Source organism: Streptomyces sp. A3M-1-3, from assembly GCF_024213665.1.
In the GTDB taxonomy this organism is placed as follows: domain Bacteria; phylum Actinomycetota; class Actinomycetes; order Streptomycetales; family Streptomycetaceae; genus Streptomyces.
Genome location: NZ_JANAVP010000002.1, coordinates 62,627 through 119,856 on the forward strand (window position 1 = coordinate 62,627; position 57,230 = coordinate 119,856).

Genomic DNA, 57,230 nt, shown 5'->3' on the forward strand with positions numbered 1-57,230 from the left:
TCCCGCTGTACCGGGCCGTGCACCGGGTCGACCCGGCGTTCATGGACACCTCCGCCCGCCTCACGGCCATCACGGACAACGACTCGTTCGACGGGTATGACGGCTACGACGAGCCGGCCGACTACGCGGCCGTGTCACCGGCCCTGGTCGGCCAGGACACTGCCGACGGCCCGGGCGATCCCGACCCGCTGCCGGCGTCCGACCCGCTCGACGGGCGCGACCTGAGGTTCGGGACCGGTCCCGAGGCTCCGCTCGGAGGCGCGGTGCCGCCCGAGACCGCGCGGCGGAAGTCGGTCGTGCCCGCCCGGCCCATGCCGCTGCCGTCCGGGCCCTCGGATCCCGAGCTGCTGGCCCAGGCGCTCGCGGAGCTGGAGCGGATGGTCGGCCTGGAGCCGGTCAAGCGCCAGGTCAAGGCGTTGTCCGCGCAGCTGCACATGGCCCGGCTGCGGGTCGGCCAGGGCCTGCCGGTGCAGCCGCCCAAGCGCCACTTCGTCTTCTCCGGTCCCTCCGGCACCGGGAAGACCACCGTCGCCCGGATCCTCGGCCGGGTCTTCTACGCGCTGGGGCTGCTCGGCGGCGACCATCTGGTGGAGGCCCAGCGGGCCGATCTGGTCGGCGAGTTCCTCGGCCAGACCGCGGTCAAGGCCAATGAGCTGATCGACTCGGCGATCGGCGGTGTGCTGTTCGTCGACGAGGCGTACAGCCTCTCCAACTCGGGATACAGCAAGGGCGACGCGTACGGCGACGAGGCGCTCCAGGTGCTGCTCAAGCGCGCCGAGGACAATCGCGACCACCTCGTCGTCATCCTGGCCGGCTATCCGGAGGGCATGGACCGGCTGCTGGCCGCCAATCCGGGCCTGTCCTCCCGGTTCACCACCCGGGTGGACTTCCCCTCGTACCGGCCGCTCGAACTGACCGCCATCGGCGAGGTGCTGGCCGCCGAGAACGGCGACCGGTGGGACGAGGAGGCGCTCGACGAACTGCGCAGCATCAGCGGGCATGTGGTCGACCAGGGCTGGATCGACGAGCTGGGCAACGGCCGCTTTCTGCGCACCCTGTACGAGAAGAGCTGCGCCTACCGTGACCTGCGGCTCTCCGGCTACACCGGCACACCGACGCGGGAGGATCTGGCCACCCTGCGGCTGCCCGATCTGATGCAGGCGTACGGCGAGGTGCTGTCGGGCCGCGGTCCTGTCGACCGCGGCCCGCAGGACCCGCTGAATCCGTGAGAGGTCAGCCCGCGAGGGCTCGGTTCGGGTGCACCCGAGCCCGCCGCCGTGCGGGCCTTCTTCAGGTCAGCCCGCGAGGGCTCAGTTCGGGTGCACCTGAGCCCGCCGCCGTGTGGGCTTTCTTCAGGTCAGCCCGCGAGGGCCTGTTCGGGTGATTCCCTGCGCGGGTCCGCCAGCCGGGTGAAGGCCACCGGAGCCGCCCGGTGGGCGGGATCCCGTACCTCGCCCACCAGCATCTCCAGGACGTCCTCCAGCGCGACGAGGCCCAGCACCCGGCCCGACGCGTCCGCGACCTGGGCCAGGTGGGTCGCGGCGCGGCGCATCACGGTCAGGGCGTCGTCCAGCGGGAGTTCCGCGCGCAGCGTGGTCATCGGGCGCCAGATGTGCTGCGGCACGGCCCGGTCGCCGTCCTCCAGGTCGAGTACGTCCTTGACGTGCAGGTAGCCCATGAACGGGCCGCTGTCCGAGGCGCGCACCGGAAAGCGGGAGTACCCGGTGCGTACGGTCAGCTCCTCGACCCGGCGGGGCGTGACGGAGGGGTCGACGGACACCAGCGAGGCGCGGTCCAGCAGGACGTCGGTGACCTGGCGGCTGCCCAGTTCCAGGGCGTCCTCCAGCCGCTCCTGCTCGACCGGCGCCAGCAGCCCCGCCAGCCGGGAGTCCGCGACGAGGCGGCCCAGCTGGGCGCTGGTGTAGACGGCCTCCACCTCGTCCTTGGGCTCGACGCCGAACAGCCGCAGCACCAGGTGGGCGCAGGCACCCAGCGCGGTGGTGACCGGCCGGCACAGCCGGGCGAAGCCGACGAGGCCGGGGCTGAGCCACAGCGCGGTCTTCTCCGGGGCTGCCATGGCGAGGTTCTTCGGGACCATCTCGCCGATGACGAGATGGAGGAAGACGACCGCGGCGAGCGCGATGGCGTAGCCGAGCGGATGGATGAGGCTTTGGGGTACCTGGGCGGCGTGGAAGACCGGCTCCAGCAGCCGGGCCACGGTGGGCTCGGCGACCGCGCCGAGCGTCAGCGAGCAGACGGTGATGCCGAACTGCGCGGCGGCCATCATCTGCGGCAGGTTCTCCAGGCCGTGGAGCACCTGGCGGGCGCGGGCCGAGCCCGGCCGTCCGTCCCCGGGCCGGGCCAGCGGCTCGATCTGGCTGCGGCGGACGGAGACGAGGGCGAACTCGGCGCCGACGAAGAACCCGTTGGCGAGCACGAGCAGGAGGGCGAAGAGGAGGAGGAGCACGTTCATCGCACGGCCTCCGTGCGGCCGGCCGTCGCGTCGGCCGGCACGCCGGCGGTGCGGACCAGCCGTACCCGCTCGGCCCGGTAGCGGCCCACCTGGCGTACCGAGAGCCGCCAGCCCGGGAGTTCGGCGCGGTCGCCGGGGGCCGGGATCCGGCCGAGCAGGTCCGCGACCAGTCCGGCCACGGTCTCGTACGGGCCCTCGGGCACCTCCAGGCCTATCCGCCGCAGGGTGTGCACGCGGCAACTGCCGTCGGCCTCCCAGGCGGGGCGGCCGTCCTCGGCCGGGACGGCGGACAGCTCGGGCCGTCCGGCCTCGACGCCGTCGTGTTCGTCCCTGACCTCGCCGACGAGTTCCTCGACGATGTCCTCCAGGGTCACGACGCCGGCCGTACCGCCGTACTCGTCGACCACGACGGCCATCGGCTGCTCGCTGCGCAGCCGCTCCAGCAGGGGCTGTACGGGCAGGGTTTCGGGCACCAGCAGCGGCTGTACGGAGATCCGGCCGACGGGGGTGCGCAGCCGCTCGTGGGCCGGTACGGCGAGGGCGTCCTTGAGGTGCACCATGCCGACGACCTCGTCGATGCGCTCCCGGTAGACGGGGAAGCGGGAGAGGCCGGTGGCGCGGGTGAGGTTGAGGACGTCCTCGGCGGTCGCGGAGACCTGCAGGGCGCTCACCTTCACGCGGGGGGTCATGACGTGCTGGGCGGTGAGGCCGCCGAGCGAGAGGGTCCGTACGAACAGGTCGGCCGTGTCCTGTTCCAGGGTGCCGGCCCGGGCCGAGTGGCGGACCAGGGAGACCAGTTCGCCGGGGGTGCGGGCGGAGGCCAGCTCCTCGGTCGGCTCGACGCCCAGGGCCCGGACCAGCCGGTTGGCCACGGCGTTGAGGAGGGAGATCACCGGGCGGAAGACGCGCGAGAACACGTACTGCGGACCGGCGACGAACCGGGCGACCTGGAGCGGCCGGGAGACCGCCCAGTTCTTCGGTACGAGCTCGCCGACCACCATCTGCACGGCGGACGCGAGCAGCATGCCGACGATCACCGACACGCCGGGGACGGCCCCTTCGGGGATGCCGGCCGCGGTGAACGGGCCGGCCAGCAGCCGCGCCAGCGCGGGCTGGGCGAGCATACCGACGACGAGTGAGGTGAGGGTGATGCCGAGCTGGGTGCCGGAGAGCTGGAAGGAGAGCTCCCGCAGTGCCTTGACTACGGTCCGGGCGCGGCGGTCGCCGTCGGCCGCGGCGCGCTCGGCGTCGGGCTTGTCGACGGTGACGAGTCCGAACTCCGCCGCCACGAAGAAGCCGTTGGCGAGGATCAGGACGAAAGCTGCGGCGAGCAGCACAAGGGGGATGGTCATGCCGCCGCCTCCGGGGAGGGGGCGGCGCAGGTACTACCGGACGATCCGTCCATTGCTGGAGGGAGTCACTCCTCAAGTCGCAGGTGCCCCGGGGCCGCGGGGATGGAGATTCCCGCGGCACGGGGCGGAGGCGCGCTCGGCGCCTCCGCCACCAGGGTAGTCATTGGGATCGGCGCCGCAATGTCGTGCGCCACGCCCCTTACCGGGTGTCGCCGCTGCCGGTGCCGCGTGATTCGGCGAGCGCGCGCAGGGCGCGGGCGTCGGTGATGGCCTGCTGCCGGGCGATGCCCGGCTGGATGCCCAGCGCGGGCAGGCTGGTGCCGTCACTGAGGTCCAGGAACACCCAGGGGTCACCCGGGCGCAGGTTGACCCGCAGGATCTGGGCCCAGGCGAGCCGCCGCTTGCTGGTGAGGTTGACCACGGTGACGCCGGTGTCGTCGGCGACCACCTTGGGGCGGCTCAGCAGCAGCAGGACGCCGAAGAGCAGTACGGCGGTGAAGACGAAGCTCGTCCGCTCCCCCGCGCTGAGCGTCTCCAGCAGCAGGGCGACGGCCGTGATGGTGGCGAACATGACCGTGCCGGCGGTCAGCAGGACGACCCGGGTGCGGGTGGGCCTGAAGGTGACCGGCAGGGCGGGGAGTTCGGGCCGGTTCTCGGGAGCAGACATGGGTGCGGTGGTCTCGGTCCTCAGAGGCGGCAGGCGTGGATTTCCGTGGTGAGGATCGCGCGGGCGCCCAGCTCGTACAGGTCGTCCATGATCCGCTGAGCCTCCCTGGCCGGGACCATGGCCCGGACGGCGACCCAGCCCTCGTTGTGCAGCGGGGAGACGGTCGGCGACTCCAGGCCCGGGGTGAGGGCGACGGCCTGCTCGAGGTGCTCGGCGCGGCAGTCGTAGTCCATCATCACGTAGCTGCGGGCGACCAGGACGCCCTGGAGGCGGCGCAGGAACTGCTGCACCTTCGGCTCGTCGGTCGGTGAGCCGGTGCGGCGGATGACGACGGCCTCGGACTTCAGGATCGGCTCACCGACGACTTCGAGGCCGGCGTTGCGCAGGCTGGTGCCGGTCTCCACGACGTCGGCGATGATCTGGGCGACGCCGAGTTCGATGGCGGTCTCGACGGCGCCGTCGAGGTGGACGACGGAGGCGTCGATGCCCTGGTCGGCGAGGTGCTTGGCGACGATGCCCTCGTACGAGGTGGCGATGGTCATTCCGCCGAAGTCCTCCGGGCCCTTGGCGGTGCCGGGCTTGGTGGCGTAGCGGAAGGTGGAGCGGGCGAAGCCGAGCTGGAGGATCTCCTCGGCGTTGGCGCCGGAGTCCAGCAGCAGGTCGCGGCCGGTGATGCCGATGTCGAGCCGGCCGGAGCTGACGTAGATCGCGATGTCGCGCGGGCGGAGGTAGAAGAACTCGACCTCGTTCTCGGGGTCGACGAGGACGAGCTCCTTGGACTCCTTGCGCTGCTGGTAGCCGGCCTCATGGAGCATCGCCGACGCAGGTCCGGACAGTGAACCCTTGTTGGGAACGGCGATGCGCAGCATGAGGTCGGCTTCCTTTGTTCGTACGTACGGCTGGTGCGGCGGAGGTGGATCAGAGGTGGGCGTAGACGTCGTCCAGCGAGATTCCGCGGGCGACCATCATTACCTGGACGTGGTACAGAAGCTGCGAGATTTCCTCGGCGGCGGCTTCCTTGCCCTCGTACTCGGCTGCCATCCACACCTCGGCCGCCTCTTCGACGACTTTCTTGCCGATGGCATGCACCCCCTTGCCCACCAGTTCGGCGGTGCGGGAGGTGCTGGGGTCGCCGTTTGCGGCCTTGAGCTGGAGCTCGGTGAAGAGCTCCTCGAACGTCTTGTTGGACATGGTGCTTTCTACCCTACGCGGCCGGGTGCTCGCTCTCAGCGCCAGGGTTCGGACACCGAGCGCAGGATCGCGGCCGTGGCGACCGCCGCGGTGACCGCCTCGTGGCCCTTGTCCTCCTTCGAGCCGTCCAGACCGGCCCGGTCCAGCGCCTGCTCCTCGTCATCACAGGTCAGGACGCCGAAGCCGACGGGGACGCCGGTGTCGATGGAGACCTGGGTGAGGCCCTGAGTGACGCCTTGGCACACGTACTCGAAGTGTGGCGTGCCGCCGCGGATGACGACACCCAGCGCGACGATCGCGTCGTAACCGCGGCCCGCGAGGACCTTGGCGACGACCGGCAGCTCGAAGCTGCCGGGGACGCGCAGCAGGGTCGGCTCGTCGATGCCCAGCTCGTGCAGGGCGCGCAGGGCGCCGTTGACGAGACCGTCCATGATCTTCTCGTGCCACTGCGCCGCGATCACGGCGACCCGGAGGTCACCGCAGTTCTTCACGCTCAGTTCGGGTGCGCCCTTGCCGCTCACAGCTCTCCTCGGTTCTTGTGCACTGTCGTTGTACTGCTTGCCTACTGCTTGCCTACTGATTGCCGCAGGTGGACGCGGCGGCCGCGTCCAGCCAGGGCAGGTCGTGCCCCATCCGGTCCCGCTTGGTCTGCAGGTACCGGAGATTGTGCTCGCCCGCCTGGACAGCCATCGGCTCCCGTCCGCTGACCGTCAGGCCGTGCCGGACGAGTGCGGCGGTCTTCTCGGGGTTGTTCGTCATCAGCCGCACGCTGCGTACGCCCAGGTCGTCGAGGATCTGGGCGCCGGCCGCGTAGTCGCGGGCGTCGGCGGGCAGGCCGAGTTCCAGGTTGGCGTCCAGGGTGTCCCGGCCGCGCTCCTGGAGTTCGTACGCGCGCAGCTTGGACATCAGCCCGATGCCCCGGCCTTCGTGGCCGCGGAGGTAGACCACGACGCCGCGGCCCTCGTCCTTGATCCGCTCCATGGAGGCGTGCAGTTGAGGGCCGCAGTCGCAGCGCAGCGAGTGGAAGATGTCGCCCGTCAGGCATTCGGAGTGCATGCGGACTACGACGTCCGCGCCGTCGCCGATGTCCCCGTGGACGAGGGCGACATGCTCGACGCCGTCGACGGTGGAGCGGTAGCCGTACGCGGTGAACTCGCCGAAGGCGGTGGGCAGCCGGACCTCGGCCTCGCGCCGGACGGTGGGCTCGGACGAGCGGCGGTAGGCGATCAGGTCCTCGATGGAGATGATCGTCAGGCCGTGCTTGCGGGCGAACGGGATCAGCTCGGGCAGCCGCAGCATCACCCCGTCCTCGCCCGCGATCTCGACGATGGCGCCGGCCGGGCGCAGCCCCGCGAGGCGGGCGAGGTCGACGGCGGCCTCGGTGTGGCCGTCGCGGATCAGTACGCCGCCGGGCTTGGCGCGCAGCGGGAAGATGTGGCCGGGGCGGACGAAGTCGCCGGCGGTGCTGACGCCGTCGGCCAGCAGCCGGAGGGTGATCGCGCGGTCGGCGGCGGAGATGCCGGTGCTCACCCCGTGGGCGGCGGAGGCGTCGACCGAGACGGTGAAGGCGGTGCGCATCGACTCGGTGTTGTTCTCGACCATCTGGGGCAGGTCGAGCCGGTCGAGTTCCGGCCCCTCCATGGGGGCGCAGATCAGACCGCGGCACTCGCTCATCATGAACGCGATGATCTCGGGGGTGGCCTTCTCGGCGGCGATGACGAGGTCGCCCTCGTTCTCCCGGCTCTCGTCGTCCACGACGACGACGGGGCGGCCGGCGGCGATGTCGCGGATGGCCTGCTCGACGGGGTCGAGGGCGAAGTCCTCGATGCCGTCCTCGCTGTACCAGGTGGGCTGGGTGGTCATGCCGGCACTCCTTCCAGGGCGGGCTTCACACTGGTGCGGGTGCGCTGCCACCAGTCGTACGCGCCCCACAGCACGAGGGCGAAGTAAACGACGTACACCAGGCCGGAGAAGGCCAGGTTGCTGCTGAAGGCGAGCGGGACGCCGACGAGGTCCACCAGCAGCCAGGCAAACCAGAACTCGACCAGACCGCGGGCCTGGGCGATCATCGCGACCAGTGTGCCGACGAAGATGTACGCGTCGGCCCACGGGCTCCACGACAGCCAGGGGTAGAGGGTGAAGAGCCCGCCGACCGCCAGCGTGCCCACCACGGCTCCGGCCAGCAGCAGGCCGCGCTCGCGCCAGGTGGCGAACCGTACGGCGATCGAGCCGTCCTGCGCCTGCCGCTTGCCGCGCTGCCACTGGCGCCAGCCCCACAGGGCGACACCGATGACCAGCAGCTGCTTGCCGACGCCGCCGGCGAGCTCCGCGGACGCGTAGGCGGCGACGAGGATGACGCCGGACAGGAACTGCGCGGGCCAGGTCCATATGGAGCGGCGCCAGCCGAGCGCGAGGGCGGCCAGGCCGATCGAGTTGCCGATCATGTCGGACCACCTGATGTGCTGCCCGAAGGCCGTGAACGCCTCGGAGTTGAGCCAGTTCAGGGCGCTCACTTCGCCGTCTCCTTGCCGTGCAGGGGCTCGACACCGGCACCGAGCAGCCGCTCGACGTACTTCGCGAGTACGTCCACCTCGAGGTTGACCGGGTCGCCGGCCTGCTTGATGCCGAGGGTGGTCAGCGCGAGGGTGGTGGGGATGAGGCTGATGGTGAAGTAGTCGGGCCCGGCGTCGACGACGGTGAGGCTCACGCCGTCGACCGTGATCGAGCCCTTCTCGACCACGTAGCGGGAGAGGTCGGCGGGGAGCGAGACCTTCACGATCTCCCAGTGCTCGGAGGGTTTGCGGTCGATGATCTGCCCGGTGCCGTCCACATGGCCCTGCACGAGGTGACCGCCGAGGCGTCCGCCGAGTGTCATGGGGCGTTCCAGGTTGACGCGCGAGCCGGCTTCGAGCGCCCCGAGGCTGGAGCGGTTCAAGGTCTCGGCCATGACGTCGGCGGTGAACTCGCCGTCTTCGCAGTCGACGACGGTGAGGCAGACGCCGTTCACGGCGATCGAGTCGCCGTGCTTCGCGTCCTCGGCGACGACGGGGCCGCGGAGGCGGAAGCGGGATGCGTCGCCGAGGTTCTCGACGGCGGTGACCTCGCCCAGTTCTTCGACGATTCCGGTGAACACTTAGCTCTCCTTGAGGGCTGAGGAGGGGACGGCGGTGATGCGCAGATCGGGACCGATGCGGACGGCTTCCGTGATGTCGAGCCGCAACGCTTCGGTGAGGGTGGAGATTCCGGCGTCGGCGAGGGCCGCGGGGCCCGCGCCGAGGAGTACGGGGGCGAGGTAGCCGACCACCCGGTCCACGGCTGCGGCCGCGACGAAGGCGCCGGCCAGGGTCGGTCCGCCTTCGAGCAGCACGGAGCGCACGCCGCGCGCGTACAGCTCGGTGAGCAGGGCGTGGATGCCGAGTCCACCGGTGTGGTGCCTGTCGTGGGGCAGCCTCACGATGTCCGCGCCGGGCAGGTGCCGGGTGTCGGCGTCCTCGGCGACGGCGATGAGCGTGGGGGCCGCGTCGTCGAGGACCCGGGCGGTCGGCAGGATCGTGGCGTGGGTGTCCAGCACCACCCGCAGCGGCTGGGTGGCGCCTTCGATGCCGCGTACGGCGAGGTGGGGGTCGTCGGCGCGCAGCGTGCCCGAGCCGACCAGTACCGCGTCCGCCTCGGCGCGCAGCCGGTGGACGTCGGCGCGGGACTCGGGCGAGCTGATCCAGCGGCTCGTGGCGTCGGCCGCCGCGATCCGGCCGTCGAGCGTCGCCGCGTACTTCCACACGACGAACGGGCGCCCCAGGCGTACGGAGGTCAGCCAGGCGGCGTTGCCCGCCTCGGCCTCGTCCGCGAGCAGCCCGCCCTCGACCTCGACCCCGGCTGCGCGCAGGGTCTCGGCACCGCCGGTGGCCTGCGGATTCGGGTCACCGACCGCGTAGACGACGCGGGCGATACCGGCATCGGCGAGCGCGTGGGCGCAGGGACCGGTGCGGCCGGTGTGGTTGCAGGGTTCGAGGGTGACGTACGCCGTGCCGCCGCGGGCCTTCTCACCTGCGGCGAGGAGGGCGTGGATCTCGGCGTGCGGGCCGCCGGCGCGCTGGTGGTAGCCGGTGCCGGCGGTCTCGCCGGAGGCGTCGAGGATCACGCATCCGACGACCGGATTGGGGCTGGTGGAGCCGAGGCCGCGGGCGGCGAGCGCGATGGCACGGCGCATGGCGTCTGCGTCGGTTGTGATGGCCACCGGGTCCTCCTGCCTCTTCGGGCACGGACTCCGGGGCCTGTCGATGACGACAGAGAGACGGACCGAACGCAACGGAGGACGCCGAGGCCGGAAAAACGGCTCGTCGATGACGAACCGCCGACGGCGGCGTACCCGATACTGGCCCGCCGCGCACTGCCTCCCATCCGGACTTTCACCGTCGGTCCAGGAATTTCACCTGGTCAACCGGCCGCTGGCTGCGGACGGGTCGCGGACTATAACCGCCGGTTCGGAATTACACCGACCCCGGAGTGCGCTGCTTCTGGTACAGGGTCAGTGTGCCACGCCCGCTCGTCGCCCATGCGGGCGAACGCTGTGGCCTGGCTCACAAGCACCGCGCCTGCCCGGATTGGTCCATACCTATTGACCTGCTGGTCTAGTCCTCTTAGGGTCTGCGTCACCTCCGCGGACACGGCCCGCCCGGTGTGCGCACATCACGGGCCCAACACGACCCACCCCTCTGCTCGTTGTGTCATGCAGACTCCCCCTACGCCCTTGCGGGCGTGGGAGGTACCCCCACCCAGGAGGAACAGATCGTGCTGTCCCCCACACGCGCGAGAGCCACGCTGGCCGCAGCCGGTGCGGCGGTCGCCGGGCTCCTGCTCAGCTCGCTCTCCGGAGGCGTCTCGCACGCCGCCGACCACGAGTCCTGTCGCCCCGACGGCCTCTACAAGACCCCCGGCGTCGACGTCCCGTACTGCTCCGTCTACGACGCCGAGGGCCGCGAGAAGATGGGCGCCGACCACCAGCGCCGCGTCATCGGCTACTTCACGGGCGGCGTACCGGCAAGAACGGCGAGCCCGCCTATCTGGCCTCCGACATCCCCTGGGACAAGGTCACCCACCTCAACTACGCCTTCGCCCACATCGGCGGCGACAACAAGATCTCGGTCGGCGGCGACAGCGCGAACGACGCCGCGACCGGAATGACCTGGCCGGGAGTCGCCGGGGCGGAAATGGATCCCGCGTACTCCTACAAGGGCCACTTCAATCTGCTGAGCAAATTCAAGAAGGAGCACCCGAACGTCAAGACGCTGGTCTCCGTGGGAGGTTGGGCCGAGACGGGAGGCTATTTCGACGACAGCGGCAACCGGGTGAACTCCGGCGGCTTCTACTCGATGGCCACCAACGCCGACGGTTCGGTCAACCAGGCCGGCATCGACACCTTCGCGGACTCCACCGTCGCCTTCATCAAGAAGTACGGCTTCAACGGCGTCGACATCGACTACGAATACCCGACGACCATGAAGGACGCGGGCAACCCGCTCGACTGGCAGCTCTCCAACGGCCGCCGGGCCGGGCTGGTCAAGGGCTATGCCGTGCTGATGAAGTCGCTGCGCGAGAAGCTCGACCGGGCCGGGGCCGCGGACGGAAAGCACTATCTGCTCACCGTCGCCGCGCCTTCCTCCGGCTATCTGCTGCGCGGTATGGAAACCTTCCAGATGCAGAAGTATCTGGACTACGTGAACATCATGTCCTACGACCTGCACGGCGCCTGGAACGAGTACGTCGGCCCGAACGCCTCGCTCTTCGACGACGGCAAGGACGGCGAACTCGCCGCCGCGGGCGTGTATTCCACCCCGCAGTACGGCGGTGTCGGCTACCTCAACACGGACTGGGCATACCACTACTTCCGCGGCTCCATGCCGGCCGGCCGTATCAATATCGGCCTGCCGTACTACACCCGCGGATTCAAGAATGTGCAGGGCGGCACGGACGGCCTGTGGGGCAAGGCACCCTCGACCGCCTGCCCGGCGGGCGCGGGCCTGACCAAGTGCGGTGACGGCGCCGTCGGCATCGACAACCTGTGGCACGACAAGGACACCGCGGGCAAGGAGTCCCCGGCCGGCTCCAACCCGATGTGGCACGCGAAGAACCTGGAGAAGGGCGTCGTCGGCGACTACGTCACGCAGTACGGCTTCCCTGCCTCCACCACGCTGACCGGCAGCTACGCCCGCAGGTACGACTCGACGCTGGTCGCGCCGTGGCTGTGGAACGCCGAGAAGAAGGTGTTCCTCTCCACCGAGGACGAGCAGTCGGTGAAGGCCAAGGCCGACTACGTCGTCGACAAGGGCATCGGCGGCACGATGGTCTGGGAGCTGGCGGGCGACTACGCGTGGAACGCCGCCAAGGGCCAGTACGAGATCGGTGACACTCTCACCACGGCGATGTACGAGAAGTTCAAGTCGGCCACGCCGTACGGCGCCAAGCGCTCGACGATCGCCCTGCCCACCGAGGCGCTGAAGATCGACGCCGAGTTCGGGCAGTTCCCGCTGGGCGACTCCAACTACCCGATCAGCCCCAAGCTGAAGATCACGAACAACTCGACGGCCACGCTGCCGGGCGGTACCGAGTTCCAGTTCGACTACGCGACCTCGGCGCCCGCCAACGCCAAGGACCAGTCAGGGTTCAACACGACGATCGTGCGCAGCGACCACACCGCCGCGAACAACATCGGCGGCCTGAAGGGCGACTACAACCGCGTCTCGCTGAAGCTGCCGAGCTGGCAGACGCTGGCGCCGGGCGCCTCGGTCGAGCTGGACTTCGTGTACTACCTGCCGACGTCCACCCCGTCCAACTGGACGGTGACCTTCGGCGGCAAGTCGTACGCACTGGCCGGTGACCTGGCGCGCGGTACGACCGTCGTCGAGCCGGGCACGGGGACGGGAGGGACGACGACCGGGGGCACGACCGGCGGGTCGACCGGGGGCAGTACCGGCGGGTCCACGGGCGGTGGCGGCGGGCAGTGCACCGCGCCCGCGTGGAGCACGACGGCCGAATATGTCGGCGGCACGACCGTCTCCCACAAGTCGCACCAGTGGAAGTCCAAGTGGTGGACTAAGGGCGAAGAGCCCGGTACCACCGGTGAGTGGGGTGTCTGGCAGGACCTCGGAGCCTGCTGACCCCCGGCGTTGAACGCCCGGCGGCGGAGACCCGGCCCTTGCCGCCGCCGGGTCTGCGCCGTCTGCCAGGGTGGGGGCGTGACTGGCGGACTACGGGCGGTGGTCAATCCGGACAAGCTTGGATTTCTCGCCCCGCAGGCCGCCGGTCTGTCACATCCGTGAAGCCTCGCCGATTCCTGGTGGGTGACAGATGTTCCCGCACCCCGAAGGGCTGATCTCGCGATGACCACAATTCTGGTGACCGGTGGCACCGGCACTCTTGGCTCCCTGGTGACGGCCCGGCTGCGCGCGGCCGGGCACGAGGTACGGGTGCTGAGCCGGCACGCGCAGCCGTACGCGGTCGATCTGCGCGAGGGGACCGGCCTCGACGCGGCGATGGGCGGCGTGGAGGTGGTCGTGCACTGCGCGAGCACCCCGCGCGGCGGCGACGACAGGGCGGCCGGTCACCTCATCGACGCGGCCCGGCAGGCCGGGGTCGCGCACCTGGTCTATATCTCGATCGTGGGCGTGGACCGGCTGCCGCTCGGCTACTACACGACGAAGCGCAAGGTCGAGCGCATGATCGAGGAGTCGGGCCTCGGCTGGACCGTGCTGCGCACGACCCAGTTCCACGACCTGGTGCTGGGACTCCTGCGGACGTCGGCGAAGCTGCCGGTGATGCTGGTGCCCGCGGGGGTGAGCGTGCAGCCCATCGACACGGCCGAGGTCGCGGACCGGCTGGCCGAACTGGCCGCGGGCCCGCCCGCAGGGAGGGTGCCGGACCTGGGCGGCCCCGAGATCCGCCCCCTCCCGGACCTGGCCCGCGCTTACCTCCACGCGACCGGCCGCAGCCGCCCGGTGCTGCCGGTACGCCTGGCGGGCAAGGCGTACGCGGGATACCGCCGCGGCCTTCACCTCACCCCGGACCGCGCCCTGGGAAAGACCACGTTCGAGGACTTCCTGTCCACGCACGCCCCCGCCGCCCGGAACCGCAGACGGCCGAAGGCCGGGCGCCGAGCTGAGGGGGCACACCTTCCGGGCAAACCGCCCCAGTAAGCTGCCGGCCGCCTGACCGGGGCCGAGCCCATCCTCGCGTGCATTGCCGCCACCACCCACCCCCGGCCCAGGGCGCCCCGCCGCGCCGGCCCGCTCACCGGGGCGCGGCGAACAGTTCCTCCTGCGCTGCCTCCTGGGCTGCCAGCAGTGCCCCCCTCAGCACCGCCGCTCCTCCCAGGGTTCCGGCCCGCACTTCGGTACGCAGGGGGGACAGGGCGGTCAGCCGGGTCGCCACCCGGGCGGCCAGGTCCTCGCCGCCGGCGTGGCCGACCTCGCCTCCCAGCACTACGCAGCCCGGGTCCAGCACCGCGCTGACCGCGGCCGCGCCGAGGGCCAGGCGGTCGGCGAGGGCGTCGAGGAAGGGTTCGCCTCGCGGGCCCGCCGCCACGGCGGCCCGTACGACCGCCTCGGCCGGCGGCGCGTGGGCCTCGGCGACCGCGGCGACGCCGTGTTCCTCGGCCAGGGCGCAGACGGCGGCGCTGCCCGCCAGCGCGTGGAAGCCGCCGTCGCATTCGGTGGCGGACGGCAGGCCCGAGGTGCCCGGTACCGGGAGGAAGCCGATCTCCCCCGCGCCGCCGGAGGCGCCTCGGCGCAGCCGCCCGTCCAGGACGACGGCCGCGCCGACTCCGTGGCCGAGCCAGAGCAGGACGAAGGTGTCGCGGTCGCGGGCGGCGCCGAGGCGCTGCTCCGCGACGGCGGCGAGGTTGGTCTCGTTCTCCAGCAGCACGGCGGCCGGCAGCCGCTCGTGCAGTACGGCGACCAGCGCCCGGTGCCAGGCCGGCAGGCCGGTGGTGTCGCGGAGTTCCCCGGTGGCGGGGTCGACCAGCCCCGGCGCGCCGATGCCGACGCTGTGCAGCCGCGTCGCGCCGGCCTCGCGCGCGGTGCGTTCCAGCAGGGCGACGGCCTGGTCCACGGCCGGCCCGGTACCGGTGTCACGGTCGATGGGCAGGACGGCCTCCGCCAGGGTCCGGCCGAGGAGGTCGGCGACGACCACGGACACGCTGTGCGTCCGTACGTCCAGCGCCGCGAGGTGCGCGCGGTCCGCGACGATCCCGTACAGCCGGGCGTTGGGGCCCCGCCGCTGGGCACCCGCTTCGCCGACCACCGCGATGAGTCCGGACACCTGCAGCCGCTCGACGAGATCGGCGACGGTCGGGCGGGAGAGTCCGGTGAGCGTCTTGAGCTGGCCTGCCGTCAAGGGTCCCTCCTGCTGGAGCAGTTGGAGGGCCAGCCGGTCGTTCATGGCCCGGGCTGTGCTCGGCGAGGCAGGCGGCATACCGGCGATCCTTCCAGATCTATCTATCAGGCAGGCTCCCTGATAGTTTACTCCCCCATGAAGAGTGGAGTGGTCTTCGACCGGCAGCAGCTGAAGCGGGCACGGATCGCCGTGGCCGCTGTCTTCTGCGTGCACGGCGCGGTCACCGGCAGCTTCGCCACCCGCATCCCCTGGATCCAGGACCATGCCGCACTCAGCGCCGGCCGGCTCGGCCTGGCCCTCGCCTTCCCCGCGATCGGCGCCTCGGTGGCGATGCCGCTCGCCGGGGCGATCAGCCACCGCTTCGGCGCCCGGACCGCACTGCGCGGCCTGCTCGCCCTCTGGACCCTCTCACTCGTCCTCCCGGGGCTTGCCCCGAGTCTGCTAACCCTGTGCGGCGCGCTGTTCGTGTACGGCGCCACGGCCGGCATGTCCGACGTGGCGATGAACGCGCTCGGGGTGGAGATCGAGAACCGGCTCGACCGCTCGATCATGTCCGGCCTGCACGGCATGTGGAGCGCCGGCGCCCTGCTCGGTTCCGCCGCCGGTACCGTCGCCGCGCACGCCGGCGGCGATGCCCGGTTGCACCACGCCGTCGCGGCGGCGGTCCTTACCGCCCTCGGCCTGGTCGCCTGCCGGGGCGTACTGGACCTGCGCAGTGCCCCGGACGAGCATCCGCCACCGCGGTTCGCGCTGCCGCCGAAGTCGGCGCTGGTCATCGGTGCGGTGGGCTTCTGCGCCGTGTTCGCGGAAGGCGCGAGCCTGGACTGGTCGGCGGTCTACCTCAAGGACGTACTGGACACCTCGCCGGGGCCGGCCGCCGCGTCCACCACGGCCTTCGCCCTGACCATGGCCGTGGCGCGGATCGCGGGCGACCGGGTGGTCGACCGGTTCGGCGCCGTACGCACCGTGCGCGTGGGCGGGGTGTTCGCCACGCTCGGCGGACTGTTGGTGGTCGGGGCGCCGAATCCGCCGGTGGCCCTGTCCGGCTTCGCGCTGATCGGCCTCGGCGTCGCCGTCGTAGTGCCACTCGCCTTCGCCGCGGCGGGGCGCAGCGGCCCGGCGCCGGCCCAGGCGATCGCGGGCGTCGCCACCATCACGTACACCTCGGGTCTGATCGCCCCCTCGGCGATCGGCGCGGTCGCGGACGTGACCTCGCTGGTGGTGTCGTTCGGGCTGGTGACGGCGCTGGCGTTCGGGCTGGTGCTCGGCGCCGGTGTGCTGCGGCAGGGCAGCCGGGAGAGCGTTCGGGCCACGATTCCCGGCAAGGCGCTCAAGCCCTGACCGAGTGGGTGACCGAGTCGGTCAGCCGCCCGCCAGCTCGTACGCGTACGACGGGGTGAAGGTACCCGCCGGGCCCTTGCAGCCGTCGGACTCCCCCGGCAGCTTGATCCACAGGTAGCCGTCGATCCGCGCCTCGCCGGTGCGGGTCGTCGGGGTCCGGCCGAGCGCCCGCCCCGCCGGATCGCACCAGTTGCCGGGCGCCGGCGCCCCGTTGCCGTTCCTGCTGGTGTCGATGACCGCGCCCAGGCGGGAGGGCCCGCCGAGGGCGGCCAGGACCCGCCGCGCGTACGCGGCCTCGTCGGCGGTGCGGTGGAAGTTCGCGACATTGGTGAAGATGCCGTCGCCGCTCGACGCGGCACCCGCCCTGCTCAGCGCTGCGGCCTGCTTCTCCGCGGGGTGCCAGCCGGAGTGACCGGCGTCGTAGTACACCTTGGCGTTGGGGTTGGCGGCGTGCAGGGCGCGGCCGGCCCGGGCCAGGGACGCGTAGCGGGCGTCCCGGTCGCCCGGCGACAGGCAGTCGGCGAGGGCGATCGAGTCGGGTTCGAGGATCACGATGACCGGGCCGTCGCCGAGACCGGCCGCGAAGTCGCGTATCCAGTCGTCGTACGCGGCGAGATCGGGCGCCCCGCCCTTGGACGCGCCTCCGCAGTCCCGGTCGGGTATCGCGTACGGAACGAGGACGGGCACCCGGCCCGCGGCGGCGGCCCCGGCCGTCACGGAGCGGACCTTGCCGGTGATGGTGCCGGGGTTGTACTCGGCGAACCAGACGGCGGCCGGGCGCGCCGCGATGCTCGACTCGATGAGCGGGCGTCTCGGATCGCCGCGGTTGGCGGCCACCCAGTCGAGGACGCGGGATTCGGGATGCCGGTAGAGCGCGGTGTCGGCGGGCGCCGGCTGGGCGCGCTTGGGTACCGACGGCTTGGGCGACGGGCGGGACGAGGAGGACGCCGAGGCGGAGGGTTTCACGGACGCCCGGACGGACGCCGATGCCGAGGCGCTGGGCTGCGCGGGCAGCGGCCGGAGCGTCGGGGGCTCGGTCACCTCGGGCCGGGCCGAGTCGTCCGTGCCGCCCTCGCCGGCGACCGCGCTCAGCACACCGGCCACCGTGCCTACGGCCACCACGGCGGAGGCGGCGACCACCATGGCGGTATGCCGCACGGCCCGTCGGCGCTCGGTACGCCGGACGCGGTTCTGCGCGCGTACGCCTGACACAGCTGAAGTCCCCCACTCCCCCGGTGCCCGTCCTTCGCCCGAACCGGGGAAGACCGGGCGCAATGCCACCCGGTGGAGCCTAGTCCCTGGGACGCTGCCCCCATGGCGCAGATCGAACAGTTCGCGGTGCGGAGCCGTCCCGGCCACACGTCGGTAGACGCGGTCGTCGCCCGGCTGCGCGTCCTGGGGTCCGGCTGGCCGCCCTCGGACGGGGTGGCGGTGTTCAACCGGGTCTACCTGGCTGTCACTGAGGAGATCGGCCGGCAGATCGACCTGGGTGTCTTCCCTGCCCGGCAGTCCGCGGCGACGCTGGACGTCCGGTTCGCCGAGCGCTATCTGGCGGCTGTGGACGCGGTGGCCGCGGGCCGGCGGCCACCTGCCTGCTGGCGTCCGCTCTTCCAGTACCGGTGTCATCCGGGTGTACGACCGCTGCAGTACGCGCTCGCCGGGATCAACGCGCACATCGGGCACGACCTGGCGCTCGCCGTCGTGGACACCTGTCGCACGCTGGGCTGTGAGCCGGCCGCCCTGGAGGGGGACTTCGACCAGGTCGGTGACACGCTGACCGCCATGGAGGAGCGCATCCGCGAGGATCTGATGCCCGGCCCCGACCTGCTTCAGATCGCCGATCCGCTCACCCACCTGCTGGGGTCGTGGAGTCTGGACCGGGCTCGTGACGCCGCCTGGTCATCCGCCCGGGTGCTCTGGGGCCTGCGTGAACTGCCAGAACTGGCCGAGGAGTTCAGGGAGCGGCTGGACGCCGGAGTCGGACTCGTCGGGCGCTGTCTGCTGACGCCCGCCCGCTGAACCGGCAGCACTGAACCGGGACGAACAGGGCGAGAAATTGGTGACGGCCCGCCGCCGTGCTCTGCGCACGGCGGCGGGCCGAGTCTGTGATCCCCTGAGTCAATCCCTCGGGTCAGTCCTCGGGGAGTTCGACGGGGGCGATCTCGTCGTAGAGGTCGCCGGGCCCGGGGTTGGTCGCGTCCGTCCTACCACCGAAGTGGTGCATGACGCCCCACACCGCGTTGAGCGCGGTCTGCACGGCGCCCTCGGCCCAGCCCGCGGTCCACGAGATGTCGTCGCCCGCGAGGAAGATTCCGCGCTTGTCCTCGGGCAGCCGGTCCTGCATGAAGTGCGTGAACAGGCGGCGCTGGTAGCGGTAGTGACCGGGCAGGTTGGCCTTGAACGCGCCCATGAAGTAGGGCTCGTTCTCCCACGAGACGGTCACCGGGTTGCCGATGATGTGGCGGCGGATGTCGACCTTCGGGTAGATCTCGCCCAGCGACTTGAGCATGACCTCCATCCGCTCGTTCGCGGACAGCGGCAGCCACTTGAGGCTGTCGTCGCACCACGTGTACGAGAGGCAGATGACGGCCGGCTTGTCGGGACCGTTGTCCAGCAGATAGGTGCCGCGGGTCATCCGGTCGGTCAGCGTCATCGACATGACGTCCCGCCCGGTCTCCTCGTGCTTGTCCAGCCAGAACGGCCGGTCGACCGGCACGAACAGCTTGGAGGACTCCATGTAGTGGGTCCGCTCCATCGCCGTCCAGTGGTCGATGGGGAACAGCGAGTCGTCGCACGCGATCTTCGACAGCAGCATCCAGGACTGCGCGGTGAAGACGGCCGCGCGGTACGTACGGATGTCGCCGGAGGCGTCGGTGACGGTGATCCGGTTCCCGGCGGTGCGGTGCAGCCGCGTCACGGCCGGCTTGGGCGTGCCGTCGTGCAGCGACGAGAGCGAGGTGCCCTGCGCCCAGTACACGATCTTCTCCGGCTCGCGCTCCCACAGCCGCAGCGGGAGCTGCTGGCTGCCGCCGACGATGCCGCGGTGGTGGTCGTCCGCCTCGGTGTAGACGACGCGGAGGATCTCCAGGATGGAGTTCGGGAAGTCGGTGTCCCAGCCGCCCGTACCGAAGCCGACCTGGCCGAAGATCTCGCGGTGCCGGAAGGACTTGAACGCCGGGGAGTCGCAGAGGAAGCCGTAGAAGGTCTGGTTGTCGAGCTTCTCGACGAGCTTCGACCAGATCTCGCGGATGCGGGGGATGTCCCGCTCCCGCAGGGCGGTGTTCATGTCGGAGAAGTCGGCGCCCTCCTCCAGGCAGGAGTTCCACGCCTCCATGACCTCGCGGTAGACCGCGGGCAGCTCGTCCACCGAGGTGGCGTAGTGCGACTCGCCCTTGAGGTCGACGACGGTCGACGGGGTGTCGGGCGCGAGCGGGTTGGGGAACGGCTTGGTCTCCAGGCCCACCAGGTCGATGTAGTGCTGCAGCGCGGTGGAGCAGGGCGGGAAGCGCATCGCGCCCATCTCGGCGGTCAGCTCGGAATCGCAGCCCTCGAAGCCGACGGTGCGCAGCCGGCCGCCGATCTGGTCCGCCTCGTAGACGACGGGCTTGAGGCCCATCTTCATCAGCTCGTACGCGGCGACGATGCCGGAGAGGCCGCCGCCGATGACGGCCACCTCGGCGCCGTGCTCGGTCGCGGGTATCTGGCCGATCCCGGCCGGGTGGGCGAGGTGGTCGTCGTACGCGTAGGGGAAGTCCGGACCGAACATGGTGATCGGCGGCAGGGCGGGCGGCTGCTCGTCGTGAGCGGCGGTGGGCACCGTGGACGTCATGGGGTACGGACTCCTTGCGCGGAAAGACTGAAGCAGCGGGGGCGAGGGCGGGGCGGGGTCGGACGAGGGGGTCAGACCAGGGACGCGTACAGGCCGGGGCGGCGGTCGCGCAGATACGGATTGTTCGCGCGGGAGGCCCGCAGCAGCTCGGGGTCGGCCTCGCCGAGTACGAGTTCCTCGCCGCGGCCGGCCCGCGTGCGGGTGGCGCCGTCGGGGCTCGCCAGGCAGCTCAGGCCGACGAACTCGAACTCGCCCTCGGGGCCGGTCCGGTTGACGTACGCGATGTACATCTGGTTCTCGAAGGCGCGGACCGGGACGACGGACTCGGCGACGAACTGGAAGGGGTGCATCTGGGCCGTGGGCACCAGCAGCAGGTCGGTGCCGGCCAGCGCGTGGGCGCGGACGTTCTCCGGGAACTCCACGTCATAGCAGATCATGAGCCCGATGCGGAGCCCGCCGAGGTCCGCCTGGACGACGGGGGTGTCGCCCGGGGTGAACCACTCGTTCTCGAAGCAGCCGAAGAGATGCGTCTTGCGGTAGTTGGCCAGCCGCTCGCCGTCCGGGCCGATCAGCTGCGCCGCGTTGTAGACCTGCTGCCCCTCGCGCTCGCGCTCGGGGTAGCCGTACAGGACGGCGATGCCGTGCTCGGCGGCGATACGGGCCACGGCGTCGGCGCCGGGACCGTCGGCGGTCTCGGCGAGGCGGTGGACGTCCTCGCCGATGGCGTAGCCGGTCAGGAACATCTCGGGGCAGACGAGCAGGCCCGCCCCGGCGGCGGCGGCCTCGCGGGCGGCGCCGGTGAGCACCTCGAGGTTCTTCACGACGTCGCCGGGCTGACCGGAGCTCTGGAGCAGGGCGGTGCGCAGCGGCGGCATGGCTGACCTCGGGGAGCGTCGGTGTTCGGGGGACGTCTTAGACGGTACGGTCCGGTGCTCACCCCCGACAAGGCGCCTCCGTTGCGCGCCGACGGGTGATTCATTGCGTGTTTTTGCGTCGGTACGGAGATTCGTTGTGCCTGCCGGGCGCCCCTTCGGAGGTACTACGTGGGCGAGCCGGACGAGAAACGCCGCAGCAGCGGCGAGAGCACCAGCACCGACTTCGTGCGCTCCACGTACGGCTCGCCCGCGATCCGCTCCAGCACCCGCTCGAAGTGCCGCATGTCGGAGGCGAAGACCTGGACGATGGCGTCCGCGTCACCGGTGACGGTCGACGCGGACACCACCTCCGGGTAGCGCGACAGGCCGCGGCGGATGTCCTCGGGCGAGGTGTTGTGGCGGCAGTACAGCTCGATGACCCCCTCGGTCTCCCAGCCGAGCGCGGCCGGGTCCACCCGTACGGTGAAGCCGGTGATCGCGCCTTCGGCGCGCAGCCGGTCGACCCGGCGCTTGACGGCGGGTGCGGAGAGGCCGACCTCGGAGCCGATGTCTGCGTAGGAGCGGCGGGCATCCTCTGCGAGGGCGTGCACGATGCGTTCGTCGAGTTGGTTCAGTCGCACTGCGGGTGGATCACTTCTCTGCCGTGGCCAGTCGGGAGCGGCGCATGCCGTAACCGAAGTAGAACACGAGGCCCGCGGCCATCCAGCCTCCGAAGACGAGCCACGTGGCGCCGGGCAGGCTATACATCATGTAGGCGCAGAAGGCGAAGCCCAGGATGGGGGTCACCGGGAACAGCGCGACGCGGAAGGTGCGCGACATGTCGGGCCGCGTGTACCGCAGGATGATGACGGCCACATTGACCAGCGCGAAGGCGAAGAGCGTGCCGATGCTGGTGGCATTGGCCAGCTCGCCGAGCGGGATGGTGGCGGCGAGCAGGGCGCAGAACACCGAGACGATCAGCGTGTTGGCGCGCGGGGTTCCGGTACGCGGGTCGACCTTGGCGAAGACCTTGGGGACCAGCCCGTCGCGCGCCATGGCGAAGAGGATGCGGGTCTGGCCGTAGAGGACGGCGAAGACGACGCTGGCGATGGCGACGACCGCTCCCGCGGCGAGGACCACGCCCCAGAAGCTGTGGCCGGTGACGTCCTTCATGATCTGGGCGAGGGCGGCCTCGGTGCCTTCGAAGTCCTGCCACGGCATGGCACCGACGGCGATCAGGGCGACCAGGCAGTACAGCACGGTGACGATGAGCAGGGACAGCATGATCGCGCGCGGCAGGTCCCGCTTGGGGTTCTTGGCCTCCTCGCCTGCGGTGGAGGCCGCGTCGAAGCCGATGTACGAGAAGAACAGCGTGGCCGCGGCGGCGCTGATCCCGGTGACGCCGAGCGGGGCGAGCGGGGTGTAGTTGCCCGCCTTGATGCCGAGGAATCCGATCGCGCAGAAGAGCACCAGCGTGGCGATCTTCACCACGACCATGATCGTGTTGACGCGGGCGCTCTCCTTGGCGCCGCCCATCAGGAACACCATGGCGAGCATGATGACGACGAGCGCCGGCAGGTTGATGTAGCCGCCTTCGCCGAGCGGCGCGGACACCGTCTGCGGGATGGTGACGCCGAGGATGCCGTCGAGCAGCTCGTTGAGGTACTCGCCCCAGCCGACCGCGACGGCCGCGACCGAGACGCCGTACTCGAGGATCAGGCACCAGCCGCAGATCCACGCGACGATCTCGCCCATGGTGGCGTAGGAGTACGAGTACGAGGAGCCGGACACCGGGATCGAGCCGGCCAGCTCCGCGTACGAGAGCGCCGAGAACAGCGCGGTCAGGCCGGCGATCACGAACGAGATCGCGACGGCCGGGCCGGCCAGCGGTGTGGCTTCGCCGAGGACGACGAAGATTCCGGTGCCGAGCGTGGCACCGATGCTGATCATCGTCAGCTGCCACATACCGAGCGAGCGGCGCAGTGAGCCGCCTTCGCCGTGGCCGCCCTCGGCGACGAGCTGCTCGACGGGCTTGCGCCGCATCAACCGGTTGCCCGGGCGCGGACGCTCAGATTCCGGTTGGGGAGTGACGGGTGGCGCTGCGCCGTGGTCCAACACTGGGGTGGCTCCTTATCGCTGCCGATCGGGGGGCGGCGACCGCGGCGGTACGCGCTGGGAGCACGGCTGGGCAGCCGTGCGCGCGGGAACCGCCGAGCAGACGGTCCCCGCCACTCCACGTACAGCGAGTGAGCCTACGAGGTGGGCGTTCCTGCCCGTAATGCATCAATCTTGCGCATCGACGATCGATCATTGCGTGCTTACAGTCACAGCGGCCGAATATTGCGCCCGTACGACTGGTCGTGTCACAGCTCCCTCAATCGGTCGACAATTTCGCGCAGCAGGACCGGGTCGCTCATGGCCTCGTGGGCGACCGGCGCGGAGATGCGGACGAGTCCGGCCTCGACGAGGTCGATGAGCAGGACACGGACCACGGTGAGGGGCAGGTCGGCGTCGGCGGCGATCTCGGCGACCGGGCGCGGGCCCCGGCGCACGAGGGCGAACAGCGAGTTGCGGGCATGGTCGAGCCGCGGCTCGGGCCCGTTCTCCCACACCGCCGTGACCTGGGACAGCAGGTCGACGACATGATCGGCGGCGGGACGGGTACGGCCCCGGGTCACGGTGTACGGCCGTACCATCGGCCCGGTTTCGTCCTCGTACCAGTGGTCGCTGTGCTTGCTCACGGGTTATGTGTCGGGAGCCTCGGTGGCCGAGCGGGTGGGCACCGCCATATGCCGCCCCACCCGCCTGACCAGCAGCGACATCTCGTGGGCGAGCTGTCCGACGTCGGTCTCGATGTCGCTGAGCACAGCCAGCCTGCTGCCGTCACCGGCCGGGGTGATGAAGAGATACGCGTCCTCGAGCATGACCATGGTCTGCCGCACGCTGCCGGCTTCGAAACGGGCGCCGGCCTCCTTGGCGAGGCTGTGGAAGCCCGCGCAGACCGCGGAGAGGTGGTCGACGTCCTCCCTGGCCATGCCCTCGGAGGCGCTGGTGGCGAGGCCGTCCGCGGTCAGCAGCACGGCTTGGCGGACGTGGTCGGTCCTGGACAGGAGGTCGTCCAGCAGCCAGCCGAGGTCGCTGTCTTCGTCAGCCATCGTCGTCCGTCCGTTCGTCGTTCGTGCGGGGGGATGCCCGGCCGACGGGGTCGCCGTTCCGGCCTCGGTCCAGCCCGCGCTGGAAGGCGCCGAGGATCGAGCGCATCTCCTCCGGCGACACCTCGCGGGAGGGAGCGCCTCGACCGGCACCGGCACCGGCACCGGCCGCTCGGCACGCAAGGGCGCGGCCAACGATGCCTGCCGCACCCGGGTCGGCAGCCCAGGTACGGCCCCACCCGCAGCGGGGCCGTCGGCCCTACCCGCGCGGGGCACGTCTGCGGGGCCGTCGGCGCGGGGCACGTCTGCGGGGCCGCCGGCGCGGGGCGCGCCTGCGGGCCGGGCAGCCGGCTCGTCCGCGGGCCGCGCGTTGGGCGCTTCAGCGGACCAGCCCGCCGCAGGCTGGGCGGCAGGGGCGGCGGACCGCGCGACCTCGTCCGCGGACCCCTTGGCGGGACCCGCCGGGTCGTGGGTGTGCGTCGGGCGCACCGGGGCGAGCTGCCGGGAGCGGGCGGGCAGCGCCCGGGCAGACGGGGGCGCGACTCCGCCCGGTGCGGGAAGGGCCCGGACGGGAGCGGGCGTGGGCGGGGCGGAGAGTTCCTCCGCCGGGGCTTCGGGACCCGTACCGGGGTCCGGGTCTACGGGGGCCAGGATCGTGTGGGGCAGGAGTACCACCGCCGTGGTGCCGCCGTACGGCGAGCGGCAGAGGGTGACCCCGATGCCGTGCCGCTCGGCGAGCCGCCCGACGACGTACAGGCCCAGCCGCTCATCCTGAGCCGGGTCGAAGTCGCCGGGCCTGGCGAGCGTCCGGTGGGCCTGCGCCAGTTCCTCCGCGTCCATGCCCAGACCGCGGTCGTCGATCTCCAGGACGAAACCGTTGCGCGCCGACCCGGTCCGCATCGTGACCTGGGTGTGGGGCGGCGAGAACACCGCCGCGTTCTCGACGAGTTCGGCGACGAGGTGCACCACGTCGGCCACCGCCTCCGCGCGGATGCCCACCGCCGGCATCGGCGGCAGTACGACCCGGGTGTAGTCCTCGATCTCGCCGACCGCCGCGCCCACGACGTCGACCACGGGCACCGGCCCCCGCCACCGGCGCCCCGGCGAGGCGCCGGACAGGATGATGAGGCCTTCCGCATGTCGCCGCATCCGGGTCGTCAGATGGTCGATCCGGAACAGGTCCTCCAGCGTGTCCGGGTCGGCGGTCCGGCGTTCGAGGGTGTCGACCAGCTTCGCCTGACGGTGGACCAGCGCCTGGTTGCGGCGCGCGATGTTGAGCAGTACGGCGAAGACGCCGCGCCGCAGGGTCGCCTGCTTGACGGCGACCTCGACGGCCGCCAGGCGGGCGGCGTTGAGGGCTCGGCCCACCTGCCCGATCTCGTCCGGCCCGCGGTCCTCGTCCCCGAAGTCCAGCGGCGGCGCCGCCTCTGCCGCGTCGACCTCCTCGCCCGCGCCGAGCCGTTCCATCACCTCGGGCAGCTGCCGGGTTGCCAGGACGTCGGCGGCGTCACGCAGTTCCTCCAGGCGGCGGGAGATGCGCCGGCCGCTGGCCATCGAGAACCAGACGGACAGTCCCACCGCCAGGAGTCCGAGCCCGCCGACCACCGCGGCCTTGATCATCTCCCGGTACGCGAAGGTCCGTCCGCGCTCGGCGGTGTTCAGCGCCGACTGGGTGAACAGCAGCATGTACCGCTTGACCGCCCGGTCCGTCGTGGTCCGCCAGGACTCGGCGGCCATGGCCTTCCCCGCGCCGGACGCGCCGGCCCTGAGCACGGCGTCCTCACCGGCGGTCAGCGCCCGGTACTCGTCGCCCTGCTCGAACTCCTCGAACAGCGCCCGTGAGTCGCCCGGCAGGTCGGGGACGTACGTACGGTGGAAGACGCGCCGGTCCTCGACCGTGGCGGTCAGCGTGTCGTACTGCCGGTCGGTCAGGCTGCCCGCCGCGCGGGCCCCGGCGACCAGCGCGTCCTCGCGGGACACGAACTCCCGGACCCGTACGAGTTCGACGACGACCTGCGCCTCGCGGGCCAGCTGACCGGCCTGCAGCGCGGTGAGCGTGGACTGTACGTCGAACGTGGGTTCCACGACGGCGGTGTACGCGTCGACGGCGTGATCCCAGGAGATCTGCCGGGCGGTCACGCGCCCCCGCAGGGCGTCCAGCCCCTCTACGGCGTCGGCCATCGCGTCCAGGGACTGCCGCTGACGGCCGGAGGGTCGCCACGCCGCTCCCGGTTGCCGATCGCGTCGCGCATCGCCTGGACGGCCCGGTCGGTGGAGCGCTGCTGCTCGGTCAGGGCCGCAACGGTGGCCCGGCCGTCCTTCTCCCCCGCTCCCAGATACTCGGCGGCGATACGGCGTTCGATCTGGATCTGCCCGACGGCGGTGTCGACCGGGGTGCCGAAGCTCTCGTAGACGCCCTGGACCCGGATCAGGGCCCGCAGGTCACCGGTCACCGACACCATCGCGAAGCTCCACAGCGCCATCAGCGCGAGGACCGGTACGACCGTGAGGGTCACGATCCGCCCGCGGATCGTGGGACGGCGCAATCGCCGGCGCATGGACTCCCCAGAGCACATAGAGCAAATGACCGGCTACGGTTACTCGCCGGTAGGGGGCAGTCAAGCTACGCGATTTGGCATGCGCAATGCAATGTTCCCTGGGGTAACCACGCGTCTTCGCGGTCGGCTGGGTAGGAATCCGGTTCCGGTATCCGATACACGGAGGCGAACGATGAAATGGCTGGACCCCGAACCGTTCCTGCGCGGAGTCGCCTGGCTCGACGACGGCTACGCGGTGCGTGCGGACCCGGCCGATCTCGCCCGGCTGCCGTGGGACACCTGCGAGCGGTCCGCCCTCCCGATCGGAGTGCGGCTCGAATTCACCGCCGAGGACGCCACCGCCGTCGAGATCCACTACCGCGCCACAATCCCGGCGACGGCCGGCGCGCTGCGCGACCTCCCCCATGTCTTCGACCTCTGGCAGGGCGGCGCCCACGTCGCCGAAGTCATCACGGAGCCGGCCGAGGAGGCGGTGGTTCGCATCGGACTCCCGGCCGGGCAGGGGCCGTTCACGGTCCATCTGCCCGAGACCCGGTCCCCCGTCGTACTGGGCCTGCGGGCGCCGCTGGGCGGCACGCCGGTCCCAGCCCCTGCGCGCCCCCGGTGGCTGGTCCACGGCGACTCCATCACCGAGGGCTGGTGGTCCACCCGCCCGGCCCACGGCTGGCCGGCCGTCGCCGGACGCGCCCTCGGCCTGGACACCGTCAACCTCGGCTACGCGGGCGCCGCCCGCGGCGAACTCGCCACCGCCGAACAACTCGCCGCCCTGCCCGGCGACCTCATCACCCTCGCCTTCGGCACCAACTGCTGGTCCCGTGTCCCGTTCACCGCGCCGCTCCTGTACGAGACGACACGGGCGTTCCTCGATCTCGTACGGCAGGGCCATCCGGACACCCCGCTGCTGCTGGTCTCACCGGTGCTGCGCCCCGACGCCGAGCGGACGCCGAACGTGCTCGGCGCCACGCTCGCCGACCTGCGCGGCGCGATGGAGCGGGCCGCCGGCGAACGCATCGCCGCGGGCGACGGGAGCCTGGCACTGCTCGAAGGCCGCGATCTGCTCCGTCCGGAGCATCTGGCGGACGGACTGCACCCGAACGACGAGGGCCACGCCGTGCTGGCGGAGGCCGTCGCCGCCGCGCTGCGGAAGGCGGACTTTGTTGCGTAGTCCAGCCATGGAGTGCCTGGCCACGGGGTAGATGTGCAGTTGATGACTGATGAGCCGCATGTGGTGGTGAGTGCAGCACCACACAGGGACAGCGCGACGGCCAGGCGGGCCGCCGCGGACTTCCTTGCGCAGCACTGCCCGTGGGCCGACACGGACGCGGTCCTGCTGGTGGTGACCGAGCTGGTGGCCAATGCCGTGCGGCACACCACCGGCTGGTGGCGGCTGCATCTGACCGTGCGCGAGCGGGAGTTGGTGGTGGAGATGGACGATTCCAGTCCGCAGCCGCCCATCCCGCGCCGGCCGGAATTCGCCGGGGGCGGCGGCTTCGGCTGGCAGATGGTGCAGCGGCTCGCGGGCCGGGTGGAGGTCGAGCTGCTGCCGGACGGCAAGCGGGTGGCGGCCATCTGGCTGCGGCCGGCCGCGTCGCTCACGGCGGGCTAGGGACACTCGTACAACGCGGGCTGGGGACACTCGTACAGCGGCGAGGGAGGCACCCTCTCCGGGGGCCTCCTTCGCCGCTGTACAGGCGCTGTACTCACTCCACGGCTAGCAGACCCGCACGCAGCCGCGTGGTGATGCGGGACAGCAGCCGGGACACATGCATCTGGGACACACCCAGTTCGGCGCCGATCTCGGCCTGGGTCATCTCTGCGCCGAAGCGCATCCGCAGGATCTGCTTCTCCCGCTCGTCGAGTTCCTCGATGAGCGGCTTGAGCGCCTGGACGTTCTCCGCGGTCTCCAGATCCGCGTCGGGAGCGCCCAGCCGGTCGGACAGCGGCGCCGAGGCGCCGTCGGCCGTGTCGTCCATCGGCATGTCGATCGAGCCCGCCGTGTAGCCGTTGCTCGCGACGACGCCTTCGATGACCTGCTCCTCGTCGATTCCGAGGTACTCGGCTAGTTCGGCGGTGGTCGGTGCCCGGTCCAGGTGCTGGGACATCTCGTCAGTCGCCTTGGCCAGGTCGATCCGGAGTTCCTGGAGCCGGCGCGGGACATGTACGGCCCAGCTCGTGTCGCGGAAGAAGCGCTTGATCTCCCCCACGATGTACGGCACGGCGAAGGTGGCGAACTCCACCTCGCGGGACAGCTCGAACCGGTCGATCGCCTTGATCAGGCCGATCGTGCCGACCTGGACGATGTCGTCCATCTGCTCCGACCGGTTACGGAAGCGGTTCGCCGCGTACCGGACCAGCGCGACATTGAGCTCGATCAGCGTGTTCCGCGCGTACTGGTACTCGTGGGTGCCTTCTTCGAGTTCGGCCAGCCGCGTGAAGAACAGCTTCGAGATCTCCCGTGCGTCCTTGGGAGCCACCTCCCCGGGGCTCTCCAGATACGGAAGTTCCTGGTCCGCCAGGGTCTGACCCAAGGTCGCTCCGTACTGGCCGAGTTCGGTCGGGACTGCGCTCGCCGTGGACACCATGTCCTCCCCTTCTCCGATGTCAATGCTGAGGCCCGTCTACCCCGACTCATGCCGGGCATGCCTGCCAATTGGAAAACGCCGCGTCCGGCCTCCATGACACAGCGGAGACCGGACGGTTGAGCGTGGAGCGTTCAGCCAGGCAGGGAGAGCCTCGGGGACGGAGGTGCGGATCAGCCCCAGCTGGCGTGCAGCGGCTTGCCCTCGGCGTATCCGGCGGCGCTCTGCACGCCGACGACCGCCTTCTCGGCGAACTCCTCGAGCGAGCCCGCACCCGCGTAGGTGCAGGACGAGCGGACGCCCGCGATGATCGAGTCGATCAGGTCCTCGACACCCGGGCGGGCCGGGTCGAGGAACATCCGCGACGTGGAGATGCCCTCCTCGAACAGGCCCTTGCGGGCGCGGTCGTAGGCCGACTCCTCGCTGGTGCGGTTCTGCACGGCGCGGGCCGAGGCCATGCCGAACGACTCCTTGTAGTAGCGGCCGTCGGCCGACTGCTGAAGGTCGCCGGGCGACTCGTACGTACCGGCGAACCAGGAGCCGATCATCACGTTGGACGCGCCTGCGGCCAGCGCCATCGCGACATCGCGCGGGTGGCGGACGCCGCCGTCGGCCCAGACGTGCTTGCCGAACTTCCTGGCCTCCGCGGCGCATTCGAGGACCGCGGAGAACTGCGGCCGCCCCACGCCGGTCATCATGCGGGTGGTGCACATGGCGCCGGGGCCCACACCGACCTTGACGATGTCCGCGCCGGCCTCGATGAGGTCCCGTACGCCCTCGGCGGCGACGATGTTGCCCGCCACGATCGGCACCTGCGGGTCGAGCGCGCGGACCGCCCGGACCGCGCTGATCATCGACTCCTGGTGGCCGTGCGCGGTGTCCACGACGAGCGTGTCCACACCGGCGTCGAGGAGCAGCTTGGCCTTGCCCGCAACATCACCGTTGATACCGACGGCGGCGGCGATACGCAGCTTGCCGTTGGCGTCGGTGGCCGGGGTGTAGAGGGTCGCGCGCAGCGCGGCCTTCCGGGTCAGGATGCCGACGAGCTTGCCGTCCTTGTCGACGGCCGGGGCCAGCTTGCGGTGGCCGGCGTCGAGCCGGTTGAAGGCCTCGGTCGGGTCGATGTCGGCGTCGAGGAGCAGCAGCTCCCTGGTCATGACCTCGGACAGCTGGGTGAAGCGGTCCACACCCGTCAGATCGTGCTCGGTGACGACACCGATCGGGCGGTTCTGGTCGTCGACGACGACACCCGCGCCGTGCGCCCGCTTGTGGAGCAGGGAGAGCGCGTCGGCGACGGTCTGGCCGGGCGCCAGCGTGATCGGGGTGTCGAGCACGAGGTGCCGCGTCTTGACCCAGGAGATGACATCGGTTATGACGTCGATCGGGATGTCCTGGGGGATCACGACGAGCCCGCCTCGCCGGGCGACCGTTTCAGCCATCCGGCGGCCCGCGATCGCGGTCATGTTCGCGACGACGAGGGGGATGGTGGTGCCGGTGCCGTCGGGTGCGGAGAGGTCGACTCCCTGACGGGAACCCACCGCGGAGCGGCTCGGCACCATGAATACATCGTCGTACGTCAGGTCGTACGGCGGCTTCAGGTCATTGAGGAAACGCATACTGACTCTCTCACCTGCGGTTTTACGGAGGGGGGCGGGTGGGGAGTGAGCACGGACCAGCGCGGTTCCGGCTGCGGCTCCTAGGCCATCATCGCCGATGTGACCAGGTCCTGGCGAGCTTCGGTCACATCTGTGGACGTTCCGTCAAGGGCCGCCGCCCGGCCTTGTGCGATCACACGGCGGTGGCCCCGGCGGGAAGGGGATCCGCCGGGCCACCGCCGATCCGCGAAAGCCGGGGCTTTCGCGCGCGTCACCGCTTTCCGGCGTCCTTGATCTTCTGGATCGCCTCGCGCACGTCGCCCTTGGCGCGCTCGGCGCGGCCCTCCGTGGTCATCCGTTCGCTGCCCACGGCACGGCCGGCCGTCTCCTTCGCCGCGCCCTTGGCCTGATCGGCCTTGGCAGCGGCCTTCTTGTCCTTGGCCACGGTCGCACTCCCTTACGTGTTGAGCGGTCACCCTGACGCCGGATCGCCTGCCCGGGTCCGACTCGGGCAAACCCCTCTCAGACCGGCAGGACGACGAACGGCCGCCGATGCTGCCACCGAACTGCTGCGTCCGCGATCGCGCTGGGTAAGGATGAGGGCATGCTGCTCGCCGACGTGGCCAGGACCTCGCGGGAGATCGCGGCCACCCGCGCCCGCTCGCGGAAGACCGCCCTGCTCGCCGAGCTGTTCCGCAGGACCGAGCCGTCCGAGGCCCCGCTGGTGGTCACCTACCTCGCGGGCAGGCTCCCGCAGCGCCGTACCGGGGTGGGCTGGAGCCTCCTGCGGGAGCGCCCGGCGCCGGCCGCCGAGCCCCGCCTCACCGTGCGCGAGGTGCACCGTACGCTCGATCTGATCACGGCAGTGGCCGGCAAGGGTGCCCTGGTCGAGCGCAGAAAGCTGCTCCAGACGCTGATGTCCGCCGCCACCGACGAGGAGCAGCAGTTCCTCCTCGGCCTGATCGGCGGCGAGCTGCGGCAGGGCGCACTCGACGCCCAGGCCGCCGAGGGGCTGGCGGCGGCGGTCGACGCGGATCCCGGGGAAGTCAGACGGGCCGTGATGCTGGCCGGCTCGCTGGGCACGGTCGCCGAGGCGCTGCTCGCGCGCGGTCCGTCGGCGCTCGCGGACTTCCGGCTGGACGTGGGACGGCCGGTGCAGCCGATGCTCGCGCACACCGCGAAGGACGTGGACGAGGCACTGAACCGGCTCGGCCCCTGCGTGGTGGAGGAGAAGCTCGACGGCATCCGGATCCAGGTGCACCGGGACGGCGAGAACGTACGGATCTTCACGCGTACGCTGGACGAGCTGACCGAACGGCTGCCCGAAGTCGTCGCCGCCACGAAGGAGTTGGCGACCGACCGGGCCGTACTGGACGGCGAGGTGATCGCGCTGGACGAGGACGGACGGCCACGGCCGTTCCAGGAGGTCGCGGGCCGCGTCGGTTCGCGTCTCAACGTGGCGGACGCGCATGCCTCGCTGCCGCTCTTCCCGGTCTTCTTCGACCTGCTGTCCGTGGACGGCCGTGACCTGCTCGGCCTGTCCGCGCGGGAACGCAACGACGAGCTGGTCCGGGTGGCCCCCGAGCCGCGCCGGGTGCGCCGCCTCGTGGTCGAGGACCCGGCGGACGAGAAGTCCCGTACCGCGGCCCGGGAGTTCGCCGCCCGCACCCTGGAACGCGGGCACGAGGGCGTGGTGGTGAAGGCGCTGGACTCGACGTACAGCGCGGGCCGCCGCGGTATGTCGTGGCTGAAGGTGAAGCCCGTCCACACGCTCGACCTGGTGGTACTGGCTGCCGAGTGGGGCCACGGGCGGCGCACCGGCACCCTGTCGAACCTCCATCTCGGCGCCCGCCGCCCGGACGGCACCTTCGCCATGCTCGGCAAGACGTTCAAGGGACTGACGGACGCGATGCTGGCCTGGCAGACCGACCGGTTGCAGCAGCTCGCGGTGAGCCGCGAGAGCTGGGGGGTGACGGTCCGGCCCGAGCTGGTGGTGGAGGTGGCCTTCGACGGGGTGCAGCGGTCCTCGCGATATCCGGAGGGCGTGACGCTGCGCTTCGCGCGCGTGGTGCGCTACCGGGAGGACAAGCCGGCGGCGGAGGCGGACTCGGTCGCGGCGGTCGTCGCGCTGCGCGGAACGCAGGGGGAACGGGCATGAACGATTCGCGGCTCGAGGCGGCCCGTGCGGAGGCCCGGCGGCTGACCGGCCTCGGCATCAGGGGGGTCGCCCTGACCTGGGTGGACAACGCGGGCCTCACCCGTGTCAAGGCCGTGCCTGTCGCGCGGCTCGCGCAGGTGGCCGGGCGCGGGGTCGGCATGTCGCCGGTGTTCGACGTCTATCTGGTGGACGACTCCATCACCAGCAGCCCGCACATCGGTGGCCCGGACGGCGATCTGCGGCTGTTCCCCGACCTGGACAGGGTGACGCCGCTCGCCGCGCAGCCGGGCTGGGCCTGGGCGCCGGCCGACCGGTTCGACCAGCAGGGGCGCACGCATCCGGCGTGCCAGCGGCAGTTCGCGAGCCGGATGGCGGCACGCGCCGCCGAGCGCGGAATCGAGATGCGGATGGGCTTCGAGACGGAGTGGGTCGTCGCGCGGGGTACGGACCGGGCCGGTGGCGCGGACGGCGCCCGGGGCGCTGCCGGGACGCGGTTCGCGGGGGCGGCGGGCCCGGCGTACGGGATGGCCCGGCTCGTGGAGTTGTCGGACTATCTCGGTGACGTGCTGGACGCGCTGGCCACACAGGGCGTCGACGTCCTGCAGATCCATCCCGAGTACGCGCCCGGCCAGTTCGAGGTGTCCGTGTCCCCCGCCGATCCGGTCGGCGCCGCCGATCTGGCCGTACTCGTGCGCGAGACGATCCGCGCGGTGTCGGTCCGACACGGGCTCACGGCGCTGTTCGGGCCGGTCGTGACGGCGGGCGGGGTGGGCAACGGCTGTCATGTGCACCTGAGCCTGTGGCGGGAGGGCAGGAACCTCTGCCGGGGCGGCGACGGGCCGTTCGGCATGACACGGCAGAGCGAGGCGTTCCTCGCCGGGGTGCTGCGCGAGCTGCCCGCCCTGCTGGCCGTCGGCGCGCCGTCGGTCGCGAGCTATCTGCGGCTGGAGCCGTCGCGCTGGGCGGGCGCGTACCAGTGCTGGGGACTGGAGAACCGGGAGGCGGCGCTGCGCTTCGTCGCGGGGGCGCCCGACGACCGGGCCGGGGCGAACGCCGAGGTCAAGAGCTTCGACGCGGCAGCGAACCCGTATCTGGCCGCCGGTTCGCTGATCGCTGCCGGGCTGGCTGGGATCGACGCGGATCTGACGCTGCCTGCCCCGGTGGCGGGCGATCCGGTGCGCGGCAGCGGTGAGCGCCGGCTGCCGACCTCGCTGCCCGAGGCGCTGGAGCACTTCACGGCCTCGGCGGTCCTGCGTGAAGCACTCGGGGACCCGCTGTTCGAGGCGATCGCCGCGGTGCGGCACGCGGAGGCGGAGCTGTTCGAAGGCGCGTCCCCGCAGGAGATCGCGGACGCCACCCGTGGGCGGTACTGATGGATCTCGACCTGCCGCCGCTGGTGGACCACCACTGTCACGGGGTCCTGCGCGCCGACCCGGACCCGGCGGTGTTCGAGTCGTTTCTGACCGAGTCGGACGCCCCGGCCGCGCCCGGTACCACGTACTTCGACACCCAGCTCGGTTTCGCGGTCCGCCGCTGGTGCCCGCCCGTCCTGGGCCTCGCCCCGCACTGCCCGCCCGAGCAGTACCTCGCCCGGCGGCGCGAACTCGGCGGACCGGAGGCCACCGAGCTGCTGCTGCGGTACTGCGGCATCGCCGAGTTCCTGGTGGACACCGGACTGCCGGGCGACCTGACCACGCCCAGGGAGCTGGCCGCGGCGGCCGGCGGAACCTCGCGCGAAATCGTACGTCTGGAACAGCTGGCCGAGCGGACGGCCGACACCACCAAGGACGGCGACGCGTTCCTCGCCGCCATGGACCAGCGGATCACGGCCGCCGCGCACACGGCCGCAGGCTTCAAATCGGTCGCGGCGTACCGCTACGGACTCGATCTGGCCCCGGATCCGCCCGCCCCGGCCGAGGTCCGCGAGACCGCCGCCCGCTGGCTCACCGGGCGCCGCGCCGGAGGCCGGCTGAGCGACCCGGTCCTGCTGCGCCACCTGCTGTGGTCGGCGGCGCTGACGGGCCTGCCGCTGCAACTGCACACCGGCTTCGGCGACCCCGATCTGCGGCTGCACCGCAGCGATCCGCTGCTGCTCACCGATTTCGTACGGGCCGTACGCCCCACCGGCTGCCCGCTGATCCTGCTGCACGGCTATCCGTACCACCGGGGTGCCGCATACCTGGCGAGCGTCTTCCCGCACGTCTACGCGGACGTGGGCCTGGCTCTCGGCCACACCGGGGCGCGGGCCGGGGCGGTGCTCGCGGAGATGCTGGAGCTGACCCCGTTCGGCAAGCTGCTGTTCTCCACCGACGCGTACGGGCTGCCCGAGCTGTACGTCGTCGGCGCGCAGCTCTTCCGCGAGGCGCTGACGCGGCTGCTGACGGGCTGGGCCGGCACCGGCGCCTGGTCGACGGCCGACGCCCGGCGGGTGGGAGCGATGATCGCGGCGGAAAACGCCCGCCGGGTCTACGGCTGACCCGGCCGCGCGGCGGTCGGACGCCGTCCGGACCAGGCGCCGTCCGGATCAGACGACGTCCGGGTCCGCGCGCTCGAGCGCCGGGCGCGGGCCCGGCGCGGATTCGGTCAGCAGGAAGTCGGCGGCCGCCGTGTCCGTCACCAGGCTGGTGACGAGGCCGGACCGCAGTACGGCCCCGATCGCGGCGGCCTTGCGCAAGCCCCCCGCGATCGCCACGACCTCGGGGATCCGGCGCAGCCGGTCCGCCTCGACCGTGATGCACCGCTCGCCCAGGTCGCGGCCGACCCGCCGCCCCTCCGCGTCGAACAGGTGCGCGGACATCTCGGCGGCCACGCCGAGGGATGCGTAGTGGCCGCGCTCCTCGTCGGTGAGCATGTCGTGGACGGTCGAGATGCCGGGCTCCCAGGAGCCGATGGAGACGGCCGCGACGGTGACCTTGTCGAAGTATTCGAAGGCACGGGCGATGCCCGTCTGGTTGCGCAGCGCGGCGGCGGTGGCCGGGTCGGGCAGCAGCATCGGCGCGTAGATCGGGTGCGCCTCCCCCCCCGACACCTGGGCGGCGCGGCGGACGGCCTCGACCGAGCCGCGCTCAGCGGTGCCGGCGTCGTACACGCCGGTCAGCTGAACGACGGTGCACGGCGGCAGCCGGTGCAGGGCGGCGGCCATGTGGATGGTCGATCTGCCCCAGGCGAGGCCGAGCACATCGCCCTCGGTGACCAGCTCGCCCAGCAGGTCGGCGGCGACGGCGCCCAGGTTCTCCGGGTCCGGGGCGTCAGCCGTCTCCACGTCGACGGAATCGGCCGGGGACTCGACGACGACCGCGTGCCGCAGGCCGTAGCGGGCCCGCAGCGCGTCGGAGCGCTCCGCGTCCAGTTCGGCCGGCACCCGGATTTCGATCCGTACGAGATCGCGCTCGAGCGCCGTCTCCAGGACCCGGGCCACCTTGAAGCGGCTGACGCCGAACTCCTCCGCGATCTGGATCTTGGACTTGCCCTCGAGGTAGAACCGGCGGGCCATGGCCGCCGCCTGCACCAGTTCCGCGGGTCCCATCCGCAGGGCTGACCGACCCGCCGACATAGCAGACACCGCGATCTCCTCACTGCTGTTCACACTCTGGACTCGCCGTTCATCCTCTCAGATGCGGCAAGCCTTGATCAGCCCGGTCGGACTGCGTTCACCGAGCTGTGGCTCAGTGGTTGCACAGCCAGGGCGCCGAGGCCGAGGCCTCGGCCGCCTGGTTGCGCAGCATGCGTACAGCGGCGGCCGGGTCGTCCGTCCCGTAGACCGCGGAGCCGGCGACGAAGACGTCCGCGCCCGCCTCCGCGCAGCGCTCGATCGTCGTGGCCGAGACCCCGCCGTCGACCTGGAGCCACAGCTCCAGCCCGTGCTTGGAGATGAGCTCACGGGTCCGGCGGATCTTGGGAAGCATGATGTCCAGGAAGGACTGGCCCCCGAAGCCCGGCTCGACGGTCATGATCAGCAGCATGTCGAGCTCGGGGAGGAGATCCTCGTACGGCTCGATCGGCGTCGCGGGCTTCAGTGCCATGGAGGCGCGGGCGCCCTTGGCCCGGATCTCCCGGGCCAGCCGGACCGGGGCAGCCGCGGCCTCGGCGTGGAAGGTGACCGAACCGGCCCCCGCTTCGACGTACTGCGGGGCCCAGCGATCGGCGTCCTCGATCATCAGGTGGCAGTCCAGCGGAATGTCCGTAGCCCTGCTGAGCGATTCCACGATCGGCACGCCGAGGGTGAGGTTCGGTACGAAGTGGTTGTCCATCACGTCGACATGCAGCCAGTCGGCGCCCTCGACGGCCTTCGCCTCCTCCGCCAGGCGGGAAAAGTCGGCGGAGAGGATACTGGGATTGATCTGAACGGCCATACCCCAAGCCTGCCATGGACTTCGGGCTTTCCCCGCCCGGGTCCGGCGTAAAGCCTCTCGGCACCTCGAAGGGGGCGGCTCGCGGCGAGCGCGATGGGGCGTCCATGACCGACGCAATGACTCGGCGGAACCGCGGCGCCGGCCGGCTGGTGTGCGGCCGGCGCACCTATTGGCTGGTCGTGGTGGTGTGGCTGGTGGTGATCGCCGTCGCGTTCCCGCTCGCCTCCAAGCTCACCGACGCCCAGGACAACGACGCCGCGTCATGGCTGCCCGCCGGCGCCGAGTCGACCCAAGTCCTGGAGGAATCGGAGGGGTTCAGGCGCCCGAGGTCGTCCCGGCGATCGTCGTGTACGGGCCGTGGTCGCACCGTCTTTCCAGGGAGGCCGACGCCGCGCCGGAGCCGCCGGCCGTGGAGAAGGAACCGGCTCACGTGTGATCCGGCGTCAGGCGGTTCGCCTCAGCAGGGCCAGATACATCGCGTCCGTGCCGTGCAGATGCGGCCACAGCTGTACGTCCGGACCGTCGCCCAGCGCCGGTACCCCGGACATCAGCGGCCGCGCGTCGATCCACTCCGCGTCGACCGGCTCGTGGCCACCGCGGCCCTTCAGTACGTCCTCGACGACGATCCGCGTCTCGGCGAGGTGCGGCGAGCAGGTCACGTAACCGACGACGCCGCCCACCCGTACCGCCGCCAACGCCTCGCGCAGCAGCGCCCGTTGCAGCGGGGCGAAGCCCTCCAGGTCCTCCGGGCGGCGCCGCCAGCGGGCCTCCGGACGGCGGCGCAGCGCGCCGAGTCCGGTGCACGGCACGTCCATCAGGACCCGGTCGAAGGACCCGGGCCGCCACGGCGGCCGGGTGCCGTCCGCGGCGATGACCTGGTACGGACCTGGGTTGCCCGCGAGCGCCCGCTCGACCAGGCGTGCCCGGTGCGGCTGCTTCTCGGAGGCGAGCAGCGCCGCGCCTCGCTGCGCGGCGAGCGCGGCCAGCAGGGCCGCCTTGCCGCCGGGGCCTGCGCAGCCGTCGAGCCAGCGCGCGTCGGACCCGTCGACCGGGGCGTTGGCGAGGGCGAGCGCGACGAGCTGGCTGCCCTCGTCCTGCACACCCGCGCGCCCCTCGCGTACGGCGTCCAGCGCGCCCGGTTCGCCGCCCTCGGCGAGCCGTACGGCGTACGGGGACCAGCGGCCCGGCAGCCCGGAGTCCTCGCCCAGCGCGTCCAGCAGCTCATCGGTGGTGGAGCGGCCGGGGCGGGCGACCAGGGTCACCTCGGGCCGTTCGTTGTCGGCCTCCAGCAGGTCCTCGATACCGGCGCGGCCGCCGCCGAGGGAGTCCCACAGGGCGGAGACGACCCAGCGGGGATGCGAGTGGACCACCGCGAGGTGGTCCTCGGCGTCCTCGTCGTAGGGCGGTGCGACCCGTTCCAGCCAGGCGTCCAGATCATCGGCGGCGATCTTCCGCAGTACCGCGTTCACGAACTTCGCCCGCCCGTCGCCGAGCACCACCCGGGCCAGCTCCACACTGGAGGAGACCGCCGCGTGCGTGGGGATCCGGGTGCCGAGGAGCTGGTGGGCGCCCAGCGCGAGGACGTCCAGCACCGGCGCGTCGACCTCGCGCAGCGGCCGGTCGATGCAGGCCGAGATGATCGCGTCGTACGTGCCCTGGCGGCGCAGAGTCCCGTACACCAGCTCGGTCGCGAGCGCCGCGTCGCGCGCGTCGAAGCCGCCGCCCTCGCGTGCCTTGCGGAGCAGCGGCGGCAGCACGAGGTTCGCGTAGGCGTCACGCTCGTCGACGGCCCGCAGCGCCTCGAAGGCGAGAATGCGGACGGGGTCCTTCTGGGGGCGCCGGTACGGCTTCGCCTGCTTGGCGGGACGGCGACGAGGCTGGTCGTTCACGTGAAAGGTGCTCCGCTGATGGTGAACCGGTGGTGAGCTGACGGTGTGCTCGTGGGGCGAGGGGCGATCTCTCTCAGCGTACGTCCGCCCCACCGAGGCGCTCCCCGGCGGCGATGCGTACGCCACGCGCCCAGTCGGCGGCGCGCATCGGCTTCTTGCCCTGCGGCTGGACCCAGAGCAGCTCGACGGCGTGGGAGCCGGTGCCGGTGTACACGTTGTTCTTTCCGACGGACAGCTCGCCGGGTGCGAGGCCGGTCCGCTCGGGCAGCAGCTCGATGGAGACCAGCTTGAGCCGCTCGCCGCGGAACAGCGTCCAGGCACCGGGCGCGGGCGTGCAGCCGCGCACCAGGCGGTCGACGCGGAGCGCCGGGGCGGCCCAGCCGACCTGGGCGTCCTCGACGTTGATCTTCGGCGCGAGCGAGACGCCGTCGGCGGGCTGCGGTACGGCCTTGAGCGCGCCGTCCGCGATGCCGTCCATGGTCGCGGCGAGCAGTCCGGCGCCCGCGAAGGCGAGCCGGGTCAGCAGGTCACCGCTGGTGTCGGTGGGCCGTACGGTCTCGGTCAGCACGCCGTACACCGGGCCCGAGTCCAGCCCCTCCTCGATCAGGAAGGTGGACGCGCCGGTCACCTCGTCACCGGCCAGCACCGCGTGCTGTACGGGGGCCGCGCCGCGCCAGGCGGGCAGCAGCGAGAAGTGCAGGTTGACCCAGCCGTGGGCGGGGATGTCCAGGGCCGACTTCGGGAGGATCGCGCCGTAGGCCACCACGGGGCAGCAGTCGGGCGCGATCTCGCTCAGCCGCGCCAGGAAGTCGGCGTCGCGCGGCCTGACCGGCTTGAGCACCTCGATGCCGGCCTCCTCGGCGCGCTGGGCGACCGGGCTGGCCACCAGCCTGCGGCCGCGCCCGGCGGGCGCGTCGGGCCGGGTGACGACGGCGGCGACCTCGTGCCGGCCGGAGGCGATCAGTGCGTCCAGGGCGGGTACGGCGACCTCGGGGGTGCCTGCGAACACAAGCTTCACTGGGGTTTACCTCGCTATCTCGTGCCGACGAGCAGCGCACCAGTCTATGGGCCCTGGTGTGAGGGGGTGTCCTCCGGATCAGGCCGGGTCAGCCTGCGGCGTCTGGTGCGGTGCATCGCAAGGCGAAGGAGGGAGTCGATGCGGTGGGGGCACCCCCAGCGGTAGCTGGGGGACATCGGCGACCGACGACAACGCGGCGAGGTGCCGTGCCAGGCATCGCAGGCCCGGCCTGATCCGGAGGGCACCCCCTCGGGGGGCGTACGCACGCCCGTGCGCCCCTCGCATATGCCCATACGCCCCCACAGCGTGACCACAACGACCGGTGGAGCGTTGGGGTCAAGAGAGATTGACCGAAAGCGGGCCGCTGTCGGCGGCCCCATCCGTTTCCACGCCGGTTCGAGAGGCTTGTTCATGGCCGACCACGCAACCCACGACGCCCAAGCGCGGGCCAGCCTGCACCTGCTGGTGCGGGACATCGAGCGGGTCCGCCGGCAGGTGGACGCGTTGCGCACGCTCACCGCCCAGCTCGGCAACGTCTACCGTCCGCGCCGCTCCGGCCCCTCCACGGGCTTCGTCGTGTACGGCCGGGCCCCCGCCCCGACCGTCCGCCTCGCCCAGGAGCTGCGGGACAGCGTCGAGACCCTGGTCACCGCGGCGGTGGACTTCGACCGCTCGCTCGGTTTCTCGTGGGACGCGGTGGGTTCGGCGCTCGGCGTCACCAAGCAGGCGGTGCACCGCCGTTACGGTGCCAGGCGCGCGGCGGCGCAGTCCGGCGCGGCCGAAGTGGCCGAGCACCCGGCCGAGGCGGCGACGGCCACCGCGACCCGCCCGCTGCCGGTCGGGCCCGGCCTGCCCGCGGTACCGGCGGCCCGGTCCATGCCGTCGCAGCCGACGTCGGGCAGCCAGGCGCTGCGCGAAGAGGCCCGGGCCAGCGCGTTCCCAGGCCCGCGCAACGGCTGACACCCCTGCCCCCGCCGACTCCGGCCGGGGGCAGCCGTCTGTGCACGGCCCGCCGCCCGTCGGGGGCCCGCCCGCCGTGACCCGCCCGCCGTGACCCGGCCGCCCTCTGAGGCCGCGCCCCGGAATCCGCCCGCTGCGCCCCGCCCCGGCCCCCGTCAGCCGATGTCCGGGGGGTCGATCCTGATGCGTACGGGATCTTCTCCCGCACGCGCCAGCCGTGCCGCCTGCGCCGACTTGAGGGCGGCGGCCAGCGCGGCGCCGCTCCCCGGCGGTACGCGGAGCAGTGCCCGCTCCCATACCTCCCCCGGCGGAGGATCGCCGGGCCTGCGGGGTCTGGCCGGGTCCACGACAGGCAGCGGTACCGGGCCCAGTACCTCGGCGTCCCGGGGTAGTTCGGCGGACGCGAGGAACGCCGCCAGGGCCTCCGGGCGGCCGGACACCGCCGCCATCCGGGAGACGGGCGGGAAGCCCAGCTCGGCCCGCTCCGCCAGCTCCCGCACCGCGTGCCCCACCGGATCCCAGCGCACCAGTGCCTGGACGGGCCGCAGCGTCGGCTCGGCGACCACCACGACCGTGCCGCCCTCGCCCTGTCCCCGTACCAGCGAGGCCGCCCCGATCCAGCGCCGCAGCGCCTCCTCCCCCGCCCGGAGGTCCGGCCGCCCGAGCATCGCCCAGCCGTCGAGCAGCAGCGCGGCCGCGTAGCCGCCCTCGGCGACCGGCTCCGCACCCGGCGTGCTGACCACGAGCGCCGGGCCGGCCGGCACGGTGTCCAGTACATGCTCGCGCCCGGACGTACGCACCGGAACCGCCGGGAACGCCCGCCCCAGCTCCTCCGCGGTCCTTCGGGCCCCCACGACCTGCGCCCGCAGCCGGGTGCTTCCGCACTCCGGGCACGCCCGGCCGGACTCCGACCGCCCGCACCATCCGCAGTGCAGGGTCCGCTCGTCGGGTGCCTCCAGCGGTCCCGCGCAGTGCGCGCAGCGCGCCGGCGTGCGACAGCGCTCGCAGGCAAGCCTCGGCACGTACCCCCGGCGCGGTACCTGCACCAGCACCGGGCCGGTCTTCAGCCCCTCCCGTACGGTCTGCCAGGCGAGGCTCGGCAGTCGTGCGGCCCGGGCCGCCTCGTCCCGCGCCAGCTCGCCGTCGCCGACGGTACGGATCACCGGTGCGGCGGCCCGCACCTTGTCGCGATCGGCGGCCAGCGGCAGGGCCCAGCCGGTCTCGACGAGTTGGGCGGCCTCCACCGTGCAGGTCGTACCGCCGAGCAGGAAGCCGCACTTGTCGGTGGCCGCGCGCAGCAGCAGTACCTCGCGGGCGTGCGGCAGCGGCGCGTGCGGCTCGCTGTGGCTGGAGTCGCCGTCGTCCCAGATGGCGACCAGCCCGAGGTCGCGCACCGGGGCGAACATCGCGGCCCGGGTGCCGACCACCGCCCGCACCGAGCCCCGCCGTACGGCGAGCCACTGCCGGTAGCGCTTCTCCGGGCCGGCCTCGGCGGTGAGCAGTGCGTGCCGCCCCGCGCCCAGCACCTCGGTGAGCGCGGCGTCCAGCCGCGCGGCCGTCCGCCCGTCGGGGACGACGACCAGCGCTCCCCGCCCGGAGGACAGCGTCGCCGCGACGGCCAGGGCCAGTTCCCCGGGCCAGTGCGGCCCCGGAAGGGCGGTCCACACGGCACGTGGGGCGCCGCCCCGGGCGAGCGCCTGGAGGAACGCCGGGCCCTTCGCGTACCGCTCCCAGGTGCCGGGAGAAGGGGCGGCGGGGGCGGGCAGCGGCTCCGGAGAGGGTTTCGACTCGGCGCGGGAGTTCCGCGGGGGTATGGCGAGCTGCAGTACGTCGGCGAGGCTGCCCGCGTACCGGTCGGCGACCGCGCGGGCAAGCGCCAGCAGCTCGGGGCCGAGGACCGGTTCCGGGGAGACGACTCCGGCCAGTGCCGCGAGCGGGCCGTCGTAGTCGGACTCGGCGCGGCGCTCGACAATGAACCCGTCGATCAGTCCGCCGCCCTCGCGGCGCCCCTCGCGCACCCGGTGTGCCCCGGCGCCGAACCGTACTCGGACGCGGACGCCGGGCTGGGCGGCCTCGTCGAGGTCTGCCGGTACGGCGTAGTCGAAGAACTGGTCGAGGTGGAGCACGCCCTTGTTCACCAGCACACGGGCGACCGGCAGTTCACAGGCGAGTGCGGCGCCCCGCCAGGTGCGCGGCTTGGCCTTGGGCGCCTGCGCCTTGCGCACGGTCTCCCGGATGAGCGCAAGCTGCTCCGGCACCCCTGCGGCGGGGGCTTCGGGCTGCTCGTCGCTGCTGCTCACAGCCAAATTCCTACCAGACGCCACTGACACCGACGGCCCCGGACCGATCCGGTCCGGGGCCGTCAGGTGTCAGCAGGTGCGACTACAGGCCGACTGCCCTGCGCAGCGCGTCCACGCGGTCGGTGCGCTCCCAGGTGAAGTCCGGCAGCTCGCGGCCGAAGTGGCCGTACGCAGCGGTCTGAGCGTAGATCGGACGCAGCAGGTCGAGGTCGCGGATGATCGCGGCCGGGCGGAGGTCGAAGACCTCGCCGATGGCGTTCTCGATCTTCTCCACCTCGACGGTGTTGGTGCCGAAGGTCTCGACGAACAGGCCCACCGGCTCGGCCTTGCCGATCGCGTACGCCACCTGGACCTCGCAGCGCGCGGCGAGGCCGGCGGCTACGACGTTCTTGGCGACCCAGCGCATCGCGTACGCCGCCGAGCGGTCCACCTTGGACGGGTCCTTGCCGGAGAACGCGCCGCCACCATGACGGGCCATGCCGCCGTACGTGTCGATGATGATCTTCCGGCCGGTCAGACCGGCGTCACCCATCGGGCCGCCGATCTCGAAGCGCCCGGTCGGGTTGACCAGCAGCCGGTAGCCGTCGGTGTCCAGCTTGATGCCGTCGTCGAGCAGCGCCTTCAGCTCCGGCTCCACGACGAACTCGCGGATGTCGGGAGCGAGCAGCGAGTCCAGGTCGATGTCGGACGCGTGCTGCGAGGAGACGACGACGGTGTCCAGGCGGACCGCCTTGTCACCGTCGTACTCGATGGTGACCTGGGTCTTGCCGTCCGGGCGCAGGTACGGGATGGTCCCGTTCTTGCGGACCTCCGAGAGCCGGCGGGAGAGCCGGTGCGCCAGGTGGATCGGCAGCGGCATCAGCGCGGGCGTCTCGTCGCACGCGTAGCCGAACATCAGGCCCTGGTCGCCCGCGCCCTGCTTGTCGAGCTCGTCCTCATCACCCTCGACACGCTTCTCGTACGCCGTGTCGACGCCCTGGGCGATGTCGGGGGACTGCGCGCCGATGGACACCGAGACGCCGCATGAGGCGCCGTCGAAGCCCTTCTTCGAGGAGTCGTAGCCGATCTCGAGGATCTTCTCGCGCACGAGGGAGGCGATCGGCGCGTACGCCTTCGTCGTCACCTCACCGGCGATGTGCACCAGACCAGTGGTGATCAAGGTCTCGACGGCGACGCGGGAAGTCGGGTCCTCGCGGAGGAGCGCGTCGAGGATCGTGTCGCTGATCTGGTCAGCGATCTTGTCGGGGTGGCCCTCGGTGACAGACTCCGAGGTGAACAGGCGGCGGGACACATCGCTCCCTGGGGTTGCAGCGGCTGCTGGCTGATCATTGGTGGACCAGACCGGAGGCTGCGCCCGGCGTGGTTCCGTGACCAGTTTATCTGGCGCTTCCGTGCAGCGGACCACTCGTCTCGCTCCGTGGGAGCTCTGTGACCTGCGGCACTGAATTCTGCGGTACGACGATCGTGCCCGACAAGGGGGCGGATTGCCGCTCTTGCCCGATTGGAGACGCCCGGTAGAACGAATATAGAAATTCACCCGAGCCGAGGCACCACGAGGTCCCAGACCGTGTCGGCGAGGTCCTCCTTGGGACCGAACGGGACGGGTGTCTCCTCGCCGTCGGCGGCGAGCACCACGGCTTCGCTCTCCTCCGAGCCGAACGTCTTGCGCTCCCCCACCTCGTTGACGACGAGCAGGTCGCAGCCCTTGCGGCGGAGCTTGTCCCGGCCGTTGGCGAGCACGTTGTCGGTCTCCGCGGCGAAGCCGACGACGACCTGGCCGGGCCGCGCCCGCTCGGCGGAGATCTCGGCGAGGATGTCGGGGTTGCGCTCCAGGACGACCGGCGCGGGTTCCTGTCCGTCCTCCTTCTTGATCTTGCCCTCGGCATAGCTGGCGGGCCGGAAGTCGGCCACAGCCGCGGCCATCACCACCACGTCGGCGTCCGCCGCCGCCTTGAGGACCGCCTCGCGCAGTTGCACGGCCGTGCCGACGCGGACGACGTCGGCGCCCGCCGGGTCCGGCAGTCCGGTGTTGGCCTCGATCAGCGTGACCCTGGCGCCCCGGGCGACCGCCGTACGGGCGAGGGCGTAGCCCTGCTTGCCCGAGGAGCGGTTGCCCAGGTAGCGCACGGGGTCAAGCGGCTCACGGGTGCCGCCCGCGCTGATCACGACATGCCGGTCGGCGAGGTCCCGCGTGCCGGTGCCGCGCGCCAGCACCCGACGGCAGACCTCGAAGATCTCGTCCGGGTCGGGCAGCCGGCCCTTGCCGGTGTCGACGCCGGTCAGCCGCCCGACGGCGGGCTCGATCACGACCGCGCCACGGCGGCGCAGCGTCGCGACGTTCTCCTGAGTGGCGGGGTGTTCCCACATCTCGGTGTGCATCGCCGGCGCGAAGACCACCGGACAGCGCGCGGTGAGCAGCGTGTTGGTCAGCAGGTCGTCGGCGAGGCCGTGGGCGGCCTTGGCGAGCATGTCGGCGGTGGCGGGGGCGACCACCACCAGGTCGGCGCTCTGGCCGATCCGTACGTGCGGAACCTCGTGGACGGCGTCCCAGACCCCGGTCGAGACGGGGTGGCCGGAGAGCGCGGACCAGGTCGCCGCCCCGACGAACTGCAGCGCCGAGTCCGTCGGCACCACCCGTACGTCGTGGCCCGACTCGGTCAGCCGCCGCAGCAGCTCGCACGCCTTGTACGCGGCGATGCCGCCACTCACCCCCAGTACGACTCTGCCCAGTACGGCCCTGTCGGCCTTCGGCTTGTCCACTGCGTCTCCCCGCACTCGGCTGCGTACCCCCGCCTACCTATGACACACCACAGGCCCGGCAGTCACTCCCCCTCGCTGACGCTGGGAGGTGCCCCTGCCGGGCCTGGATGAAGTAACTCTGACGCCTACTGGGCCGGGCCCTCGATGGCCTCGGAAGTCAGCAGACCCGCGTTGATCTCACGCAGGGCGATCGAGAGCGGCTTCTCGTGGACGTGGGTGTCGACGAGCGGACCGACGTACTCGAGCAGACCCTCGCCGAGCTGCGAGTAGTACGCATTGATCTGACGCGCACGCTTGGCCGCGTAGATCACGAGGCTGTACTTCGAGTCAGTTGCCTCGAGCAGCTCGTCGATCGGCGGGTTGATGATGCCCTCGGGCGCAGTGATGGAAGAGGACACGCTCTAGCCTTCCGAAGAAACTTCAGGGAAATGCGGGAAAACAGACAAAAGATCAAACAACTTGCATCAAGGCTAGCAGCTCACGGGCTACGTCCTCGACGGAGGTGTTGACCAGGGTGGTGTCGAACTCGGACTCGGCCGCGAGTTCGATCTTGGCGGCCCCGAGCCGGCGCTCGATCACCTCGGGCGCCTCGGTGCCCCGGCCGGTGAGCCGGCGGACCAGCTCGTCCCAGCTCGGCGGCGCGAGGAAGACCAGCTGGGCCTCCGGCATGGACTCCCGGACCAGCCGGGCACCCTGCAGGTCGATCTCGAGCAGCACAGACTCGCCGGCCTCCAGGTGCTCGAGTACCGCGCGCCTGGGCGTGCCGTAACGGTTGCCCGCGAACTCGGCCCACTCCAGCAGCTCACCGTTGGCGACCAGCTTGTCGAACTCCTCGTCCGTGACGAAGAAGTACTGGACGCCGTGACGCTCACCGGGGCGCGGCTTTCTGGTGGTGGCCGACACCGAGAGCCAAACCTCGGGGTGGACTTTGCGCATATGCGCGACGACCGTGCTCTTTCCCACCCCGGAGGGGCCGGAGAGCACGGTCAGCCGCGGACGAACCTCTGCTGCCATGGAGCAGATTATCCAGGTTCTCAGGGGTGCCTGAGAACGTCAGGCGGCACTGCCGCCGAACTCGCGCTCCAAGGAGGCGATCTGGTTGGATCCGAGGCCGCGCACACGGCGGCTTTCGGAGATGCCGAGTCGCTCCATGATCTGCTTGGCGCGGACCTTGCCCACGCCCGGGAGCGACTCCAGGAGGGCGGAGACCTTCATCTTGCCGATGACGTCGTTCTCCTGGCCGTGCTTGATGACCTCGTGAAGGGAGGCGCCGGAATGCTTGAGTCGATTCTTCACCTCGGCCCGCTCCCGGCGAGCCGCGGCGGCCTTTTCGAGCGCGGCTGCGCGCTGTTCAGGGGTAAGGGGCGGAAGAGCCACGCCTACGTCACCTCGGATGTCGAACTGTCGGATACGGACCGGTGAGGAACCTGGTCGCCCCACACCGGGCGAGCAACGAGCACCCCATGTGCACGTTCGCTCTCGACGGAGACTAGCGGCCACAGGCGCTCCAGTCAGCGAGAAAAGACTAAAAGTCCTGGTCAGCATCGATCCAGCTGTACATTTCGGGCAAAATCACCCGGGATTCGAGCCAAGAAGTCCTCAAGCAGGCCGGTAACGCGCGGCGCTACGCGCCGTCGACCGCCTCGCGGACCTCGTCCGCGTACCGCGCCGCCGACTCACGCAGGGCCGTCGCGTCCGGACCGTGGCGGAGTACGCCGCGGCTCACACTCGGCACCACGTTGCCCACCGCCGCGCCGAAGACGCCCGGCAGGTCGGCCGGCGTCGCGCCCTGGGCGCCGATGCCGGGGGCGAGCAGCGGGCCGTTGATGTTCAGGTCCGCGCCCGGGTCGCCGAGCGTCGCGCCGACCACGGCTCCGACCGAGCCGAGCGGCTGCGCGCCCTCGTTCTCGGCGGCCATGTGGTCGAGCATCACCTGGGCCAGCGAGCGGCCGTCGGCGGCGGTCGAGCGCTGCACCTCCGCGCCCTCGGGGTTGGAGGTCAGGGCGAGGACGAAGACGCCGCAGCCGTTGATCACGGCCGCGTCCAGCGCCGGACGCAGCGAGCCGAAGCCGAGGTAGGGAGAGACGGTCACCGCGTCCGAGAAGAGCGGCGAGCCCTTGTGGAGGTAGGTCTCCGCGTACGCGCCCATCGTGGAGCCGATGTCACCGCGCTTGGCGTCCATCAGGACCAGCGCACCGGCTTCCCGCGCCTCCTCGACCGCCTTCTCCAGTACGGCGATGCCGCGCGAGCCGAAGCGCTCGAAGAACGCGGACTGCGGCTTGAGGACGGCGACCCGGTCGGCCAGCGCCTCGACGACCGTACGCGTGAATCGCTCCAGGCCCGCGATGTCGTCGTTCAGGCCCCAGGCCGCGAGCAGTGACGCGTGCGGGTCGATACCGACGCAGAGCGGGCCGCGGGTGTCCATGGCGCGGCGCAGCCGGGCGCCGAAGGGTTCGGTGGTCACGGGGTGGCCTTTCGGGTCTCGGCGCCGACGGCCTCGGCGAGGGTGGCGTACGGGGAGGCCTGCAGCCGCGCCGCCAGGCCCTTGTTGACGGCTCGGGCCCAGAAGGGGCCCTCGTAGACGAACGCGCTGTACCCCTGGACGAGGGTGGCGCCGGCCAGGATGCGCTGCCAGGCGTCCTCGGCGTTCTCGATGCCGCCCACCCCGACCAGGGTGATCCCGCCGCCCACACGCCCGTACAGGCGCCGCAGGACCGCCAGGGAGCGTTCCTTGACGGGGGCGCCGGAGAGCCCGCCGGTCTCCTTGACCAGAGCCGCCTCGGACTTCAGGCCGAGGCCGTCGCGCGCGATGGTGGTGTTGGTGGCGATGACGCCGTCCAGAGCGAGTTCCACCGCGAGGTCCGCGACGGCGTCGATGTCCTCGTCCGCGAGGTCGGGCGCGATCTTGACCAGGAGCGGGACGCGGCGGTCGGTCACCGTACGGTCGGCGGCCTCGCGTACGGCGGTCAGCAGCGGGCGCAGCGACTCGGTGGCCTGGAGGTTGCGCAGGCCGGGGGTGTTCGGCGAGGAGACGTTGACGACGAGGTAGTCGGCGTGGGTGGCGAGGCGCTCGGTGGAGGTGACGTAGTCTCCGACCGCTTCGGCCTCGGGGACGACCTTGGTCTTGCCGATGTTGACGCCGACCGTCGTACGGAAGACGGGGTTACGGGTCGCCAGGCGCTCGGCGACGGCCGCCGAGCCTTCGTTGTTGAAGCCCATGCGGTTGATGAGCGCGCGGTCCGCCACCAGGCGGAACAGCCGCTTCTTGGGGTTGCCGGGCTGCGGCTGCGCGGTGACCGTGCCGATCTCGACATGGCTGAAGCCGAGCATGGCCATCCCGTCGACGGCGACCGCGTTCTTGTCGAAGCCGGCCGCGAGCCCGAACGGGCCGTGCATCCGCAGGCCCAGCGCCTCCGTACGCAGCGACTTGTAGCGCGGCGCGAGGACGGCCGCGATGAACGTCCGCAGTACGGGGACACGGGCGGCGAGGCGGATCCAGCGGAAGGCCAGGTAGTGGGCCTGCTCGGGGTCCATCCGCTTGAAGACCAGGTTGAAGAAGAGCTTGTACATGGTGTGCCTTCTGGGCGAGGGGCGGGCGAGGTGCTCACGAAGAGGGGGACACCGCATGCGGTGTCCCCCTCGTGCGCCCTACTCCTCGCGGGCCGCGATCAGATGCTCCGCGTGTTCCTGGAGGGAACGGACGCCGACGTCTCCGCCGTTGAGCGCGTCGATGCCCTGGACGGCGGCCGCGAGGGCCTGGACCGTCGTCAGGCACGGGACCGAGCGGGCGACGGCGGCGGTGCGGATCTCGTAGCCGTCGAGGCGGCCGCCGGTGCCGTACGGGGTGTTGACGATCAGGTCGACCTGGCCGTCGTGGATGAGCTGGACGATGGTCCTCTCGCCGTTCGGGCCCTCGCCCTCGCTCAGCTTGCGCACCACGGTGGCGTTGATGCCGTTGCGGCGCAGCACCTCGGCGGTGCCGGAGGTGGCGAGCAGCTCGAAGCCGTGGGCGACGAGTTCGCGGGCCGGGAAGATCATCGAGCGCTTGTCGCGGTTGGCGACCGAGATGAACGCGCGGCCCTTGGTGGGCAGCGGGCCGTACGCCCCGGCCTGGGACTTGGCGTAGGCCGTGCCGAACACCGAGTCGATGCCCATGACCTCGCCGGTGGAGCGCATCTCCGGGCCGAGGACGGTGTCCACGCCGCGCCCCTGGATGTCGCGGAAGCGGCTCCACGGCATCACGGCCTCCTTGACCGAGATCGGCGCGTCGAGCGGCAGGGTGCCGCCGTCGCCGTTCCTCGGCAGCAGGCCCTCGGCGCGCAGCTCGGCGATGGTCGCGCCCAGCGAGATCCTGGCGGCGGCCTTCGCCAGCGGGACCGCGGTCGCCTTCGAGGTGAAGGGGACGGTCCGCGAGGCGCGCGGGTTGGCCTCCAGGACGTACAGGATGTCGCCGGCCATGGCGAACTGGATGTTGATCAGTCCGCGGACTCCGACACCGCGCGCGATGGCCTCGGTGGAGGCGCGCAGCCGCTTGATGTCGAAGCCGCCGAGGGTGATCGGGGGCAGGGCGCAGGCCGAGTCGCCGGAGTGGATGCCGGCCTCCTCGATGTGCTCCATCACGCCCCCGAGGTAGAGCTCGGTGCCGTCGTAGAGCGCGTCGACGTCGATCTCGATCGCGTCGTCGAGGAAGCGGTCGACCAGGACCGGCCGGGTGGGGCTGATCTCGGTGGACTCGGCGATGTACGAGGAGAGGCGGGTCTCGTCGTACACGATCTCCATGCCGCGGCCGCCGAGCACGTACGACGGGCGCACGAGCACCGGGTAGCCGATCTCGTCGGCGATGGCCTTGGCCTCGTCGAAGGTCGTCGCGGTGCCGTGCTTCGGGGCCGGCAGGCCCGCCTCGGCGAGCACGCGGCCGAAGGCGCCGCGGTCCTCTGCGGCGTGGATGGCCTCGGGCGGGGTGCCGACGACCGGTACGCCGTTGTCCTTGAGCGCCTGGGCGAGGCCCAGCGGGGTCTGGCCGCCGAGCTGGACGACGACGCCGGCGATCGGGCCGGCGAGGGACTCGGCGTGGACGATCTCGAGGACGTCCTCCAGGGTGAGCGGCTCGAAGTAGAGCCGGTCGGAGGTGTCGTAGTCGGTGGAGACGGTCTCGGGGTTGCAGTTGACCATCACGGTCTCGTAGCCCGCGTCGCTGAGCGCGAAGGAGGCGTGGACACAGGAGTAGTCGAACTCGATGCCCTGGCCGATGCGGTTCGGACCCGAGCCGAGGATGATCACGGCGGGCTTCTCGCGCGGCGCGACCTCGCTCTCCTCGTCGTACGAGGAGTAGAAGTACGGGGTCTTGGCGGCGAACTCGGCGGCGCACGTGTCGACCGTCTTGTAGACCGGGCGGACGCCGAGCGCGTGCCGGACCTCGCGGACGACGTCTTCGCGCAGGCCGCGGATCTCGGCGATCTGGGCGTCGGAGAAGCCGTGCCGCTTGGCGTCGGCGAGCAGCTCGGGGCCGAGCTTGTCGGCGCCGGCCAGCTCGTCCGCGTACTCCCTGATCAGGAAGAGCTGGTCGACGAACCACGGGTCGATCTTCGTGGCGTCGAAGATCTCCTGCGGGGTGGCACCGGCCCGGATGGCCTGCATGACAGTGTTGATCCGGCCGTCGGTGGGGACCTTGGAGATCTCCAGCAGCTCGGCCCTGTCGCCCGGGTCACCGATGAAGGTGAACTGCGAGCCCTTCTTCTCCAGCGAGCGCAGCGCCTTCTGCAGGGCCTCGGTGAAGTTGCGGCCGATGGCCATGGCCTCGCCCACCGACTTCATGGTGGTGGTGAGGGTGGCGTCGGCGAGCGGGAACTTCTCGAAGGCGAAGCGCGGCACCTTGACCACGACGTAGTCGAGGGCGGGCTCGAAGGACGCCGGGGTCTTCTCGGTGATGTCGTTGGGGATCTCGTCCAGCGTGTAGCCGACGGCGAGCCGGGCCGCGATCTTCGCGATCGGGAAGCCCGTGGCCTTGGAGGCGAGCGCCGAGGAGCGGGAGACGCGCGGGTTCATCTCGATGACGATGATCCGGCCGTCGTCCGGGTTGACCGCGAACTGGATGTTGCAGCCGCCGGTGTCGACGCCGACCTCGCGGATGATCGCGATGCCGATGTCGCGCAGCCGCTGGTACTCGCGGTCGGTGAGGGTCATCGCCGGCGCGACGGTGATCGAGTCGCCGGTGTGCACGCCCATCGGGTCGAAGTTCTCGATGGAGCAGACGACCACGACGTTGTCGTGCTTGTCGCGCATCAGCTCCAGCTCGTACTCCTTCCAGCCGAGGATGGACTCCTCCAGGAGCACCTCGGTGGTCGGGGAGAGCGTGAGGCCCTGGCCGGCGATGCGGCGCAGCTCGTCCTGGTTGTGGGCGAAGCCGGAACCGGCGCCGCCCATGGTGAAGGACGGGCGGACGACGACCGGGTAGCCGCCGAGCTCGTCGACACCCTTCAGGACGTCTTCCATCGAGTGGCAGATGACCGAGCGGGCGGACTCGCCGTAGCCGATCTTGGCGTTGACGGCCTCGACGACCCCCTTGAAGAGGTCCCGGTCCTCGCCCTTGTTGATCGCCTCGACGTTGGCGCCGATGAGTTCGACGTTGTACTTCTGCAGGACGCCCTGCTCGTGCATGGAGATCGCGGTGTTGAGCGCGGTCTGGCCGCCGAGGGTCGGCAGCAGCGCGTCTGGGCGCTCCTTGGCGATGATCTTCTCGACGAACTCCGGGGTGATCGGCTCGACGTACGTGGCGTCGGCGATCTCCGGGTCGGTCATGATCGTGGCCGGGTTGGAGTTGACCAGGATGACGCGCAGGCCCTCGGCCTTCAGGACGCGGCAGGCCTGGGTACCGGAGTAGTCGAACTCGGCGGCCTGGCCGATGACGATCGGGCCGGAGCCGATGACCAGGACGGACTGGATATCGGTGCGCTTAGGCACGCTGGCCCTCCATGAGCTCTACGAAGCGGTCGAACAGGTACGCGGCGTCGTGCGGGCCCGCGGCCGCTTCGGGGTGGTACTGGACGCTGAATGCCGGCTGGTCGAGCAGCTGGAGGCCTTCCACCACGTTGTCGTTGAGACAGACGTGGGAGACCTCGGCCCGGCCGTAGGGCGTGTCGGAGACCTTGTCGAGCGGTGCGTCGACGGCGAATCCGTGGTTGTGCGCGGTGACCTCGACCTTGCCGGTCGTACGGTCCTGGACGGGCTGGTTGATGCCCCGGTGGCCGTACTTCAGCTTGTACGTGCCGAAGCCGAGCGAGCGGCCGAGGAGCTGGTTGCCGAAGCAGATGCCGAAGAGCGGGGTCTTGCGCTCCAGGACCGCCTTGATGACGGTGAGGTCGGCGGTGGCCGGGTCGCCGGGGCCGTTGGAGAGGAACACGCCGTCGGGGTTGACCGCGTACACCTCCTCCGCAGTGGCGGTGGCGGGCAGGACATGCACCTCGATGCCGCGCTCGGCCATCCGGCGCGGGGTCATGCCCTTGATGCCGAGGTCTATGGCGGCGACGGTGAAGCGCTTGGTGCCGATCGCGGGGACGACGTACGCCTCGGTGGTCGCGACCTCGGCGGAGAGGTTCGCGCCCACCATCTCGGCGCCCTGGCGCACCTTGGCGAGCAGCATGCCGTCGTCGGCGATCGCGTTGCCGGAGAAGATGCCGACGCGCATGGCGCCGCGCTCGCGCAGGTGGCGGGTGAGGGCGCGGGTGTCGATGCCGCTGATGCCGACGATGCCCTGGTGGACCAGTTCCTCGTCGAGCGAGCGCCGCGAGCGCCAGTTGGACGGGACGCGGGCGGGGTCACGCACCACGTACCCGGCGACCCAGATCTTCTTCGACTCGTCGTCCTCGTCGTTGACACCCGTGTTGCCCACGTGCGGGGCGGTCATCACGACGACCTGACGGTGGTACGACGGGTCGGTCAGGGTCTCCTGGTAGCCGGTCATGCCGGTGTTGAAGACCGCCTCGCCGAAGGTCTCCCCCACGGCCCCGTAGGCGCGGCCGCGGAAGCTGCGGCCGTCCTCCAGTACGAGTACGGCGGGAGTCTTGCCGGCTCCCCGGGTGGAGGTGGTCATCGTGCGCCTTCCGTCGTGCTCTTCTGAGTGCTCAGCGTGCTGATGGTGCTGGTGGTGATCGCCTCGACCCAGGCGGCGTGCTCGGCCGCGCGGTCGGAGCGGAAGCCGGAGTCGATCAGCCGGTCGCCGTGCTGCCAGGTGACGATCAGCAGACCGCCCTCGGCGAGGACCTTCCCGGCGATGCCCTTGTCGAGCCTGGCCTCGCGCAGGGCCGCGGCCGGTACGAAGAAGTCGGCCGCCCCGGGGCGTACGACATCCAGGCCGGTGTCGGTCAGCGTCAGCTCGACGCGGCTGCGGGTGCCCAGGCCGTGCGCCACGATCCGGTCGAGCCACTGCCCCGCGGTCGTCGAGCCGTGGTAGCGGCCGTTGAGTGTGAGCAACGGCGGCTCGCCGCCTCCGTTGAGGGCGGTGGTGGGAGACGGGTGGGGCAGCCGGGCCTCGGGCAGGCCGTCCGGCCGGGTGATCAGCTCGGGCAGGTCGCCCTGCAGGGTGCCGCGCCACTTCCAGCCCTGGCGCATCAGCCAGTAGACGAGCGCGACGAAGAGCAGCAGCCCGACGACCCAGCCGATGCGCGCCGCCCAGTCGGTCACCTCCGCCGACTTCTGCTCGGCGGCGACGGCGGCCTCGGTCGCCCCGGCGGCCAGATTGATCAGTGCAGGTGTCACGCCAGCTTCCCGTCCACGACCGTTGCCCGGCCCCGCAGGAAGGTGTGGGTGACGCGTCCCGGCAGCTCACGGCCCTCGTAGGGGGTGTTGCGGCTGCGGGAGGCGAAGCCCGCGGGGTCCACGACTCCACGGTATGCCGGATCGACGAGGGTGAGGTTGGCGGGCTCACCAGCCGAGACGGGCCGTCCGTGGCCGTCCAGCCGGCCGATGGCGGCCGGGCGGAAGGACATCCGGTCGGCGACGCCCGCCCAGTCGATCAGGCCGGTCTCGACCATCGTCTGCTGGACGACGGAGAGCGCGGTCTCCAGGCCCACCATGCCCATGGCGGCCGCGGCCCACTCGCAGTCCTTGTCCTCGTGCGGATGCGGGGCGTGGTCGGTGGCGACGCAGTCGATGGTGCCGTCGGCGAGGGCCTCGCGCAGGGCCATGACGTCGGTCTCGGTGCGCAGCGGCGGGTTCACCTTGTAGACCGGGTTGTACGAGCGGACGAGCTCGTCGGTCAGCAGCAGGTGATGCGGGGTCACCTCGGCGGTGACGTTCCAGCCCTTGGACTTGGCCCAGCGGACGATCTCGACCGAGCCGGCCGTGGAGAGGTGGCAGATGTGCACGCGGGAGCCGACGTGCGCGGCGAGGAGGACATCGCGGGCGATGATCGACTCCTCGGCGACGGCCGGCCAGCCGCCCAGCCCCAGCTCGGCCGAGACGATGCCCTCGTTCATCTGGGCGCCCTCGGTGAGGCGGGGCTCCTGGGCGTGCTGGGCGACGACACCGTCGAACGCCTTCACGTACTCCAGGGCGCGCCGCATGATCACCGCGTCGTCGACGCACTTGCCGTCGTCGGAGAAGACCTTCACGCCCGCGGCGGAGTCGTGCATGGCACCGAGCTCGGCGAGCTGCTTGCCCTCCAGGCCCACGGTGACCGCGCCGACCGGCTGGACATCGCAGTAGCCGGACTCCCTGCCGAGCCGCCAGACCTGCTCGACGACGCCGGCGGTGTCGGCGACAGGGAAGGTGTTGGCCATGGCGTGCACGGCGGTGTAGCCGCCGACCGCGGCCGCCTTCGTACCGGTCAGGACCGTCTCGGAGTCCTCGCGGCCGGGCTCGCGCAGGTGGGTGTGCAGGTCGACGAGGCCGGGCAGCAGGATCTGGCCGTCGGCCTCGACCACGGTGGCGTCGCCCGCCTCGAGACCCGCACCGACCTGGGCAATGGTCTCGCCGTCGATCAGGACGTCCTGCGGCTCGCCGCCGAGGACCTTCGCGCCGCGGATAAGGATCTTGCTCATGGTTACTTGTTCTCCTCGGTATCCAGGGGCGGGCGCGTAGCGCCTCCGTCAAGGGTGGTGGCGGGCAACGGGCGGGAACTGATGGTGGTGACGGCGGGTTCGGCGCCGCCGAGCAGCAGGTACAGGACAGCCATGCGGATGCTGACGCCGTTGGCGACCTGCTCGACGGCCGTACAGCGGTCGGAGTCCGCCACCTCGGCGGTGATCTCCATGCCGCGGTTCATCGGGCCGGGGTGCATCACGATCGCGTGCTCGGGCATCCGCGCCATACGGTCGCCGTTCAGACCGTAGCGGCGGGAGTACTCGCGCTCGGTCGGGAAGAAGGCGGCGTTCATCCGTTCGCGCTGTACACGGAGCATCATCACCGCGTCGGACTTCGGCAGCACCTCGTCGAGGTCGTAGCTGACCTCGCACGGCCAGTGCTCCACGCCGATCGGCACCAGCGTGGGCGGCGCGACCAGGGTGACCTGAGCGCCGAGCGTGTGCAGCAGCAGGACGTTGGAGCGGGCGACCCGGCTGTGCAGGACGTCGCCGACGACGGTGATCCGGCGGCCGTCCAGGTCACGGCCGAGACCGGCGTCCGGGCCGACGAGGCGTCGGCGCATGGTGAAGGCGTCGAGCAGGGCCTGGGTGGGGTGCTCGTGCGTGCCGTCACCGGCGTTGACGACCGCGCCGTCGATCCAGCCGGAGGTGGCGAGCCGGTAGGGGGCACCGGAGGCGCCGTGGCGGATGACGACGGCGTCCGCGCCCATCGCCTCCAGGGTCAGCGCGGTGTCCT

Annotated in this window: 51 protein-coding genes, 1 pseudogene and 1 riboswitch (2 of these 53 running past the window's edge); of the genes and pseudogenes, 13 read left to right on the forward strand and 39 right to left on the reverse strand. The window is 71.6% G+C overall.

All coding sequences use genetic code 11. The annotated features are described in order from the left end of the window. On the forward strand, window positions 1–1,229 hold the 3' portion of the coding sequence (locus tag NLX86_RS02200; RefSeq protein WP_254369833.1) for an AAA family ATPase. The gene continues 679 nt to the left of window position 1, outside the view; the window shows 1,229 of its 1,908 coding nt (coding positions 680–1,908); its start codon lies beyond the left edge, outside the window; the stop codon is at window positions 1,227–1,229. Between the two features lie 128 nt (window positions 1,230–1,357). On the opposite strand, the gene NLX86_RS02205 is transcribed toward NLX86_RS02200, so the two are convergent. From NLX86_RS02205 to ribD, 10 genes are all read right to left on the reverse strand, one after another. Further along, complete coding sequence (locus NLX86_RS02205; protein ID WP_254369834.1) at window positions 1,358–2,473, reverse strand: hemolysin family protein; 1,116 nt, start codon at window positions 2,471–2,473, stop codon at window positions 1,358–1,360. After that, a complete protein-coding gene (locus NLX86_RS02210; RefSeq protein WP_254369835.1) occupies window positions 2,470–3,825 on the reverse strand; it encodes a hemolysin family protein in 1,356 nt (451 codons plus the stop codon). Before NLX86_RS02210 ends, NLX86_RS02205 begins: the two co-directional genes overlap by 4 nt. A gap of 199 nt (window positions 3,826–4,024) precedes the next feature. Beyond that, a complete protein-coding gene (locus NLX86_RS02215) occupies window positions 4,025–4,492 on the reverse strand; it encodes a PH domain-containing protein (RefSeq protein WP_254369836.1) in 468 nt (155 codons plus the stop codon). A 20-nt stretch (window positions 4,493–4,512) separates the two neighbouring features. Beyond that, window positions 4,513–5,361 (reverse strand): ATP phosphoribosyltransferase, encoded by an 849-nt coding sequence (hisG, locus tag NLX86_RS02220; protein ID WP_254369837.1) that lies wholly within the window; start codon window positions 5,359–5,361, stop codon window positions 4,513–4,515. A 49-nt stretch (window positions 5,362–5,410) separates the two neighbouring features. After that, window positions 5,411–5,683, reverse strand: coding sequence for a phosphoribosyl-ATP diphosphatase (locus NLX86_RS02225; RefSeq protein WP_254369838.1), 273 nt, complete (start codon window positions 5,681–5,683; stop codon window positions 5,411–5,413). Window positions 5,684–5,718: 35 nt separating this feature from the next. After that, window positions 5,719–6,204, reverse strand: coding sequence for a 6,7-dimethyl-8-ribityllumazine synthase (ribH, locus tag NLX86_RS02230; RefSeq protein WP_254369839.1), 486 nt, complete (start codon window positions 6,202–6,204; stop codon window positions 5,719–5,721). Between the two features lie 52 nt (window positions 6,205–6,256). After that, window positions 6,257–7,546, reverse strand: a complete 1,290-nt coding sequence (locus tag NLX86_RS02235) for a bifunctional 3,4-dihydroxy-2-butanone-4-phosphate synthase/GTP cyclohydrolase II (RefSeq protein ID WP_254369840.1) — start codon at window positions 7,544–7,546, stop codon at window positions 6,257–6,259. Then, complete coding sequence (locus tag NLX86_RS02240) at window positions 7,543–8,196, reverse strand: nicotinamide mononucleotide transporter family protein (protein WP_254369841.1); 654 nt, start codon at window positions 8,194–8,196, stop codon at window positions 7,543–7,545. Before NLX86_RS02240 ends, NLX86_RS02235 begins: the two co-directional genes overlap by 4 nt. Continuing rightward, window positions 8,193–8,816, reverse strand: coding sequence for a riboflavin synthase (locus NLX86_RS02245; RefSeq protein WP_254369842.1), 624 nt, complete (start codon window positions 8,814–8,816; stop codon window positions 8,193–8,195). Before NLX86_RS02245 ends, NLX86_RS02240 begins: the two co-directional genes overlap by 4 nt. Continuing rightward, entirely contained in the window at window positions 8,817–9,890 is a 1,074-nt protein-coding gene (ribD, locus tag NLX86_RS02250; protein ID WP_254370078.1) for a bifunctional diaminohydroxyphosphoribosylaminopyrimidine deaminase/5-amino-6-(5-phosphoribosylamino)uracil reductase RibD, read from the reverse strand. 173 nt (window positions 9,891–10,063) lie between these two features. Further along, window positions 10,064–10,194, reverse strand: a riboswitch (FMN riboswitch). Between the two features lie 244 nt (window positions 10,195–10,438). On the opposite strand from ribD, the gene NLX86_RS34950 reads away from it, so the two are divergent. From NLX86_RS34950 to NLX86_RS02260, 3 genes are all read left to right on the forward strand, one after another. Next, window positions 10,439–10,864, forward strand: coding sequence for a hypothetical protein (locus tag NLX86_RS34950; protein WP_374213826.1), 426 nt, complete (start codon window positions 10,439–10,441; stop codon window positions 10,862–10,864). Next, window positions 10,801–12,837: a chitinase C-terminal domain-containing protein gene (locus NLX86_RS02255; protein ID WP_374213823.1), complete on the forward strand. Its 2,037-nt coding sequence runs from the start codon at window positions 10,801–10,803 to the stop codon at window positions 12,835–12,837. Before NLX86_RS34950 ends, NLX86_RS02255 begins: the two co-directional genes overlap by 64 nt. 222 nt (window positions 12,838–13,059) lie before the next feature. Further along, window positions 13,060–13,872: an SDR family oxidoreductase gene (locus NLX86_RS02260; RefSeq protein WP_254369843.1), complete on the forward strand. Its 813-nt coding sequence runs from the start codon at window positions 13,060–13,062 to the stop codon at window positions 13,870–13,872. Window positions 13,873–13,966: 94 nt separating this feature from the next. On the opposite strand, the gene NLX86_RS02265 is transcribed toward NLX86_RS02260, so the two are convergent. Further along, a complete protein-coding gene (locus NLX86_RS02265; protein WP_254369844.1) occupies window positions 13,967–15,148 on the reverse strand; it encodes an ROK family transcriptional regulator in 1,182 nt (393 codons plus the stop codon). A gap of 57 nt (window positions 15,149–15,205) precedes the next feature. Here NLX86_RS02265 and NLX86_RS02270 point away from each other — a divergent pair, with 57 nt between their 5' ends. Continuing rightward, on the forward strand, window positions 15,206–16,411 hold the full coding sequence (locus NLX86_RS02270) for an MFS transporter (RefSeq protein ID WP_254369845.1): 1,206 nt from the start codon (window positions 15,206–15,208) through the stop codon (window positions 16,409–16,411). A gap of 21 nt (window positions 16,412–16,432) precedes the next feature. Here NLX86_RS02270 and NLX86_RS02275 read toward each other — a convergent pair whose 3' ends face one another. Next, window positions 16,433–17,623, reverse strand: a complete 1,191-nt coding sequence (locus NLX86_RS02275) for a glycoside hydrolase family 6 protein (RefSeq protein WP_374213818.1) — start codon at window positions 17,621–17,623, stop codon at window positions 16,433–16,435. 102 nt (window positions 17,624–17,725) lie between these two features. Between NLX86_RS02275 and NLX86_RS02280 the strand changes: the two genes are divergently transcribed. Then, a complete protein-coding gene (locus NLX86_RS02280) occupies window positions 17,726–18,430 on the forward strand; it encodes a DUF5995 family protein (protein ID WP_254369846.1) in 705 nt (234 codons plus the stop codon). Between the two features lie 112 nt (window positions 18,431–18,542). Here NLX86_RS02280 and NLX86_RS02285 read toward each other — a convergent pair whose 3' ends face one another. The 7 genes from NLX86_RS02285 to NLX86_RS02315 all read right to left on the reverse strand — a co-directional run bounded on the left by NLX86_RS02285 (window position 18,543) and on the right by NLX86_RS02315 (window position 26,762). Then, window positions 18,543–20,240 (reverse strand): NAD(P)/FAD-dependent oxidoreductase, encoded by a 1,698-nt coding sequence (locus NLX86_RS02285; protein WP_254369847.1) that lies wholly within the window; start codon window positions 20,238–20,240, stop codon window positions 18,543–18,545. 71 nt (window positions 20,241–20,311) lie between these two features. Then, window positions 20,312–21,115: a carbon-nitrogen hydrolase family protein gene (locus NLX86_RS02290; RefSeq protein ID WP_254369848.1), complete on the reverse strand. Its 804-nt coding sequence runs from the start codon at window positions 21,113–21,115 to the stop codon at window positions 20,312–20,314. A 164-nt stretch (window positions 21,116–21,279) separates the two neighbouring features. Further along, window positions 21,280–21,735: an Lrp/AsnC family transcriptional regulator gene (locus tag NLX86_RS02295; protein ID WP_254369849.1), complete on the reverse strand. Its 456-nt coding sequence runs from the start codon at window positions 21,733–21,735 to the stop codon at window positions 21,280–21,282. A gap of 10 nt (window positions 21,736–21,745) precedes the next feature. Further along, window positions 21,746–23,212: an amino acid transporter gene (locus NLX86_RS02300; RefSeq protein WP_254369850.1), complete on the reverse strand. Its 1,467-nt coding sequence runs from the start codon at window positions 23,210–23,212 to the stop codon at window positions 21,746–21,748. Between the two features lie 245 nt (window positions 23,213–23,457). Further along, the gene (locus tag NLX86_RS02305) at window positions 23,458–23,835 is read right to left on the reverse strand and encodes a DUF742 domain-containing protein (protein ID WP_254369851.1); all 378 of its coding nucleotides are present in this window, start codon (window positions 23,833–23,835) and stop codon (window positions 23,458–23,460) included. Window positions 23,836–23,838: 3 nt separating this feature from the next. Next, entirely contained in the window at window positions 23,839–26,427 is a 2,589-nt protein-coding gene (locus NLX86_RS02310) for a nitrate- and nitrite sensing domain-containing protein (protein ID WP_254369852.1), read from the reverse strand. After that, a complete protein-coding gene (locus tag NLX86_RS02315; protein WP_254369853.1) occupies window positions 26,412–26,762 on the reverse strand; it encodes a nitrate- and nitrite sensing domain-containing protein in 351 nt (116 codons plus the stop codon). The genes NLX86_RS02310 and NLX86_RS02315 overlap by 16 nt, the downstream gene beginning before the upstream one ends. A 214-nt stretch (window positions 26,763–26,976) precedes the next feature. On the opposite strand from NLX86_RS02315, the gene NLX86_RS02320 reads away from it, so the two are divergent. Together NLX86_RS02320 and NLX86_RS02325 are read left to right on the forward strand one after the other, a co-directional pair. Then, a complete protein-coding gene (locus tag NLX86_RS02320) occupies window positions 26,977–27,969 on the forward strand; it encodes a GDSL-type esterase/lipase family protein (protein WP_254369854.1) in 993 nt (330 codons plus the stop codon). Between the two features lie 42 nt (window positions 27,970–28,011). Further along, window positions 28,012–28,410, forward strand: coding sequence for an ATP-binding protein (locus NLX86_RS02325; RefSeq protein WP_254369855.1), 399 nt, complete (start codon window positions 28,012–28,014; stop codon window positions 28,408–28,410). A gap of 94 nt (window positions 28,411–28,504) precedes the next feature. On the opposite strand, the gene NLX86_RS02330 is transcribed toward NLX86_RS02325, so the two are convergent. From NLX86_RS02330 to NLX86_RS02340, 3 genes are all read right to left on the reverse strand, one after another. After that, the gene (locus NLX86_RS02330; RefSeq protein WP_254370080.1) at window positions 28,505–29,383 is read right to left on the reverse strand and encodes an RNA polymerase sigma factor SigF; all 879 of its coding nucleotides are present in this window, start codon (window positions 29,381–29,383) and stop codon (window positions 28,505–28,507) included. Between the two features lie 173 nt (window positions 29,384–29,556). Continuing rightward, window positions 29,557–30,999 (reverse strand): GuaB1 family IMP dehydrogenase-related protein, encoded by a 1,443-nt coding sequence (locus NLX86_RS02335; protein ID WP_254369856.1) that lies wholly within the window; start codon window positions 30,997–30,999, stop codon window positions 29,557–29,559. A gap of 250 nt (window positions 31,000–31,249) precedes the next feature. After that, entirely contained in the window at window positions 31,250–31,423 is a 174-nt protein-coding gene (locus tag NLX86_RS02340; RefSeq protein WP_254369857.1) for a CsbD family protein, read from the reverse strand. A 159-nt stretch (window positions 31,424–31,582) separates the two neighbouring features. On the opposite strand from NLX86_RS02340, the gene NLX86_RS02345 reads away from it, so the two are divergent. The 3 genes from NLX86_RS02345 to NLX86_RS02355 are packed head-to-tail and all read left to right on the forward strand — an operon-like array spanning window position 31,583 to window position 35,612. Then, window positions 31,583–33,136, forward strand: coding sequence for an ATP-dependent DNA ligase (locus tag NLX86_RS02345; RefSeq protein ID WP_254369858.1), 1,554 nt, complete (start codon window positions 31,583–31,585; stop codon window positions 33,134–33,136). Beyond that, window positions 33,133–34,509 carry a glutamine synthetase family protein gene (locus NLX86_RS02350; RefSeq protein WP_254369859.1) on the forward strand — a complete coding sequence of 459 codons (1,377 nt, stop codon included), beginning with the start codon at window positions 33,133–33,135 and terminating at the stop codon, window positions 34,507–34,509. The genes NLX86_RS02345 and NLX86_RS02350 overlap by 4 nt, the downstream gene beginning before the upstream one ends. Further along, complete coding sequence (locus NLX86_RS02355; protein ID WP_254369860.1) at window positions 34,509–35,612, forward strand: amidohydrolase family protein; 1,104 nt, start codon at window positions 34,509–34,511, stop codon at window positions 35,610–35,612. The genes NLX86_RS02350 and NLX86_RS02355 overlap by 1 nt, the downstream gene beginning before the upstream one ends. A 48-nt stretch (window positions 35,613–35,660) precedes the next feature. Here NLX86_RS02355 and NLX86_RS02360 read toward each other — a convergent pair whose 3' ends face one another. Beyond that, window positions 35,661–36,722: a sugar-binding domain-containing protein gene (locus NLX86_RS02360; protein ID WP_254369861.1), complete on the reverse strand. Its 1,062-nt coding sequence runs from the start codon at window positions 36,720–36,722 to the stop codon at window positions 35,661–35,663. Between the two features lie 79 nt (window positions 36,723–36,801). Further along, window positions 36,802–37,488 carry a ribulose-phosphate 3-epimerase gene (gene rpe / locus NLX86_RS02365; RefSeq protein WP_254369862.1) on the reverse strand — a complete coding sequence of 229 codons (687 nt, stop codon included), beginning with the start codon at window positions 37,486–37,488 and terminating at the stop codon, window positions 36,802–36,804. A gap of 104 nt (window positions 37,489–37,592) precedes the next feature. Between rpe and NLX86_RS02370 the strand changes: the two are divergent. Beyond that, window positions 37,593–37,840, forward strand: a pseudogene (locus NLX86_RS02370) (hypothetical protein); the annotation flags it as partial. Between the two features lie 91 nt (window positions 37,841–37,931). On the opposite strand, the gene NLX86_RS02375 reads toward NLX86_RS02370, so the two are convergent. Together NLX86_RS02375 and fmt are read right to left on the reverse strand one after the other, a co-directional pair. Then, window positions 37,932–39,377, reverse strand: a complete 1,446-nt coding sequence (locus NLX86_RS02375; RefSeq protein WP_254369863.1) for a transcription antitermination factor NusB — start codon at window positions 39,375–39,377, stop codon at window positions 37,932–37,934. 73 nt (window positions 39,378–39,450) lie between these two features. After that, window positions 39,451–40,395, reverse strand: a complete 945-nt coding sequence (gene fmt / locus NLX86_RS02380; RefSeq protein ID WP_254369864.1) for a methionyl-tRNA formyltransferase — start codon at window positions 40,393–40,395, stop codon at window positions 39,451–39,453. 411 nt (window positions 40,396–40,806) lie between these two features. On the opposite strand from fmt, the gene NLX86_RS02385 reads away from it, so the two are divergent. Then, window positions 40,807–41,355, forward strand: coding sequence for a hypothetical protein (locus NLX86_RS02385; RefSeq protein ID WP_254369865.1), 549 nt, complete (start codon window positions 40,807–40,809; stop codon window positions 41,353–41,355). A 155-nt stretch (window positions 41,356–41,510) separates the two neighbouring features. Here NLX86_RS02385 and NLX86_RS02390 read toward each other — a convergent pair whose 3' ends face one another. The 13 genes from NLX86_RS02390 to NLX86_RS02450 all read right to left on the reverse strand — a co-directional run. Beyond that, on the reverse strand, window positions 41,511–43,655 hold the full coding sequence (locus NLX86_RS02390) for a primosomal protein N' (RefSeq protein WP_254369866.1): 2,145 nt from the start codon (window positions 43,653–43,655) through the stop codon (window positions 41,511–41,513). 82 nt (window positions 43,656–43,737) lie between these two features. Continuing rightward, a complete protein-coding gene (metK, locus tag NLX86_RS02395) occupies window positions 43,738–44,946 on the reverse strand; it encodes a methionine adenosyltransferase (protein WP_254369867.1) in 1,209 nt (402 codons plus the stop codon). Between the two features lie 242 nt (window positions 44,947–45,188). Further along, window positions 45,189–46,430, reverse strand: coding sequence for a bifunctional phosphopantothenoylcysteine decarboxylase/phosphopantothenate--cysteine ligase CoaBC (gene coaBC, locus NLX86_RS02400; protein WP_254369868.1), 1,242 nt, complete (start codon window positions 46,428–46,430; stop codon window positions 45,189–45,191). A gap of 110 nt (window positions 46,431–46,540) precedes the next feature. Then, complete coding sequence (rpoZ, locus tag NLX86_RS02405; protein ID WP_005319902.1) at window positions 46,541–46,813, reverse strand: DNA-directed RNA polymerase subunit omega; 273 nt, start codon at window positions 46,811–46,813, stop codon at window positions 46,541–46,543. A gap of 52 nt (window positions 46,814–46,865) precedes the next feature. Next, the gene (gmk, locus tag NLX86_RS02410) at window positions 46,866–47,429 is read right to left on the reverse strand and encodes a guanylate kinase (RefSeq protein WP_254369869.1); all 564 of its coding nucleotides are present in this window, start codon (window positions 47,427–47,429) and stop codon (window positions 46,866–46,868) included. Window positions 47,430–47,468: 39 nt separating this feature from the next. Beyond that, complete coding sequence (locus tag NLX86_RS02415) at window positions 47,469–47,792, reverse strand: integration host factor (protein ID WP_254369870.1); 324 nt, start codon at window positions 47,790–47,792, stop codon at window positions 47,469–47,471. Between the two features lie 247 nt (window positions 47,793–48,039). Further along, window positions 48,040–48,879, reverse strand: a complete 840-nt coding sequence (pyrF, locus tag NLX86_RS02420) for an orotidine-5'-phosphate decarboxylase (RefSeq protein WP_254369871.1) — start codon at window positions 48,877–48,879, stop codon at window positions 48,040–48,042. Next, window positions 48,876–49,985 carry a quinone-dependent dihydroorotate dehydrogenase gene (locus tag NLX86_RS02425; protein WP_254369872.1) on the reverse strand — a complete coding sequence of 370 codons (1,110 nt, stop codon included), beginning with the start codon at window positions 49,983–49,985 and terminating at the stop codon, window positions 48,876–48,878. The genes pyrF and NLX86_RS02425 overlap by 4 nt, the downstream gene beginning before the upstream one ends. Window positions 49,986–50,063: 78 nt before the next feature. Continuing rightward, window positions 50,064–53,375: a carbamoyl-phosphate synthase large subunit gene (gene carB, locus NLX86_RS02430; RefSeq protein ID WP_254369873.1), complete on the reverse strand. Its 3,312-nt coding sequence runs from the start codon at window positions 53,373–53,375 to the stop codon at window positions 50,064–50,066. Next, complete coding sequence (gene carA / locus NLX86_RS02435; RefSeq protein WP_254369874.1) at window positions 53,368–54,504, reverse strand: glutamine-hydrolyzing carbamoyl-phosphate synthase small subunit; 1,137 nt, start codon at window positions 54,502–54,504, stop codon at window positions 53,368–53,370. The genes carB and carA overlap by 8 nt, the downstream gene beginning before the upstream one ends. Beyond that, window positions 54,501–55,169, reverse strand: coding sequence for a hypothetical protein (locus NLX86_RS02440; RefSeq protein WP_254369875.1), 669 nt, complete (start codon window positions 55,167–55,169; stop codon window positions 54,501–54,503). The genes carA and NLX86_RS02440 overlap by 4 nt, the downstream gene beginning before the upstream one ends. Beyond that, on the reverse strand, window positions 55,166–56,452 hold the full coding sequence (locus tag NLX86_RS02445) for a dihydroorotase (protein WP_254369876.1): 1,287 nt from the start codon (window positions 56,450–56,452) through the stop codon (window positions 55,166–55,168). Before NLX86_RS02445 ends, NLX86_RS02440 begins: the two co-directional genes overlap by 4 nt. A gap of 2 nt (window positions 56,453–56,454) precedes the next feature. Continuing rightward, window positions 56,455–57,230 carry the 3' portion of an aspartate carbamoyltransferase catalytic subunit gene (locus NLX86_RS02450; protein WP_254369877.1) on the reverse strand. 262 nt of this gene lie beyond the right edge of the window, so 776 of the gene's 1,038 nt are visible here — the last part of the coding sequence; its start codon lies beyond the right edge, outside the window; its stop codon occupies window positions 56,455–56,457.

Bases quoted from the DNA above. Each gene is read 5' to 3' on its own strand.
- NLX86_RS02310 (WP_254369852.1), bottom strand. From the start codon at position 26,427: ATGGCCGACGCCGTAGAGGGGCTGGACGCCCTGCGGGGGCGCGTGACC.
- NLX86_RS02445 (WP_254369876.1), bottom strand. From the start codon at position 56,452: ATGAGCAAGATCCTTATCCGCGGCGCGAAGGTCCTCGGCGGCGAGCCG.
- NLX86_RS02235 (WP_254369840.1), bottom strand. From the start codon at position 7,546: ATGACCACCCAGCCCACCTGGTACAGCGAGGACGGCATCGAGGACTTC.
- rpe (WP_254369862.1), bottom strand. From the start codon at position 37,488: ATGGCCGTTCAGATCAATCCCAGTATCCTCTCCGCCGACTTTTCCCGC.
- NLX86_RS02335 (WP_254369856.1), bottom strand. From the start codon at position 30,999: ATGCGTTTCCTCAATGACCTGAAGCCGCCGTACGACCTGACGTACGAC.
- NLX86_RS02290 (WP_254369848.1), bottom strand. From the start codon at position 21,115: ATGCCGCCGCTGCGCACCGCCCTGCTCCAGAGCTCCGGTCAGCCCGGC.
- gmk (WP_254369869.1), bottom strand. From the start codon at position 47,429: ATGGCAGCAGAGGTTCGTCCGCGGCTGACCGTGCTCTCCGGCCCCTCC.
- NLX86_RS02280 (WP_254369846.1), top strand. From the start codon at position 17,726: ATGGCGCAGATCGAACAGTTCGCGGTGCGGAGCCGTCCCGGCCACACG.
- NLX86_RS02345 (WP_254369858.1), top strand. From the start codon at position 31,583: ATGCTGCTCGCCGACGTGGCCAGGACCTCGCGGGAGATCGCGGCCACC.
- NLX86_RS02210 (WP_254369835.1), bottom strand. From the start codon at position 3,825: ATGACCATCCCCCTTGTGCTGCTCGCCGCAGCTTTCGTCCTGATCCTC.
- NLX86_RS02385 (WP_254369865.1), top strand. From the start codon at position 40,807: ATGGCCGACCACGCAACCCACGACGCCCAAGCGCGGGCCAGCCTGCAC.
- NLX86_RS02215 (WP_254369836.1), bottom strand. From the start codon at position 4,492: ATGTCTGCTCCCGAGAACCGGCCCGAACTCCCCGCCCTGCCGGTCACC.
- ribD (WP_254370078.1), bottom strand. From the start codon at position 9,890: ATGCGCCGTGCCATCGCGCTCGCCGCCCGCGGCCTCGGCTCCACCAGC.
- NLX86_RS02325 (WP_254369855.1), top strand. From the start codon at position 28,012: ATGACTGATGAGCCGCATGTGGTGGTGAGTGCAGCACCACACAGGGAC.
- NLX86_RS02425 (WP_254369872.1), bottom strand. From the start codon at position 49,985: ATGTACAAGCTCTTCTTCAACCTGGTCTTCAAGCGGATGGACCCCGAG.
- hisG (WP_254369837.1), bottom strand. From the start codon at position 5,361: ATGCTGCGCATCGCCGTTCCCAACAAGGGTTCACTGTCCGGACCTGCG.
- NLX86_RS02320 (WP_254369854.1), top strand. From the start codon at position 26,977: ATGAAATGGCTGGACCCCGAACCGTTCCTGCGCGGAGTCGCCTGGCTC.
- NLX86_RS02225 (WP_254369838.1), bottom strand. From the start codon at position 5,683: ATGTCCAACAAGACGTTCGAGGAGCTCTTCACCGAGCTCCAGCTCAAG.
- NLX86_RS02270 (WP_254369845.1), top strand. From the start codon at position 15,206: ATGAAGAGTGGAGTGGTCTTCGACCGGCAGCAGCTGAAGCGGGCACGG.
- carA (WP_254369874.1), bottom strand. From the start codon at position 54,504: ATGACCACCTCCACCCGGGGAGCCGGCAAGACTCCCGCCGTACTCGTA.
- NLX86_RS02205 (WP_254369834.1), bottom strand. From the start codon at position 2,473: ATGAACGTGCTCCTCCTCCTCTTCGCCCTCCTGCTCGTGCTCGCCAAC.
- NLX86_RS02260 (WP_254369843.1), top strand. From the start codon at position 13,060: ATGACCACAATTCTGGTGACCGGTGGCACCGGCACTCTTGGCTCCCTG.
- NLX86_RS02350 (WP_254369859.1), top strand. From the start codon at position 33,133: ATGAACGATTCGCGGCTCGAGGCGGCCCGTGCGGAGGCCCGGCGGCTG.
- NLX86_RS02285 (WP_254369847.1), bottom strand. From the start codon at position 20,240: ATGACGTCCACGGTGCCCACCGCCGCTCACGACGAGCAGCCGCCCGCC.
- NLX86_RS02355 (WP_254369860.1), top strand. From the start codon at position 34,509: ATGGATCTCGACCTGCCGCCGCTGGTGGACCACCACTGTCACGGGGTC.
- NLX86_RS02265 (WP_254369844.1), bottom strand. From the start codon at position 15,148: ATGCCGCCTGCCTCGCCGAGCACAGCCCGGGCCATGAACGACCGGCTG.